At 37.9% G+C, this 57671-nt stretch carries 53 protein-coding genes (1 of these 53 running past the window's edge); 24 read left to right on the top strand and 29 right to left on the bottom strand.

Features of this window, described 5'->3' with window-relative positions; translation table 11 throughout:
* Positions 1–1769, bottom strand: the 5' portion of a protein-coding gene (locus tag B2107_RS01280) for a TonB-dependent receptor plug domain-containing protein (RefSeq protein ID WP_293952422.1). Its footprint begins 658 nt before the window's first position; 1769 of the gene's 2427 nt are visible here — the first part of the coding sequence; the start codon lies at positions 1767–1769; the stop codon falls past the left edge of the window.
* Between the two features lie 235 nt (positions 1770–2004).
* On the opposite strand from B2107_RS01280, the gene B2107_RS01275 reads away from it, so the two are divergent.
* Positions 2005–2973: a hypothetical protein gene (locus B2107_RS01275; RefSeq protein WP_293952420.1), complete on the top strand. Its 969-nt coding sequence runs from the start codon at positions 2005–2007 to the stop codon at positions 2971–2973.
* Between the two features lie 62 nt (positions 2974–3035).
* On the opposite strand, the gene B2107_RS01270 is transcribed toward B2107_RS01275, so the two are convergent.
* Positions 3036–4394, bottom strand: a complete 1359-nt coding sequence (locus B2107_RS01270; protein ID WP_293952418.1) for a hypothetical protein — start codon at positions 4392–4394, stop codon at positions 3036–3038.
* Positions 4395–4901: 507 nt separating this feature from the next.
* Between B2107_RS01270 and B2107_RS01265 the strand changes: the two genes are divergently transcribed.
* The gene (locus B2107_RS01265; protein ID WP_293952416.1) at positions 4902–5417 is read left to right on the top strand and encodes a MauE/DoxX family redox-associated membrane protein; all 516 of its coding nucleotides are present in this window, start codon (positions 4902–4904) and stop codon (positions 5415–5417) included.
* Positions 5418–5421: 4 nt separating this feature from the next.
* Positions 5422–5790 (top strand): hypothetical protein, encoded by a 369-nt coding sequence (locus B2107_RS01260; protein ID WP_293952414.1) that lies wholly within the window; start codon positions 5422–5424, stop codon positions 5788–5790.
* A gap of 50 nt (positions 5791–5840) precedes the next feature.
* Here B2107_RS01260 and B2107_RS01255 read toward each other — a convergent pair whose 3' ends face one another.
* Genes B2107_RS01255 through B2107_RS01240 form a run of 4 tightly spaced genes read right to left on the bottom strand, consistent with a single transcriptional unit; the run spans position 5841 to position 12511 of the window.
* A complete protein-coding gene (locus B2107_RS01255) occupies positions 5841–7340 on the bottom strand; it encodes a TlpA family protein disulfide reductase (protein WP_293952412.1) in 1500 nt (499 codons plus the stop codon).
* A 2-nt stretch (positions 7341–7342) separates the two neighbouring features.
* A complete protein-coding gene (locus B2107_RS01250; RefSeq protein WP_293952410.1) occupies positions 7343–8734 on the bottom strand; it encodes a RagB/SusD family nutrient uptake outer membrane protein in 1392 nt (463 codons plus the stop codon).
* Positions 8735–8738: 4 nt separating this feature from the next.
* Positions 8739–12119, bottom strand: coding sequence for a SusC/RagA family TonB-linked outer membrane protein (locus tag B2107_RS01245; RefSeq protein ID WP_293952408.1), 3381 nt, complete (start codon positions 12117–12119; stop codon positions 8739–8741).
* 11 nt (positions 12120–12130) lie between these two features.
* A complete protein-coding gene (locus B2107_RS01240) occupies positions 12131–12511 on the bottom strand; it encodes a hypothetical protein (RefSeq protein ID WP_293952406.1) in 381 nt (126 codons plus the stop codon).
* A 971-nt stretch (positions 12512–13482) separates the two neighbouring features.
* On the opposite strand from B2107_RS01240, the gene B2107_RS01235 reads away from it, so the two are divergent.
* From B2107_RS01235 to B2107_RS01190, 10 genes are all read left to right on the top strand, one after another.
* Positions 13483–13965: a hypothetical protein gene (locus B2107_RS01235; RefSeq protein WP_293952404.1), complete on the top strand. Its 483-nt coding sequence runs from the start codon at positions 13483–13485 to the stop codon at positions 13963–13965.
* A 30-nt stretch (positions 13966–13995) separates the two neighbouring features.
* Positions 13996–14514 (top strand): hypothetical protein, encoded by a 519-nt coding sequence (locus B2107_RS01230; protein WP_293952402.1) that lies wholly within the window; start codon positions 13996–13998, stop codon positions 14512–14514.
* A gap of 40 nt (positions 14515–14554) precedes the next feature.
* Positions 14555–14770 carry a hypothetical protein gene (locus B2107_RS01225; RefSeq protein ID WP_293952401.1) on the top strand — a complete coding sequence of 72 codons (216 nt, stop codon included), beginning with the start codon at positions 14555–14557 and terminating at the stop codon, positions 14768–14770.
* A 65-nt stretch (positions 14771–14835) separates the two neighbouring features.
* Positions 14836–15552, top strand: coding sequence for an HNH endonuclease (locus B2107_RS01220; protein WP_293952399.1), 717 nt, complete (start codon positions 14836–14838; stop codon positions 15550–15552).
* Between the two features lie 12 nt (positions 15553–15564).
* Positions 15565–15837: a hypothetical protein gene (locus B2107_RS01215; protein ID WP_293952397.1), complete on the top strand. Its 273-nt coding sequence runs from the start codon at positions 15565–15567 to the stop codon at positions 15835–15837.
* Positions 15838–16415: 578 nt separating this feature from the next.
* A complete protein-coding gene (locus B2107_RS01210) occupies positions 16416–17639 on the top strand; it encodes a DNA phosphorothioation-associated DGQHR protein 1 (protein ID WP_293952395.1) in 1224 nt (407 codons plus the stop codon).
* Positions 17629–18525: a hypothetical protein gene (locus B2107_RS01205; protein ID WP_293952393.1), complete on the top strand. Its 897-nt coding sequence runs from the start codon at positions 17629–17631 to the stop codon at positions 18523–18525. Before B2107_RS01210 ends, B2107_RS01205 begins: the two co-directional genes overlap by 11 nt.
* 86 nt (positions 18526–18611) lie before the next feature.
* Positions 18612–18842, top strand: a complete 231-nt coding sequence (locus B2107_RS01200; protein WP_293952391.1) for a helix-turn-helix domain-containing protein — start codon at positions 18612–18614, stop codon at positions 18840–18842.
* 150 nt (positions 18843–18992) lie between these two features.
* Positions 18993–19616, top strand: a complete 624-nt coding sequence (locus B2107_RS01195; RefSeq protein ID WP_293952389.1) for a hypothetical protein — start codon at positions 18993–18995, stop codon at positions 19614–19616.
* Positions 19617–19618: 2 nt separating this feature from the next.
* A complete protein-coding gene (locus B2107_RS01190) occupies positions 19619–21457 on the top strand; it encodes an ATP-binding protein (RefSeq protein WP_293952387.1) in 1839 nt (612 codons plus the stop codon).
* A 147-nt stretch (positions 21458–21604) separates the two neighbouring features.
* Here the strand turns inward: B2107_RS01190 and B2107_RS01185 are convergent, their stop codons facing one another.
* Genes B2107_RS01185 through B2107_RS01175 form a run of 3 tightly spaced genes read right to left on the bottom strand, consistent with a single transcriptional unit; the run spans position 21605 to position 25654 of the window.
* Positions 21605–22363 (bottom strand): hypothetical protein, encoded by a 759-nt coding sequence (locus B2107_RS01185; RefSeq protein WP_293952385.1) that lies wholly within the window; start codon positions 22361–22363, stop codon positions 21605–21607.
* 2 nt (positions 22364–22365) lie between these two features.
* Complete coding sequence (locus B2107_RS01180) at positions 22366–23457, bottom strand: hypothetical protein (RefSeq protein ID WP_293952383.1); 1092 nt, start codon at positions 23455–23457, stop codon at positions 22366–22368.
* A 4-nt stretch (positions 23458–23461) separates the two neighbouring features.
* A complete protein-coding gene (locus B2107_RS01175; protein ID WP_293952381.1) occupies positions 23462–25654 on the bottom strand; it encodes a sensor histidine kinase in 2193 nt (730 codons plus the stop codon).
* A 55-nt stretch (positions 25655–25709) separates the two neighbouring features.
* Here B2107_RS01175 and B2107_RS01170 point away from each other — a divergent pair, with 55 nt between their 5' ends.
* The gene (locus B2107_RS01170; protein ID WP_293952379.1) at positions 25710–26870 is read left to right on the top strand and encodes a cysteine desulfurase family protein; all 1161 of its coding nucleotides are present in this window, start codon (positions 25710–25712) and stop codon (positions 26868–26870) included.
* Here the strand turns inward: B2107_RS01170 and B2107_RS01165 are convergent.
* From B2107_RS01165 to B2107_RS01140, 6 genes are all read right to left on the bottom strand, one after another.
* Positions 26867–27703, bottom strand: coding sequence for a restriction endonuclease (locus B2107_RS01165; protein WP_293952377.1), 837 nt, complete (start codon positions 27701–27703; stop codon positions 26867–26869). The two genes, B2107_RS01170 and B2107_RS01165, sit on opposite strands and share 4 nt — an antisense overlap.
* 10 nt (positions 27704–27713) lie before the next feature.
* Positions 27714–28109: a DndE family protein gene (locus B2107_RS01160; RefSeq protein WP_293952375.1), complete on the bottom strand. Its 396-nt coding sequence runs from the start codon at positions 28107–28109 to the stop codon at positions 27714–27716.
* Positions 28102–30279 carry an AAA family ATPase gene (locus B2107_RS01155; RefSeq protein ID WP_293952373.1) on the bottom strand — a complete coding sequence of 726 codons (2178 nt, stop codon included), beginning with the start codon at positions 30277–30279 and terminating at the stop codon, positions 28102–28104. The genes B2107_RS01160 and B2107_RS01155 overlap by 8 nt, the downstream gene beginning before the upstream one ends.
* A gap of 9 nt (positions 30280–30288) precedes the next feature.
* Positions 30289–31596, bottom strand: a complete 1308-nt coding sequence (gene dndC / locus B2107_RS01150) for a DNA phosphorothioation system sulfurtransferase DndC (RefSeq protein ID WP_293952371.1) — start codon at positions 31594–31596, stop codon at positions 30289–30291.
* Positions 31597–31804: 208 nt separating this feature from the next.
* On the bottom strand, positions 31805–32245 hold the full coding sequence (locus B2107_RS01145) for a hypothetical protein (protein WP_293952369.1): 441 nt from the start codon (positions 32243–32245) through the stop codon (positions 31805–31807).
* A gap of 57 nt (positions 32246–32302) precedes the next feature.
* Positions 32303–33274 carry a PD-(D/E)XK nuclease family protein gene (locus B2107_RS01140; RefSeq protein WP_293952367.1) on the bottom strand — a complete coding sequence of 324 codons (972 nt, stop codon included), beginning with the start codon at positions 33272–33274 and terminating at the stop codon, positions 32303–32305.
* Between the two features lie 282 nt (positions 33275–33556).
* Between B2107_RS01140 and B2107_RS01135 the strand changes: the two genes are divergently transcribed.
* Positions 33557–33922, top strand: a complete 366-nt coding sequence (locus B2107_RS01135; RefSeq protein WP_293952365.1) for a (deoxy)nucleoside triphosphate pyrophosphohydrolase — start codon at positions 33557–33559, stop codon at positions 33920–33922.
* 3 nt (positions 33923–33925) lie between these two features.
* Here the strand turns inward: B2107_RS01135 and B2107_RS01130 are convergent, their stop codons facing one another.
* Both B2107_RS01130 and B2107_RS01125 read right to left on the bottom strand, forming a co-directional pair.
* Complete coding sequence (locus tag B2107_RS01130) at positions 33926–34120, bottom strand: hypothetical protein (RefSeq protein WP_293952363.1); 195 nt, start codon at positions 34118–34120, stop codon at positions 33926–33928.
* Positions 34121–34291: 171 nt separating this feature from the next.
* Positions 34292–34597 (bottom strand): hypothetical protein, encoded by a 306-nt coding sequence (locus B2107_RS01125; RefSeq protein ID WP_293952362.1) that lies wholly within the window; start codon positions 34595–34597, stop codon positions 34292–34294.
* A gap of 332 nt (positions 34598–34929) precedes the next feature.
* Between B2107_RS01125 and B2107_RS01120 the strand changes: the two genes are divergently transcribed.
* From B2107_RS01120 to B2107_RS01110, 3 genes are all read left to right on the top strand, one after another.
* Positions 34930–35322 (top strand): hypothetical protein, encoded by a 393-nt coding sequence (locus B2107_RS01120; protein ID WP_293952360.1) that lies wholly within the window; start codon positions 34930–34932, stop codon positions 35320–35322.
* Positions 35323–35647: 325 nt separating this feature from the next.
* On the top strand, positions 35648–37378 hold the full coding sequence (locus B2107_RS01115) for a hypothetical protein (RefSeq protein WP_293952358.1): 1731 nt from the start codon (positions 35648–35650) through the stop codon (positions 37376–37378).
* Positions 37379–37801: 423 nt separating this feature from the next.
* Positions 37802–38605, top strand: coding sequence for a LuxR C-terminal-related transcriptional regulator (locus B2107_RS01110; RefSeq protein ID WP_293952357.1), 804 nt, complete (start codon positions 37802–37804; stop codon positions 38603–38605).
* A 332-nt stretch (positions 38606–38937) separates the two neighbouring features.
* Here the strand turns inward: B2107_RS01110 and B2107_RS01105 are convergent, their stop codons facing one another.
* Together B2107_RS01105 and B2107_RS01100 are read right to left on the bottom strand one after the other, a co-directional pair.
* A complete protein-coding gene (locus B2107_RS01105) occupies positions 38938–39519 on the bottom strand; it encodes a hypothetical protein (RefSeq protein ID WP_293952355.1) in 582 nt (193 codons plus the stop codon).
* Positions 39520–39603: 84 nt separating this feature from the next.
* Positions 39604–40590: an Rpn family recombination-promoting nuclease/putative transposase gene (locus B2107_RS01100; RefSeq protein WP_293952353.1), complete on the bottom strand. Its 987-nt coding sequence runs from the start codon at positions 40588–40590 to the stop codon at positions 39604–39606.
* 791 nt (positions 40591–41381) lie between these two features.
* On the opposite strand from B2107_RS01100, the gene B2107_RS01095 reads away from it, so the two are divergent.
* From B2107_RS01095 to B2107_RS01075, 5 genes are all read left to right on the top strand, one after another.
* Positions 41382–42107: a hypothetical protein gene (locus B2107_RS01095; protein ID WP_293952351.1), complete on the top strand. Its 726-nt coding sequence runs from the start codon at positions 41382–41384 to the stop codon at positions 42105–42107.
* A 253-nt stretch (positions 42108–42360) separates the two neighbouring features.
* A complete protein-coding gene (locus tag B2107_RS01090; protein ID WP_293952349.1) occupies positions 42361–42846 on the top strand; it encodes a hypothetical protein in 486 nt (161 codons plus the stop codon).
* 122 nt (positions 42847–42968) lie between these two features.
* On the top strand, positions 42969–43322 hold the full coding sequence (locus B2107_RS01085) for a hypothetical protein (protein WP_293952347.1): 354 nt from the start codon (positions 42969–42971) through the stop codon (positions 43320–43322).
* 4 nt (positions 43323–43326) lie between these two features.
* Positions 43327–43680 (top strand): hypothetical protein, encoded by a 354-nt coding sequence (locus B2107_RS01080; protein WP_293952345.1) that lies wholly within the window; start codon positions 43327–43329, stop codon positions 43678–43680.
* 46 nt (positions 43681–43726) lie between these two features.
* On the top strand, positions 43727–44197 hold the full coding sequence (locus B2107_RS01075) for a hypothetical protein (RefSeq protein ID WP_293952343.1): 471 nt from the start codon (positions 43727–43729) through the stop codon (positions 44195–44197).
* A 364-nt stretch (positions 44198–44561) separates the two neighbouring features.
* Here B2107_RS01075 and B2107_RS01070 read toward each other — a convergent pair whose 3' ends face one another.
* The 3 genes from B2107_RS01070 to B2107_RS01060 all read right to left on the bottom strand — a co-directional run bounded on the left by B2107_RS01070 (position 44562) and on the right by B2107_RS01060 (position 47236).
* Positions 44562–44987 carry a hypothetical protein gene (locus tag B2107_RS01070; protein ID WP_293952341.1) on the bottom strand — a complete coding sequence of 142 codons (426 nt, stop codon included), beginning with the start codon at positions 44985–44987 and terminating at the stop codon, positions 44562–44564.
* Positions 44988–45110: 123 nt separating this feature from the next.
* Positions 45111–45851 (bottom strand): SDR family oxidoreductase, encoded by a 741-nt coding sequence (locus tag B2107_RS01065; RefSeq protein ID WP_293952339.1) that lies wholly within the window; start codon positions 45849–45851, stop codon positions 45111–45113.
* A 251-nt stretch (positions 45852–46102) separates the two neighbouring features.
* Positions 46103–47236 (bottom strand): 2-isopropylmalate synthase, encoded by a 1134-nt coding sequence (locus B2107_RS01060; RefSeq protein WP_293952337.1) that lies wholly within the window; start codon positions 47234–47236, stop codon positions 46103–46105.
* 81 nt (positions 47237–47317) lie between these two features.
* On the opposite strand from B2107_RS01060, the gene B2107_RS01055 reads away from it, so the two are divergent.
* The gene (locus B2107_RS01055; protein WP_293952335.1) at positions 47318–48094 is read left to right on the top strand and encodes a helix-turn-helix domain-containing protein; all 777 of its coding nucleotides are present in this window, start codon (positions 47318–47320) and stop codon (positions 48092–48094) included.
* 54 nt (positions 48095–48148) lie between these two features.
* On the opposite strand, the gene B2107_RS01050 is transcribed toward B2107_RS01055, so the two are convergent.
* The 7 genes from B2107_RS01050 to B2107_RS01020 all read right to left on the bottom strand — a co-directional run bounded on the left by B2107_RS01050 (position 48149) and on the right by B2107_RS01020 (position 57094).
* Complete coding sequence (locus B2107_RS01050) at positions 48149–48403, bottom strand: hypothetical protein (protein WP_293952333.1); 255 nt, start codon at positions 48401–48403, stop codon at positions 48149–48151.
* A 143-nt stretch (positions 48404–48546) separates the two neighbouring features.
* Positions 48547–49833 (bottom strand): type II toxin-antitoxin system HipA family toxin, encoded by a 1287-nt coding sequence (locus B2107_RS01045; RefSeq protein ID WP_293952331.1) that lies wholly within the window; start codon positions 49831–49833, stop codon positions 48547–48549.
* The gene (locus B2107_RS01040) at positions 49827–50174 is read right to left on the bottom strand and encodes a helix-turn-helix domain-containing protein (RefSeq protein ID WP_293952329.1); all 348 of its coding nucleotides are present in this window, start codon (positions 50172–50174) and stop codon (positions 49827–49829) included. Before B2107_RS01040 ends, B2107_RS01045 begins: the two co-directional genes overlap by 7 nt.
* 357 nt (positions 50175–50531) lie before the next feature.
* Positions 50532–53468: a DNA polymerase III subunit alpha gene (locus B2107_RS01035; RefSeq protein ID WP_293952327.1), complete on the bottom strand. Its 2937-nt coding sequence runs from the start codon at positions 53466–53468 to the stop codon at positions 50532–50534.
* Positions 53449–54630 (bottom strand): DNA polymerase IV, encoded by a 1182-nt coding sequence (gene dinB, locus B2107_RS01030; RefSeq protein WP_293952325.1) that lies wholly within the window; start codon positions 54628–54630, stop codon positions 53449–53451. The genes B2107_RS01035 and dinB overlap by 20 nt, the downstream gene beginning before the upstream one ends.
* Positions 54631–54892: 262 nt before the next feature.
* A complete protein-coding gene (locus B2107_RS01025; RefSeq protein ID WP_293952323.1) occupies positions 54893–56107 on the bottom strand; it encodes a TCR/Tet family MFS transporter in 1215 nt (404 codons plus the stop codon).
* A gap of 111 nt (positions 56108–56218) precedes the next feature.
* The gene (locus tag B2107_RS01020; RefSeq protein WP_293952321.1) at positions 56219–57094 is read right to left on the bottom strand and encodes a helix-turn-helix domain-containing protein; all 876 of its coding nucleotides are present in this window, start codon (positions 57092–57094) and stop codon (positions 56219–56221) included.
* Positions 57095–57671: the final 577 nt, after the last annotated feature.

Here is a 57671-nt window from a genome sequence, read left to right as displayed (position 1 = left end):
GCGCTCTCTTTGGCGAGACGATCGTCTCCATTTTCTTCCACTAAGATTGCAAAATGGTCATTACCGGCATACAGTTCATTTACCCCTGGTGCACGTTCGGCATGTGTATAGGTTGCCTGTACATAGCCCATGTCGGCAATGGAATAGCTGATATCACCCGAAAAATGGTTTAACTCAAAATCCCTGTTGGAAAGGTTCCCTCCGGCCAAGCCCCTGCTCCGCTGGTAAGTTGGATCGGACAGGGTACGCCGGGCTAGCCAATCGTGCCGATAGCCTACATGAACAGCCATTGGTTTGAAATCTATGGTCTGCAGGGTAAAGATCCCGCCTTCCCGACTTAAATTGTTGGGTATATAACGCCGCTCCCCTTGCCCTTCTATAGCCGCAATGGAAAAATCTACTCCACTCACCGCAGACCAAAAACGGCTATACTGTTGGGTTATTTCCGATCGAACCGCATGACGGGCACTGGCAAATTTATTGACCCGATACCTGCCCAGAAGCTCCCGATCATCGGACGACTCACCTCTATACTGCAATTTGACCTCGGGGATGAGCCGTGTTGTGGGTTGATAAGCCGATTCCAACTGCCAGGCATAGGAATAGCTGCGCGTGTTTATCGGTTCATAGATCGGCGTCCATGTTGTGGGGGTATGGCTATGCACCGGCTTATTGCGCTGTGCAAATCCCGGGATACCGTAATAACTCTCGAGGGAATAAAGTCCGAGGCCTACCTGAAAGTTGTCCCTGATGTAACTGGCGCCGGCGTTGACCGCCTGTTTGGCGGCATGGCTATTGGGCATCACACCACGCTGGACAGGAGCGTAATCGGTAATGCCATGCACGACCTCCGTATACAGGGGCGTATTGGGATCCTGCCCAGCGATATATTTGTTATTTCGGGGATTGGGCACCTTTTCGCCGTTGATAAAAGAATAATCTTCAAAGGTATACAGGTCTGCCTCCGACAAGCCCCACCTGGGGTCGTTTAGATTATCGATCACAAACTGGCTCAGATAGGGATACAGCGTCAGGTTGCGGATTGTTTCGCGGTCGACATGGACCTGCGCCATATCGGCCGTCAAATGATCGATCTTCGGATTGTAAGCTATCGGGGCCTTGGTATTGCCCGGGATCTTGAGGTTGCCGTGCGTGAGCCTCATGGCGCCGATATGGACTACCCCATATTTTCCAACATTAGTATCAAAAGCAAGCGACTGGCTATTGCCGCTATTGGTGCCCAACTCGGCCTTGGCCTGAGCAGAAATTCCGCCTTGCACCCGCATAGCCGGAATTGTATTATCTTTGACATTAACTGCACCGCCAATTGCTTTTCCGCCATAGAGCACGCTCGTGGCCCCCTTGTAGACCGCTATTTCGCGTAGGTTGTCCATATCGAAATTTGGATTGAGGTTTGGGCTGATTCCCGAAAGATCATTGATGGATAACCCGTTGGAAAGCACACTGACCCGACTTCCACTGAGGCTACGAATCATGGGCACACCCGAATTGGGACCAAAAGAAGCATTTTGAACCCCCGATATATGGCTCAATTTTTCGCCGAGCGTTTGCGTCTGCACACGCTCCAGCTGACTGCGGTCTAGCCTCGTCTTTCGCCCATGTCCCGACACTATGCCGATGGCTTCGACGGTGGGGAGCGTAATGTTCCGTAAGGTGTCCACTGCGGGTCTGCGCTGCGCCTGCGCCGTATTTGCGGTAGCCAATAGCCCCAGCGCTGCTAAAAAAAGTTGTCTCTGATGGTGTGACATGATGTAACCTGTTCCTGTTTGCGCTGCAAAAATAAAAAAGAAAACATCAAATGCAATAATGTTGCATTAATAATTTACAATGATTACCTTCGTCAAAATTTTTTACCACATGAAATACATCAACACAAAACTCGCGCTGGCAGCAGCGCTGATGCTGCTACTCGGAACGGCATCATCCTGTAAAAAAGAAACCGCATCCACTCCCGCCGACATCTCGCTTTCGTTACCTGCGGCGGTGAGCCTTCGCTACGGCGAAACTCAGGAGATTAACGTACCGAATGCCCCTTCTTTCACTGCAGGGATAGACCTCAGCTTTGACTTTTCACAAACAGCAGAAGTTAATCTGGGCAACGGCGGCAAGCTGCGTGAAAAAATGCAGCAGGCTATTCAGTATAATAGCGAAAAGGGCAGCATACAGGTCAACAGTGCCCTACTCTATCCCAATGGTGCTCAATCGGGTAGCGCACGCATGCCCGACGCGTACAAAGTCACTGTAATCGCCAAAGCGTCCAATGGAACCGTGGTGGCCAAAGAAGACTTTTCATTGAAGATAACGGCGGGAACCCTTGCGATCAAAGGACTAAAAACTGGCAGCGAATTACCCAACGCCTATGTGCTGTACGGCGACGAATCTGCTGCTTTTGAAATCGATCCCCAAGGCATCCCAACAACAGGTGCCAGTTTTCAGCTGTCTTCTGCCGGCGGGCAGGACAATATCGCTTCGATAACGGGTACGCAGGTCACATTATCAAAAAATGCAGGCGATCCGGCCAAGAAAGCTGAAAAGGCGTACGAGCTCAGCCCCGAATTGCAGAAAGATGGCTTTGTTGTGGCCTCCACAACCTTTCGGGTGATTCTTATTCCACAAATTAAATTTTTGTTCGGCCAGTATTATCCCGACCTCAACCTGACCATCGATTTTAGCCTGATCCACATCGGTCTGTCCAATGGCTATGTCTCTGCAGCCCCCACATTGTATCCCGAAAACTATAAATCGACGTTTGAACTGGTTTCGATACAGAAAGATGGCGTTGCCTTTGACGATAGCGAAAAGCTGTTTAGCGTCAATGCCCAAACAGGTGCTGTTACCGTGAAAAAAAGCGACAATTTAAAAGCGGGGAGTTATCAGATCACTGTAAAGGCGCTGACCACTACCGGTCTCACATTTAACGCCAAACTTACCTTAGCCATGTCTGCAGGATAATAGCTATACCCAAGTTACCGTAACCGAACCATTACGGTAACTTGGATGCTATTTCTCGCTGTTTAGCTCGACAGCGCTTCGAGCATGGTATAGGTTTTAAAGATACTGAGCAGAAGCGCAAACAAGAGGCAGTACCAAAGCACATCGATTTCCTTGGCCAGTTTGATCGCAAAAACAATGATAAACATGAATGGGCAGACCGCTATAAAAATAAACATAGCTGTTGCTATAGCTTCAAAAATATCCTCATCGTAATTCATCAGCAAGAGCATGATGCCGACGTAAAATAGCCATACCACCAGTGGGGACAGAAAGCATATCAGCAGTTTCCAGAGCAAACTGAGCTTTAGGCTTTTAGGTATTGCTGTGCGCTTATTCCTGTACAATAGGAAGCACATCGCGGCTACCGCTAAAGTCAGCATCGCCAATTGCACATAGGTATTGAAAATAGTATCGGCACGTGTGTTTACCTTGGAAGAGGACTTGAGTTTATCCCCGCTATACTGCTTTACCTGCGTTTTCTCGCCGTTGACAAATGTCTGTACCACCCTATCGTTACTGCTACTATCTTGGAGTGTCCAGGTAGCATCTTCCAGTCCCATCTTATAAAATCCTTCTATGACCCGCGTATTACCTTTTGTTCTTATCAATGGTCCATCGAGGCGTCCGCCGTTAAATCGCAACGAATCCGTCCCCTCCTCCGTTTGGATGGTGAGCTGGGTGATTGTTCCAACAGGAATACGCGTTGCACTGTCCCCGATAATGCTTAACACGTCCTGATCGAGCTGTTGGATATTTTTATTTTTATTGTAATCATCGCTCCGGGCAGGCCTGTTGGTATATAAATAATCTATTTTAACAACAAGCAGCGAATCTTTTTTATAGAATTGAAATCCATAGTAAGGTTCAAAATTCTTGATTGTCGGATGCTTTAGTAAGATATACTGCGGTTGCTCAAAAGCTTGGATATATCGCGGCTGTGTGGTGGCACAAAAAGCGAACATAGCCAGCATACCGATCAGGTAAGTACTTAGGCGCAGCATGAACGCGGGCGGGATGGCAGTCCGGGGTTCGCTCTTTGTATACAACCAGGCCAAACCGATCATGGGCAATGCCATGAGATCGGACAGATCGACTGTCCGTCCTACAGCAGAATAAGGATTCATCCATTGGATGAGCCCCGTGGAATATTCGCTTTTCCAAAAGGTAAATAGTACTGCTGTGGCTATAAAAATCAATGCTTTCCGTTTGGGAAAGATTGTCGACCAGAAAATAGGGAATATAAAAAGCCCACTAAAATCGGAGATCTTTCCTGTCAGCACATTGTGAAATGCCCCTTTTAAATAGAAGTCGTTCACGAGCAGCAGCACCAGAAAAAGAATAAAAAGTGGCGAAGCGAGAATCCTTAAGCGTTCATACATAATTTAAGTTACCTTTTGTATTGATACCCCATTATACCATTTGGTAACCTTTTTCATAGCGATATGTTTTAGGGGTCGCAACTCTTTTTTATTGCTGCTGCTGGGAATACGCTAGCAGAGATCCCATTCTACCTTTAAGTTAAACCCAATTTCTTGGGCATGCTATACCAATATTTTGGGTTTTCGATCGCAATAATTTGCGATCGAAAACCCAAAACTTTGTGGTCAAAATCCCAACATTTACCAGAAAATGTAGTGCAACTTTGTAATAGCAGGTCGGATAAAGCAGGTCAGCATCCTAAAGCTTGGTTGAAGCAAGTCAAGGTACCGCTAAGCGATATCCGAAATGCCCAATAAAAAACACGATTATGAGACAGTACAAAAGAAAATTTGCGCTATTCCGGCAATGTCGTTAAGCAGCAAGGCTACCCAGGAAATCCGTCTGTTGGGTGCAGGTGGCTCCGTAGAACAACAAACAAAAGATACATCATCACGATATAAGCGCTTATGGAGAAGCACTTCAATACATACGAATATCAACAGGATCGGCCGGCAAGCTCCCCTAAACGCGGTAGTTCAATCCGCTCGGGTGCACGCTGGATCTATCGTCACTTACCTGAAGTGATCATTTATGGCTATGCCTTTATCTACATGTACACGGGATGGGCTAAGTTTATGAACATGGCCGCCTTTATCAAGGGTAATAGCAAGATCCCCTATCTAGGTCAGTACGCGAAATTGATCGGCTATGGCATCCCCTCGTTGGAGATTGTGGTTGCGATCCTATTGGTTATCCCGGTTTATTGGATTAAGCGGGCTGCCCTATGGGCTTCGACTGTATTGATGATCCTATTCACTGTTTACCTCAGCTTGATGGTCAAATTTGTGGAGCATAAGCTTTGTCACTGTGGTGGTGTAATCGAATCGATGGGCTGGAAAACGCATATCGCCTTTAATATCATCTGGTTGATAGCGGGAATCTTTGCCCTGGTAAAAACAAAAGTTAAACATTCTAAAATTTAAACCCATGGAAAGAATTAAAAATTATGGGAAATTGCTACTGGGTGTAGCAACAATAGCAGCTGGCGCCGGAATGGCTCAGTATGCGCAAGCGCAAAAAGCTTCAAAGTTAGAAAATCAACAAGCGCAGAAACTTGAAGCAATTGCTACAGGGAAGGCTACGATGCGTTACTGGGTAAATGACCAGTCGACTGGGAAATATCTAGAAATTACAACTGCGCCAAATCCTATTGAGAATTGTCAAGAGCCGAGTCCAAATGACTGTGTCATTCAATCTGAGAATGCTTCATTGCCTTCGACGTTAGACTACAGTCAAGCTACTTCGGCAAATGGTGTACAACCACACCCAGATTCAGATAAGGCTTTTTACCAATAGTCTTTTGCATCTAATGCAACAGGCCGGCAGTCATTTGCCGGCCTGTCGTATTAAAGATTCTTTTCCATTAACTCAATTAATGCTTTTCCACCATCTAGTCTCGGATCTGGAGGCCCCGACGAAATAACATTACCTTTTTTATCAATAAGTAATAGCTGCGGCGCTCCCTTAAAATTGTAATGTTTATAGAATGGACTCTCATACCATGAAGTTCCATATGTTGAAAGTTTCAGCTGCTCTGGCTGGCTATACTCTTTGGTCTTCAATCCATTTATCCAAGCCTTTCGGGTTTTATCAACACTGAGGCTAATAAAGACAATATTCTTTGTTTTTTTGGATTTAAAATGGTCTATGATCTTGCGCATTTCTTTGTTCATATATTTACAGCCGAAGCACCCGTTGAACCACAGATCAATAAGAATCATCTTCCCTTTAAAGTCTTCCAGGCGATGTATCTGACCTGAAGTATCCGGCAGGCTAAAGGCATATGCCGGCACATTATTACCTGTTTTCAACTGCCATCTTTCAAATAGATACTTAATAGAGGGATCCTTTAACATCTTATAAATGCTTGCCGCACTGTCCTGTACTCCCGCTTTCTGCTCGGCGAGATTTATTGCGGTTGCTGTTAACAATGCTTCGCGTTGTTTGTTTGCAATACGCGAAGTAATCGCTTGCAGTATATCCGTGAATTCAAAATCAGGGGCAATTTTATCAGGATATTTGGTATAAGCTGCTCGGCTTCGCTCCCGTTCAAAAAGATATTTAATGTACAGTGGCGCATATGCGGCCAGATCATTATCATCTTTTGAAAGGTGAGATAGCCAATTTAGATATTCTTGCCTGAATACCGGGAAGTCAAACCCTGCTTTTCCTTTGTTCAACCACAATTGTGAACATATTGTTGAATAGGCACCTCCGATCGTATTGTATTTTATGATCTGGAATACGGAATCGGTCAAATCATTTTTGTAAAGGTCAAGTATGGCTAGCTTTGTTTGTAGATTTCTTTCTATCAACTCTATTAAAGACTTTATGTAATCACTACTATTTTCGCGTTCTTTCTGACGAAGCAAAGATAAAATCGAATTTCTCGGAAATATCTGATTAGCATAGATAGCCTGCTGGCAGTTCATCCGATCCTCACCTCGTCCATAAAAATTAATATTATCATCCGCTACATCCATCTGCAAGCTATCTCCGGCCTGCATCAGATAAAGTGTAAAATTATTATCCAGGCTATTGAGGTAATTATATTCCTGATGAGGGCCCTCAAGCTTAAAACTGACAAAAAGTTTGGAACTCTTAGGCTGAAAGCTAAGTTGAAAGGTGCCATCCGTACTGATTTCGCTTTTGTAAGATGTCGAAAATGCGTACCAATTCGGCAAAGCATATTCATCGAGCACAATCAGGTGCAACTTTGTACCCTTAGGTAATTCTTTTAAAAATCGCCCCGCAAGGGTTATATCGGACTGCGCATGCCCTACCGAGACTATTGCCCAAAGACAGGCTATAAAACATGAAATTATTTTAAATAAGATTTTTCTCATGATTACTTATTAAGTGTATAAAAAATAGATTCATTGGTCGGGATTGGGAATACAAATCGTGCCGAACCTGCTTCGAGTATATGCGTTTCGTTTCCAAGCTTCCTGCTAAGCGAGATGTTGGCACCCTCTTTATTGAGCCGCCTTATATCGTCCCAACGTAATCCTGCCCGCCATACCAATTCTTTCCTTCTTTCTATCAATACTTTATTTAGGGCTTCGGCCTTTGTAGAAAAATTATCCATTGTGAATGTCCCGGTTTTATATCTTTTGGAAAGCAGCTTGAATAAATAATCCTTACAGTTTTGAAGATCATTTTTTCTCGCTGCACATTCTGCTTTGATCAGATATATTTCATCCGTAGCCAATCCCGAATAAGGGAACCGGGAAGACCCGCTGTATCCCCGTTTTGTCTTGATGAGTCCGTTTGCAGCATTTTTTGAAAAGAAGATGGATTTGCGAAGATCATTATCAGCATATAAATTATACAGGCCATTATCGATGCTCATGTTTTGTGTACTCGCATATAATACCAATGAATAATTTCGTCCCACTGTTGAATACAGCATTGACTCGTCATTGTCTATCGCAAAAGGTGTTGCTGCTGTTAAGCTAACGCTATTGTAATCGATAAGCTTATCATACATAGCAAGACAGCTATCGGCATATCGCTCTGCCGACTCATAATTGCGCATACTTAGATAGATGCGGGCAGCCAGAGCATAAGCAGCAGGCCTGTTCGCCCGGTTTCTATTGACTGTAATGGTTGCATCCAGTAATGAAGTAGCACGTTTCAAATCGGACAAGATCTGATCATAATTTTCTTGGATAGAAGAACGCTGTACTACTTCATCAATATTAGGAGAAAGCTTTAAGGCTATTCCTAGTTCCTGTCCTGCTGAAACTGCATCATAGGGTGCGGCAAAGTTTTTGACCAGATCAAAACATGCAAAAGCGCGTGCAAAATAGGCATGCCCTAAAATATGATTATATTTTTTTCGATCTACGGCAGCATCTTTAAGATCTTCCATTCCCCTGATAACCGAGTTTACATAAAATATGCCCTCATACGGGTAATTAAAATCTTCTATACTCGTCTGTCCACCATACCGATCGTCAGACCAGACATAAACATTTCGTTCCAAATTTGACTGCGTCAAAAAGTCTTTTTCCTCTGGTATACTGTACTCGTCCGAGGATAGCAACGGGAGTGCTGATGTTTGATTTACCCGGGGATAATCCAGCATTTGTTGAAAATCATCCAATGTCTTTGGAGACACAATGTCTGTAGACGGCTTCACATCAAGAAAACTATCTTTACATGCTGTAAGATGCAACAAAATGAACAGCAATAAGAAAACCTTTATTGAAGTCATGTATTTATTTAAATTCATCATGTTATTAAAAGTTTGCATTTATTCCAACACTATAGTTACGAGGCATAGGCATTAAAGGTGAATCAGGATCTTGGCCCTTCTTATTGGCTTTCCAAATCAATCCTATGTTATTAGCATAGACAAAAAGCTGGAGTTCTCGTATACCGATCCTATTGATACCTTTGCGAAAAGCTAACCGGATATCTTTTAGGCGAACTGCACTGGCATCTTCAATTAGTGCTGCCCCATATTTGTAGAAGCTCTCCCGATTACTGTCAAAGGGATATACCATTGCCGGTACATTCGTCCAGTTTTCGTCACCAGTATGCTGCCAACGATATTCATAATCGGGCTGCATGTAGTTAGTTATTAATTCTGTGTAGTTGACTGATCCCCGCCTGTATTTATAGCCGGCTTTAAAAATGATATTAAAACTGAGATCAAAATCACGATATCGAAAGGTATTCAATAAGCTACCAAAGCACGTCGGTGTTGCCGAGCCTGAATACACTAAATTGGCACTATTGGCACTGTTCATCATCGCGCTATAATTTTGGCTATCCATTCCGTCTAACCGCCCTATCGGGTTTCCCTCACTATCGAGTCCCACATACGGAAAGCTAAATAAAGCATATAATGGAAATCCTTCCAGCGGGTTTATATAGTTGCCTGTTACCACGTCAAAGTTATTACTCTGTTTGGCTTTATAATTTGTAATCTTGTCGCTCACCAAACTCAACATTGCAGTCGTTTCCCACTTTAATGCACCAAGGAGATTGCGGCTATTGAGCGTAATATCCCAACCTGTCGTCAGCATATCAGCCGCGTTGCCCTTTATGGTAAGCACACCCGCCTGCGGAGCAAGCGGACTGTTTGCAATCAGGTCGGTGCTTGCTTTACGATAATATTCTACAGATCCCATCAGCCGCTTTTTGGCCGTTTCGAAATCCATTCCAAAATTCCATACACCGACCTTTTCCCAGCGTAGGGATGGATTTGGCGGATTGGAGATTTTTAAATAGTAGTTACCGAAGCTATTGATACCCGTACCTGCCAGTGTGGTGAGATAAGCCGATATTGATTTGTCCAGATTACCATTATACCCATAAGAAGCCCTTAGACGTAACACTGGTAAAGCTTTGATACCATAAAAGTCTTCGTTCGCTAGTTGCCATAAGCCACCAATAGACCAAAGCGGCACCCCTTTTTGATTTGCTTTTACACCAAATAAATTAGATTCATCCCTACGGGCGCTCGCAGATAAGGTGTAGCGGTTATTGAATGTATACGATCCATTAAAATACAGTGAGCGGTTGCGATCTATTGCCTTTCTATTAGCAACCCGACCAGGGATACGCGAACTACCATATCCATAATACTGCGAAAATTCTTTCGAGAAATCGATCGAATTATTAGCTGATATGCCAGTTTCAGGGTCATAACCGTAGCGCCTATCGCTGGATGATTCCGTTGTATAATCCCTAATTTCAAATCCAGTTAGCACATGGATCTGATGTTTGCCATACTGTTTGTCCAAATTAAGCTGCGCTCTTCCGGCCTTATTGGTATAGCGACTATTGTCCTGATCTAGAATATCACCTAATGCAATGGGTCGGGTTAACAGACCTGTCGTTACATCTCGTTGTGTAAACGTATTGATCAGATTACGCACATAATATGAACTGGATAGATAATGCCGCTTATTATTTTGTATTCCTTTTTGAAACAGGTAATCCGCTGAAAAATTAAGCCCCGACAAAATCTTCCCTTCAATACGATGATTTAATCTATAATCCGTTTCATTGATGAAGCGGTCTGCATTAAGCTCATGAGCAGGATAGTATGACCATGCTAACATTTGATCAGTATCGATACTTTCTACAAAACTTTCGCGTAGCTCTTTCACTGTGGGCAATGCACTGCCCATTTCGTCAAACATTCGCTCATAGGGATATCGCGGTGTCAAGTAAGGGGAACTTACGCCCTTCCTATCACTTTCAGTAAAAAAAATATCCGAAGAAATGGTCAATCGATCTTTCCAGATGTTAAATGAATTTTTTGCTGTAAGCGAATAGCGTTGGTCTAACTGATTGATAATTGTACCCCGATTTCGATCATAGCCACCCGATAAAAAATATCGGTGTGCGGCACCGCCACCCCGTATTGATACCGCATGCTGTTGATTTACAGCAGGCTGATAGACGGTATTGTAGATATCGTGCCGGCCGTCGTAATTCTTCAGTCGATCGATGAAAGCGGCGGAGTCAGCTGCAGAAATTGTTCCGTCTTTCCGTTGCTGCAGCATCGATACTACTGGGGAAATGGCTGAAAAACCATCCGTTACATTCCAAAAATAACCTTTATTGAACAGGTCAGTTTCCAATGCAATATACGCAGATGAAGAGAGTTGGGGGCGATAAAAAATATCCGGCTTTTGACCTAATGTTATGTTCGAAACAAAGCTTACTTGTGCTTTTTGAATTGCTCCTCTCTTGGTATTGATCACTATAACACCATTACCTGCCCTTACCCCCCATATTGATGCAGCCGCTGCATCTTTCAATACTGTAATCGATTCGATATCATTGGGATTGATACTTTCCAAGGAACCTTCGTACGGAAAATTATCTAGCACAATTAGTGGAACCTGATTTCCATATATGGTACTGTTACCACGTATAGTGATGGGGGAACTGCTTTCAGGATTTTTATTAAATACAAGGCCACTCGTCACTCCTTCTAGCCGATCGATGATATTGGTGCTTACGCTCCTATTCAATAGCGCGTTATCCACCTGCACAAAACTTCCTGTGGCTCGTTCTTTTGGAATCTTTTGGTAGCCGGTACTCACCACCTCCACTTCGTTCAATTGATTCTCCAATGGTATTAATTGAACAGCCATTGATACCCCTGCGACATAGGATAGCACTAAGCGCCTGAATCCCATGTGAGAAAACGAAAGAGTACCTTTGGGATTGGTGACGTGTAGTGAAAAGGAACCATCAACTTTAGTAGAACCTCTACCCTTTTCGCCTTCGACGCGGATGGAAACACCTTGGATCGGCTTACCGTCAATAGACGATACGACGGTTCCGCTGATGGAGAGCAACCCGTCCGCCCCGCTGTCCTTGCGGGGCGTTTGAGCTAATAAACTAAACATATGAACTATAAGGGACAGGATTAGAATTGCCCTTATATGAAACATTCCTTTTGAAGTCTTAGGCATAGGTATAATAGTACATACCGACGTCATCTGCCGAAGACTATATACTATACAACTGAGGGAGTACTTTTTATCCCACGCGTGCTGCACTTTTTTTAAATTATTTTTTACAGCATCTTTTACGGATGCTTGGTGGGCTACCTTATCCAATAAGACAGCCATCAGATTTGATCTGTTTGTCATCTGCTTATTGTTTAAAATTGCTTATTCACGCGGTCAAAAAATTCATGAATCCTTTTTCTGATTATAAAATCAGTATCTATTTTATCTGAGGACTCGGCAAATAACAACTTTAGATCATCAATTTTTATCTTTCGGTAGTGTACCATAAAATAAGCGATCATTAGGCGAAGTAAAACGATAAAAAATTCGTACTTCTTATTCTGATCGGTTACATCTATATAGTCACTGTTCATAACAAAACTTTCATACACTTCTTTGATATGCTCATGGCATTCGTCAATAGAATAATGGGCCCAAAAGTCCCTGATTGTTTTCAATGGATCATATCCTTCAAGATATATATCATAAAATGCTAGCTCAAATGGTAGCAGATCTAAATATTTTTGGTTCATTTATAGGTTCAATAAAGATGACTTCAGCCCTACTCCATATTTTGAAAAGAGCATAGCTTCCCCATTTGCAAATTTTTTGCATTAAAAAAGGGTTGTCATTTGCAGTTTATTTTAAAAACTACATGTATAACAAATAAAAAATTAACGAATCCGCAAAACGCCAAAAAGTTAGTTACAAGTCATCAATAGGGGTCGTTATGGCGTTTCCTCTCGGAAAGAATAAAAAAAACCGATCTATAATATAGATTTACAATACAGAATTATAGTTTTTAAATTTGATGTTTATAAATAAAAATGCTACATTTAAGGTGTCTAAAGTCTCGTAAGAGCAATTTTATTAATTACACAAAATTAAAGGGTGTAGTGTGTCTTATACAGATCGGGAAACCTAGTCTAAGGGCCTTGCTAGTGCATACCGATTCGGCACGAACTATAATGCGGATGCCGCTATCCCCTATTTTGGTTTATATTGTTTAACCTGATTATTCTGGAGCCCGAATAATCTTACTAATTAGAATTAAATTGGAAAACCGAATACTTACTTCCTTGAGGTAAGTCTGGCATTTTTGGCGGTGTTTAAATCGTTTTGTCATAATCGTTTTGGTTATAAAAACGATCACACTCTGAGAAGTTCGGGAAAGTGAAATTGGATTAAAACCAATAGAACGATACCCAAAGCATCTGAACTGGCACCGTCAAGAGCCACCATAATCGAGATTATGGGTCCACAGAAGACTTACATGAGCATCGCTCTATTGAATTAAATATATACAAAGATAATAAAATCCAATAGGATGCGAGCTCACGATCTACTCATGTGGAATTTGACGGTTTCGTTCATGAGTGACAATCGTAAAAGAAGCTCAATGGCCTCTCAATTATGTCGCTATAATAACTATCACAAATATAAGGAATATATACGAGAAATGGAAATTTTAAAACCAAATGTCGTATAAAAAAATACTGTAATTATGAACACACCACTAGGCGCGTATTTAGATGAGCTTAAAATAAATAAATCAAAATTATCAAACATTACTGGAATTACTCCAGATAGGATCAATGCATTGAGCCATGAAGCCTCCGCAATACCTTATACAGATGAAGTATTTCCAATAATTTATGTCGCCAATTATCTTTCTGGCATACCCGAAGATAAATTCAATTCAACCATAGATCGAATATATCCAATAAAAACAAAAAATATTCTTATTAACAAACTAAACGGCCTATCTCCTGCTGCTCAGCTTTTTGGAACCTATACTTTCCAGAGAAAGAATGTTGAACAGGATACGAATATCCCAACAGGTAAAATTTCTAAGTATGTGAATGACAACAAAAAGAAAGCCCCGATTGAAGAAGTTCTAAACTTTGTTCATAGCCTAGGGCTAGACCCTTTAGCAACTTTAACCAAGTATTATGGAGTAATTGACGTCAGATCAAAGAGTAAATAGAATTTGAGGAAAAACTAAATAGAGGATGAAATGACAAAGAAAGTATCTGGAGTAAGTATGGGACAGGTTGATTTTGGAATTATACCAATAGAGGGATTTTCCGGTGGTATTTGGGAAACCGACGAAATAATAGTTGGACATAATGAAATCGACAACTTTTGTTATATCTTTCTATTTCCCTCAGATGAAGATGACTATTCTTCTGGATGCAGTGAACGTAAATTTCAACTTTGTTTTGCTTTTGCCGGACATTTACATCAATGGAAATTTGAGAAAAATACTATTGTCTATTATTTCATAATTGGCAATAGCATCGTTCCTAACATACCGGCTTTGTCTCATCCGTCAATTCATCTCTTACGACAGTTTCCATCTATAAATCTAACCAATTTTGAATTCGATAAAGTGAAATATGAATTTACTAGAATTCACGAAGAAATGAATAGGCTTGATATGCTTGAAAGAATTATTTTTTTACGAATAGATATCATTTTTGACGAGACATACAGGTTTATTGAGAAAAGGTATGCAAATAATACAAATGCTTAACACATAAAACAAAAATACATTAACAAATAAACTAAAAACTATGTTATCAATCGGCTTTTTAATGTACCTCATTTACGGCGGATTTATTGCCATCTGTCTTTTCGGGCTGTACCTTGTTCTATCAAGTCTCCTCGGCAAATACCTAATCGCCAAACGCGATCACACCGCAGCACTGCGCGAACAAAATGAAATTCTAAGGGATATTGTAAAAGCTGTTAAACCTAAGGACAATAATACGCCTCCTTTTAACATGTAAGCGTGAATTTAATTTTCATCTAGCTATAGGAGAAAGACGAACAATTATGGTGAGAAGGTATAACAATGAAAAAAAAGCGTAATCCTAAATGGCAACGAGACGAGCTGATTCTTGCGTTGGATCTATATTTTCGATTGGAACCAGGGCAGATACATGCTAGGAATCCGTTGGTTGTTGAATTATCAAACACTTTAAATAAGTTACCCATTCATGAGGATAAAGATGATTATGAAAAGTTTAGAGATCCTAACGGGGTTGGTCTCAAGCTGAGTAATTTTTTATCACTGGATAGAACATATTCTGGCAAAGGAATGGCTTCAACAAGTAAACTTGACAAGGAAGTATTTGAAGAATTCAAAGATAATAAGGAAATGCTTCATAAGCTTGCCAATGCCACTAATCTGAGCGCGATCAATCCAGAGATTAAAAATGAGATAATTAATCTGCCGAACGATATTGATGATGATGTAAAGGTAAAAGAAGGTTGTCTTTTATACCGATATCATTTAGCAAGGGAACGAAATACCACTATCGTCAAAAAGAAGAAGGAAAAAGTACTGAAACTCCATGGCAAACTAGAATGTGAACTTTGTTCTTTCGATTTTGAGAAAGTGTATGGGGAAATTGGTCATGGATTTATTGAATTTCAATATAAAAAACCTTTATATTCTTTATTAGAAGAAACCGCAACAAGCTTAGATGATTTGATGCTAGTGTGTTCAAATTGCCATAGTATATTGCATAGAGGGTGGAATGGGTTTAGAAAAATTATGCAAAGATAAAAACAAAACAATATGGAAAAATATGAGATTGTAAAACAAGTTAAGTGGTGTGTTGCTGACGTCACTATCCATGGAAGAATTCTTAAAAATGTTATTAGTGGGATTTCAAGTAACTACCCGTATTCGTGGGAAATATCAAAATACTGCTCAATAAATGGAGATATCGATGTATATATTCCAGGGCAACAAATAGGTATATCAGTGGCTGATGCAGAGCAAAACATGGAAAATTATATAAATAGATTTGAAAATTATATAATTATAAAAGACAACGACACATTCTAACAATTAATTGGAGGAGTTAACCATGTTTGAATATGAATAAGTTTAGGAATATTAAAGTTGAATACTGAAAAGTTAAATAACCTAAGCGAGCTTCAATCCTAACGCTATAATCTTAAAATCACTAAAAATAATGATAAATTTAAATTTTTTAGAACATGTGCTGTATTTCTTTATTACAGTTCTATTTTTAAGTTCTCTAGGAGTATGGTTACCTTTTTTAATAGATAAAAGTACCTTCGACACTGTACAAGATCGAACTTGGAACGATCTTCCCACAAACCTAATTACCTACAGCGTGGCAATAATGATGGCAAGCTATGTGGAAAGGTTTTTGTATTTAATAAAAAATACCACGAAAAATAACACTAATGGAATTGAATTTTTAATATTGATCGCAGCTTTAATCTTTAGTAGTTGTTTTATATATATTTCTTACGTGGATATAAAATTTGGCAGAGTCGAAAGTGCTATCAAAATGACCTCAATTTTTACCTGTATATCCTTAGCAACTTGGATTTATGTGAGAGCGAGAAATACGCGATATGATAGTTTTTCGGCATTGGGAGGAGATTTATAGTATGATGTATTTAACTTTATATGCACTAAAGGTTACTCAACCATTGAGTGATTTCTTTATCACCTCAATTAAAGCTAGTGATCTTTTAACCCTTACATTTTCGGAAAAGCTCGAATATACAAATGAGAGTGGAAAGCTAAAAGGAAATCAGCGCAAAATTGATGAAAAGCGATTAAAAGAAATTGGAAAATACATAGGGTCTGTTGAAATGTCTTTTCCAAACGCTATAATTTTAGCAGCAAACTATTCAGAGGAGGGTGTACTAATTGACGACGAGAATATTAGATGGGATATTGACGCTATAGACAGTAATCTATATAAAATTATCATTCCATCAAATAAAAAGTTAGCAGCAGTTATTGATGGCCAACATCGACTGATGGGATTCGAGCAAAAATACTTGAGCGATCAATCTAAGCTTAATATAGAAATGCCTTGTGCCATTTTTTTTGACTTACCAAATTCTTACCAAGCTTTCCTATTCGCTACAATTAATGGTAACCAAAAACGAGTAGATAAAAGCTTGGCCTTAGAACAGTTTGGCTTCAACGTAGAAGACGAGCCTCAGCATACTTGGACACCAGAAAAACTTGCAGTGTATTTTACACGGCGTTTGAATTTCAAAGAAAGCCCACTAAGTGGTCACATCAAGATTGCGCCACAAATTTCTAGTGTACTATCCAAACAAATTTTTGAAACCCAAAAAGAATGGACAGTGTCAACTGCTACGATTGTTGATGGAATTCTAAATTTGATCACATCGAATGCTAAAAGAGATAGAGTCGAAATGGCTCAAGAAAATATTTGGGGTAATAGATCTAGGAAAATGATTTCTGACTTCAGAGATAACTCCCCTTTAAGACAAAAATATCTAAACAAAGATGACGAATACATTTTTAAAATCATTTTAAATTACTTATCAGCTGCCGCAGATACTGTTTGGAAAAATTACAATCCAAGGTCTTACATATTTAAAACAGTCGGAGTTCAAGCACTATTTGATGTGCTTAAAAGAATATTGCAATATGAGATTCTAACCCAGAAAGAGGAATTTGAAACTTATTTAGAAACGGCTATGATTTATGATTTTAGCAGCTCTACTGTCCAGGCATCTGGTATTGGGAGAAAAGATATTAGGAATGCTATCTTGTATTCAACAGGACTGATAAGTGACGATGCATTAAAGACTGAAGATTTGAGAAAGATCAAAGAATTTGAAAGATAATATTGATTTGAGACATATGAATAAGGCTATCAAAATAGTAAATTGTCAGAGATCAAAAACATATAAGGTTAATCTTACAGATCAACTATGTACTTTATGCCCGAATGGTAAGTTTGTTGACATTAAACGGCACTGTCATAATATTGTACGTTTTCTATACAGCGAGTATCCCTATGAAGACCATTCACAAGCTTCTTGGTTTCAGCTTGCTTCAGGGATAATGAATGTTGAATATGTAAGCGATATATTTGATAATGATGTTATGTGGTGCGGTCCCGCCATAGAATACGAGCAAGCAAAATCGCATTTTCATTCGAACCTTATTACTGAACTTACTCGTTTTTCATTTATTTGGGGAGGTTTTGAGAGTGTTATCGATAGTATAACCTACGATGAATATAAAAGCGGTCCTATTGGAAAGATAAGCCGTCTAAATTACTTCTTAAGTAAAAATTATTTACCAAAGTACCCCATCCCCGTTGGCTACGCTGAGACCGTAGATTTTTTCAAATTGCTTTTAAATCATACTGATGGTTATGAAGAGAATGCTTCTTATTTTATTCCAGATAAGAATTGCTCAGGAGACATAGTAGGTATAAAAGCTGTCTATAAAATTCGAAATCTCTTTGCTCACGGTTCATTGAAATTTAGCGAACCAGAGGAGTACAATTATTCTAAAGAGCATGGGTTAGTTCGTCCTTTAGATATAGATATTATTCAGACTAGCAGTAGGATTGTACTGTTAACATTACAAATGTTACTTACTTCGGTATCTAATCATCTAAACTTCATAGTCACAAAGCAACATGAATATTTAGATGACAAAGGAGTAGATGCTTATCTGTTTTTGCAAAATATGCACCTAAAAACATTTAAACATAGTTAGACAATACCCTAAATTAAATAGGAGTATAAAATGAGGCAATACTGCCACGATGAAATCAGCCTCCTTTTCCCAAATTCATATTGAAAATGAAAGAACAGGATATTAAAACCTTTATTGTTATTGGGGAAAATATAAGACGGATACGTGCCGAAAAAGGTTTTAGCCAACAAGATGTTGCTAATAGATGCGATGTTGATAGAGCTAAAATAAGTAGTATTGAAAATTCAAAGGAGGACTTTGTATTCACAACTCTTTTAGAGATATCTAGAGCATTAAATGTGGATATTCTTGAAATAATCTGTCCAAAACAAAAATAATTTTAAAATTTTATTTCCTTTCTAATTTTTTTCAACCCCTTATAAATATGAGCGGGCTGATAGGTAGGTTACTTGTTAGCAGAAACAGTTCAATTTTAAAATTAATGGTAGTGTAAGCATTGAGCTGACATTGCATAAACAGAAAAAATTATGGAAGTAAAACACTCTTCAAGGGAGAGCTCTATCCCAAATTTTGAGCAAATTGACTGGAGTGCCATCTCCTATCTCCAAAAAAAAATATCCAAATGTCAATGCGATTTTCGAATTGAAGCTTATGAAAAATCAATCGAAAAAATTTTAGATATCCCTAAACGAAAAGCTAAAGATATCAAATTAGCAGAAGAAGTTTTCAAAGATTCCAAACGGGAACTTGCTCGTAAAAATACTTCGTCTACTAGATTTGGAAAATCAGTCGAAGATTACAATTATCTTCAAAATCAACAAACCGCCATATTAGAATTTGAGTTTGACGATCGAAAAAGGGATTATAAATCTATAATTTACAGAGGACTATATTCACTTACGCAAAGAGAAAGAACCGCACTTTATATCAAGGCGACTAATAGACTTGATGTTATAGCGAGTCTTTTAGGTATCTCAGAACGACAATATCGAAACATAGTAAAGCTAGCACAACAAAAATTACATAATTTTCCTGGGTTCAAAGAGGCTTTCTTTTTAGCTTTCTTAGATACTAATTTTGAGGAATATGACTCTTTTTTGATGACTTTTCTATTTAATAATGATTTTTCCACACCTTCAAAAGCAAAATAATAATGGCAACAATAGATAATATAATAAAAGCAGAATTAGTTAGAGCCGATACAGCTCTTCAAAGTTTTAGAGATGGGGGATACAATTTCACTGATGCTATCGGTGAAATTGTAGATAACTCAATTCAAGCTGGTGCTCGAAAAATAAAATTTGATTGGAAATTTGATACAATAAAGTCTGGAAAGTCAACAAAAGTAAAGCGAGTTGTTTCATCATTTGCAATAAGTGATGATGGTATGGGAATTGCACCTAATATTCTACCTAATGTATTGACAATTGGTTTTAGTACTAGATATAATAGCCGAGAAGGTATGGGGCGATTTGGTGTTGGTTTTAAGTTAGCTTCAATTAGCCAAGCGAAACGACTAGAAATATATACGAAGCCTGGTTATCTTGAATTATCGCAGGATAAGAAAAGTGGAACATATATTCCGCAAAAGGGCTCTAAAAATACTTCTGGTAAAATTTATATGAGCTACTTAGATCTTGATGAAATAGCCGATGGAAAACAAAATAATTATATAGCTAAAGAAGTAGAGACTTTTCCTGAAGAATACCAACACTTAATGGATGGTTTGAGTAGTGGTACATTAATAATCTGGAGGAATATCGATAGGATGAACGAAAGCCGTGCTTATTCCGAGTCCCCAGACGAAAAAATAGCTGGATTAGGTTATTTTTTATCAAGAACCTATCGCATTTATATTGATAAGGGTCTCAAAATATTTTTACCTAATAGCTCTGGTCAACTATTTGAGGACATACCACTTACTCCTTATGATCCGACCTTCCAAATAGAAAATCCGGATGCGGAAGCATTAGCGAAAGGAGAAAGTATGAAAGGAGAATTAGTAGAAGAAGGAGAAATTGTTATTGACAATGAGAGAGTTTTTTGGAAAGTATATTTAACACCAAAAATTACGCGTTTGGTATCTGGTGGTGGTGGAATCAAAGGTCCTCTTGGGGATGGACAGTTTAAAAAGCTTCAGATACCTGACAATCAAGGCAAAATTAGCTTTCTAAGACAAGAAAGAGAAATATGTTATGTCAAGGTTCCTTATTTAATTACACCAGATAGTTTAGATAGAAATGGGCATTTAGATAGGCATATTGGCATTGAAGTGCTTTTTCCTCCAGCTTTAGATGAATATTTTCAAGTTCGTCATATAAAGCGTGGTGTTGAACCCGTTGAAAAACTTAAAAAAGAATTAAAGCTCACGCTGAATAAGCCTATCAAGACAGCTCGAAAACGTATCAGAGATGTTTGGTCTGAGAGTCAAGTAATTCAAAGTGCGTCCAATCCCGATGATTACAGTGGCGGGCGTGATAATGCCGAAGAGACCGTAAAATTTTCAAACACAAGTATGCCCAAAGGGCGTTCAGGCGATTATGTAACTCCAGACGCTGAAAAACAGAGACTCCTTGAAGTTGCAGAAAGCCTGGGTATTCAAACTCGAGATAAACAAGAAGAATTCGCAGAGCTCGCGCAACAGAAACCAACTGTAGCACTAGAAATAGAATGGCCCGGAAAAGGTTTAATAGATATTGAACACTTGAACAAAACAATATTAGTAAAAATAAACAAACGTCATCCTTTTATTAAGGAAGTATATGCGCCAATAAAAGATGCAATAGCTAAAGATGCTGCGGAATTAGACCCCGATTTCATTAATCATATTTTTAGAAAAGCAATTGATGGAATAGATTTACTTTTATTTGCTTATGCAAAAGCAGAAAGTATGAATGACGATCCCGAATCCGTATACATGGAACTCAGAGAAGATTGGGGGAAGTTCACTGCGTCATATCTTAAAAAGAGAGATGAACTGAACATTTTATAACCCGTAATAATTGGATTAAAATCTTAAAACCTCTTTCCAATTTAGTTGAACCTCAAATTGGAAAGAGAATATTAAATTAATTGTAATAACCATCATACAGGTGAAATATTTATAACTAACTATTTGCACCACTCTTTAACTGCTACTCTATTCGGCAGGATTATGTCCGATAACTCGTTTCACAAAGTAATCATCAAAGCCATAAGGTTTGTTATCAATTTGAATATTTCTACAATAGTTTTTGGCCAGCGCTAGAGCATATGGAAACCAAATCTCTTTCTTTATATTTTCAACGATATCAATATATGGCTTATAATCGAGTAATGGTAATTTATTCCTTGGAATATAGTGTCTAAAAACAAAATCTAGCCCTAAAATCAACTCCAGAGGGGGATGCATTAATCTGGGCGCCCTAATAATAAGAGATTTTCCATATATGTCTGTATCTCTTTCTTGTTTACTTTCCATAAAATGTCCACCGTAGGTCATATGATATATTGGATGGAGATTGTCCCCTTCACCTTCTTTTCTATCCATAACATGCCTATCTAGATGCCAAGAAGAAAAATGAGTGTCCTTACTAGTAAGCACTATATTGAAGTTATCCAGACTTATCATTGGGTCTTCAATTCTGTTTTCATTTAGTCTACGTACTTCCACTCTATCTTTTACGGAAATTGTTATTGAAATACTTTCAACATTCTTAGGCATAGTATGTGAAGGTTTTAGCTTTTTAGGTATAGTTAGCTTCAACGGGGAAAATACATAAGAAAAACTATTTTTATCTTCTTGAATAGTTTTTCCCACTGCGACTATTTGGTCTACTTGAAACTGGAACTCTTGTAAATCTTTTTTAAAAGTCCTAAGTACACCTATATATTTGATAAATTGTTGTTTAAAGGTCATATTTAGCTTTGGTCATCTAGTTCTTCAAAAATTTGACGTTCATTTGGCCCCAATAAACTATATGCTAATTCGATATCTCTTTCATCGGACAATAGATATGATAAAGATATATAAGTTGGTTCTTGCCAAACATATCTGGGCATTTCTATAGTTCTTAAGCCATCAGTTGAGTCTAAAGCTATATCTGATAATCTGCACTTATACCAAAAGGTGCTATATTGTTGATGTTCAGCAGATTGTATAGCCACCAAATCCAGGCCGAATTTTTCATTTAAAAAATTTACACGCTCATCGGCATTGAGTACAATTAAACTTTTATCAAAATTTTCATACCACCAATTATTTAACTCAAACTGCCACCATCTTGAGTAGAAGCCACTTAGAATTCCTTCATATCTACATTTTAAAAGAAACTCATTTTTAAGTATATCCCATTTCTTTGATTTTATTCGATCTATTCCTAATCTTATAGCTAAAAGATTCTCATCAATTAAGAGCCCTGCCGATTGAATACAATAGTTATTAATTAAGTATACCCATTCGTGTGGTGTTTGAAAACAATTTAGCTCCGTTTTAAGAATCTCAATATCTTCATTAGCATAAATAGGCTTTTGCAGGATTGTTTCTAGCTCCTTATGATTAGAAGATATAGTAGAGTAAGCTTCTGCGAAAGCGATCATTTCGGATTGAGTGTCCTCGGTATTTAGATTTATTTCTTTTTTATATTTTACATCAAATAAATCCTTACTTGTTCGATCAAAAAGATTTATGTAAAAATCCTCGGTACTACAAAGAAAAATAGGTATATCTTTAATAGCACCTGATTTAGAACCGTTCCTTACACTTTGGGCTAATTCCGCGCCTGAATACTTAATCTCACTATCTTCGTCGTCAGAAAATTGGAGTTTAAAATCTAGCAATAAGCCATCAAATTCATTTAGTCCACCCTTGTCTATCAATTTTGATTTTTGTTGATTCCAAGTTAATGGTTGCACAATAGTAAAATCAATATTTACTTTATCGTCCAATTTAGTAATTAAACCTCGAGCCGTTTTTTCAGGCTCATCATCAATATATAAAAATTTTAATGCCATCTTTTTATCTTAGGTCTTCTTTTGTACCAAGTGGTAATGTAATTTTAAATAATGTCTTATAATCTGGATCCGGCTCTCCAAGTTCTATTTTACCTGACCTGTTTTGAATCATTTGATTGAGAATATGTAAGCCTAGGCCTGTACTAGTACCATAATCCTCTTTCCTATCAGTTGCAGTTGTAAAAAATGCATCAAAGATTCTGTCTTTATTTTTTGCAGGTATGCCAATTCCATTATCTTGGAAGTCCAAAACGACTGTGCCATTTTTTTCATCTTTTTGCGCCCTAATCAATATTTTCCCTCTTTTTCCACTATTTTTTAGTATTGCTTTTTTAGCATTACTATATAAATTCTGTAATATAGTGTTAACTTCAGAAGGATGAATAGATTTAATAATTAGGTCTTTACCTTCCATTTTGGTTTCAAGAATTATATGTCTTCTTATTAGGTCAGCATTTATTACTTGTTGAAATGATTTGATTGCCGTTCTAAGATTTATAGGTTTAAGCTCCCTGATAACGTTACCCGATATTGTATCATCAAAATAAGAAGTATAGGCAAGTAAAGATGCTAATACTTCATTAATATTTTCTAAATTTGCAGCTATATCCTTTGAAATATTTTTCTTTAACGTATCTTCAACATATCCTAGAGTTGAGGGTATTATTTGTTTAATTTCATGAATAAATTCTGCAATTGTAAGCCCGACTCCTGCCAAAACTCTCATCATTTCTAATTCATTGATCGCAGACTTAGTAGTACTAACAAATACTCTTGTTGCTTGCTCAAGTTGAAGTGCAGCATCTTTTTTTTCTTCCTCGGATGTATCTAAACTAGTAAGTACCTTTGTTGCATTGTTAATTACAGATAAGCTCTTGTTTACGGTTTCCACCTTCGGTGTCGGAGCACGGTCTGGATTTAAAGCCTTATATTCGTCGGATCTCCTAAACCAAGAAATAAAATTTAAGAAACCAGTTTCTATCGCAGAAGAAATAAACGATTGTAATTCCCTGAAAGCTTCTTTTTCAATTAAACCTTCCCTACCAGCTGATTCTTCAAATATCTTTCCATCCGGGTCTATTAGTTGAACAAAGCCTAAAAGGTGATTATTACTAAAAGGAATTCCCCCGCCTATCCTTGATTTTGTATCCAAACTCAACCAATCATTTCCTATTTCACCATATTTTGGTACTCTAAAACCATTTCTGTAAAGTTTAATTCCACCATTCTTCTTAAGATGATCAGTAATTACCTTAAGTTCTGATTTTGTTATTCCATAGTAACTATTTCTATCCCCCCCAATATAGTAGTAAGCTTTAAATGCAATTGATGCCCCTACTAGCTCATGAAAAGGTTCCGATGAAATTTGAAAAGTATCATGTAAAACGCTCTCTACTTCATCGAACTTAAACTTTTTTGTAGAAAGATTTAAAACTCCTATTCCATTTGCGTCGATATATCCAGTAATCGTCGCTAGCGCTCTATCTAACATCATTAATGAAGGATCTGCAACAGATGACCAATCTTTTTGATCGCCTTGTCTCCTCAGAAAATTAACCTCAAAGCTTTCATCTTTACTTTCCTCAATAATTCTGTTATTATCTCCCACAGAAAGGTAACTTGGTTGAATCAAATCTGCTACATAACGGTAAACACGCTTAATATCTGCATCACTCCACTTATCCCTTAAATCCTTAATAAGCAATTTTGTACCTATTGGACCTTGTGTATTTTCTAATGTAGTTAAATTATTTTTAATGTTACTTAACAATGTATCGGGTGCATACATATTCCAATTGATTTCTAATTCCAAACTAGGAGAATTTTGAGATTTTGTCTTGATGATGAGAGTTTCCCCCAATCTCTGTGTAGAAAATCTTCCAATCCCCTTTCTTCCGGCTTTGGGTCTTTGATATCTCTCAGAAATGGAATTATGAATTTTATCTGAAGTCGCAAGTCTCATAAAACCATCAATTAACTGGCCTTTATCCATCCCATTACCATCATCAGTAATCAATAAAGTTCCTCCAGGGATATTAGCATTTTCAAAAAATAAATTAACAACGTTTGCATCTGCATCATAAGCGTTTTTTATTAACTCAGCAACAGCAGTTTCAGATTTTGCTACTAATTCTAAACCTAGGCGATTAATTATACCTGCATCGACAGAAAAAGAAACTTGTTCTATTTTTTTCATAAAAGTTATATCAGCATTGTAAAATAACGATTTTTTATCAATATTTGAACTTAATATGAAAAATGATATATATTTCGACTATAATGCCACTACCCCTGTAGATCCAGAAGTTCTTACTGCTGCTCTCCCATACTTTCTTACAACCTATGAGAATGCTGCCAGCCGTCACAAGTCTGGATCTTTAATAAATCAAGAGATAAATATTGTACGCGAGATGCTATTAGGCTTTTTGCATTCGAAATCTGGGGAAATTATTTTTGCATCAGGAGCTACTGAAGCTATTAATTTAGGATTAATAGGGTTTGCAGAGTATAATAAAGTAAGGGGTAAACATATTGTTACATGCCGAACGGAGCACCCAGCTGTTTTAGATTCATGTAAATATTTAGAAAAGCAAGGTTTTGAAATAACATACTTACCCGTGCGAAATGATGGTTTAATCAACCCTCAGGAATTAAAAAATGCAATTAAAGAGGATACTATATTAGTGTCAATAATGTTTGTAAATAATGAGACTGGAGTAATCCAGGATATAAAAACATTGTCAACAATAGCCCACGAAAATGGTTCATATTTTATGACTGATGCAACGCAGGCATTTTCTAAAATTGATATTAATGTAGAAGAATTGGGAATAGATATTCTGACATTTTCTGGACATAAATTTTATGCAACGAAAGGTGTTGGAGGCCTTTATATTCGAAACAAACGTCCATTCAAAGTTAGATTAAATGCATTGCAGCATGGAGGAGGCCATGAAAATGGATTTCGAAGCGGAACTTTAAATGTTCCAGGTATTATTGGTATAGGAAAGGCTATTGAGATAGCTTCCACTAATATGCTTGAAGAAAGTACTCGTATTGGCAAATTGCGAGACCATTTGGAAGAAAGTATATTAAATATGGTAGAAGGAAGTTATGTCAATGGTGATATTTCTAATCGAATTTATAATACTTCAAATATTTGTTTAAAGAATATAGATGCTGATGCATTAATCGCAGGTCTAGATACGGTAATGATCTCCAATGGGTCGGCTTGTTCTTCTACCAAAATAGAACCCTCTCATGTATTAACTGCAATGGGCTTAGAGGAACGTGAAGCTTATTCTTCGATTAGACTAAGTATTGGAAGATTTACTACAGAAGAAGATATCCTTAAAGGGTCGGAAATTATCATAAAAGAGATTAATAAAATAAAAAATAATATGATAGTCTAGGTAACTATCATATTATTTTCATCAAATATCTTATCGAAAGCTTCTTCAAATAGATAAATTTCTTTTACAACTTCGACGCCAAACCGCTTTTCAATCATTAAATTAACAATAGCATCTCCATCAAATAATGCAATTGGAATGGCGCCAACTTGATTATCGGCTTTCTTCGCATCTTGAGTAAATGTAGATGTCGTAAAAATAATTGCTTGCTGAAATTTTCCCTGGGATGCTCCTCTGAATTTATCTATTTCAGGTCTACGTACAACAGTTTTATCCCACCTTTTACACTGGAAAGAAACATGGAGATAAGACAAGCCTATTTTCAGCTCACCAAACCCATCTATCCCTCCATCACGGGATAATTTGGTGACTTCCACTTTTTCAAATCCATAAACTTTCAAAAGCTCTCGGCAAAAAATTTCAAAATCTTTAGGGGAAAATCTCTTGAGCCGATTTAGTATTGAATCTCTGAAAGCATTTGCGTATTTATCTTGCAGAGATTCAATTTCTAGAATACTATTCTTTAAATTCTTTGAAGGTATATCAGTATCGTTTCTATCTGCCAATATTTCTATTGTCTGGCCAACTTCACCTCCCTTTAACCAGTAGCGACCATCATCTAAGACTTGGTATAGTTTTTTTTCGCTAGAGGAAGCAAAATTCAATCCTTCTGCATGCCGGCGTAATGCTGTACGCACAACCTGCTCAGGGGTTGATGTATTAAATTCGTACAAATTATCCTCTTGAATGCGAAGATAAATTTCCCGAACACGAAGAGCATTATTTTCTCTCTTAAATACTTCTAATATCGCTTGATTAATCGTTTGATACACTTCTCAATATTTAGATTAATTCCCTTAAACCAATATCGACTTTATTTACCAAAAATTCAAATCCAGTTACATTTGGATTATCATTAAATTCTTTATCTAATAATTCCAATCCGTGATCAATGTGCAGTTTTACATATTTTGCGATATCTTTATCTGTTTTATAAATATTATAGTGTGTACAGACCATAGCAATATAAAAAGGTAAGTTGTTGCCAAATAATACCGTTGCACTATACTCTTTACCCCTAGCATCTTTTATATCTGAAATGCTTAGACGAACATCTGAAGCTAGGGAATAACTATATGCAATACGAGCAATAATATTTTCTGCTCCAAGTCCCAGCTTACGGCTTAAATCGGTTACTATTTCCTTATTAGCTTCTGAAGTTTTAATACTTTTAAACATGGCTTGCTAACGATTGATAATACTTAAATAATTGCTCTGCCTGTACAAAGTCGAATGTAGAATGGTCGTCGTCAATATTTTTGATTAAATGTACACTGTTCACTCTAGGCAAAAGCATTTCATACTCTTCTTGGCTTAATTCCTTTTCTAATAATGGAAATAACACAACTTGTTCGGATACCTGCGGATAAAATTCCTTGATAATATTTTCCGAGTGGAATTTATCAAATTTTTGCAATGGACTATCGATAAATATTGGGAACTTAATATTTGATTCGTCTACTAGAGCTTTTAATAAAGCAGTAGCGTACAATTGTTGTTCACCTTTTGACAAAGCATCTTTGTTGACAATTTCTCCATTTCTATCATATAAATGAATATCAATTAAATCTGCTCCAACCTCTACTTCCACCCTATCGACAAATCGTTCTTTATGCATCAATAGATTTAATTCTTTTTTTAAACTCTTTTCAAGCAGCGCTTTTTTCTCAGATTTAAATTGTTGGATAAAAACACTCAATTCCTCTATCAAACGTGCAGCTACCTCATCTTTTCCAAGATCCGTATCCTCAACCTTTATCTTTTTGGCAAGTTCAGATTCCTGCTTCATTTTGATACCTAGATCACGCTGTAAGTCCGAAATCGCTATGCTATTTTTAAGTATATCCTGATCTATCTGATCTAAATTTTGATCTATAGCAGTTTTCTTTTTGCGGATTTCTTGCACCAATAGATCTTTCTCTTTTGATTCGGAGTCTGATATTTGCCGAGAAATTCTATTGGCAGCAATTCGATTTTGTTTTTGGTCAGAAACGAGTTGTTTAAAAAGCTGATTATATGAAAACCTCAAATTAGAATAGATAGCCTCAAATTCATTACGTTCATTTGGTGTAAAAGAGAATAAGACTTTGAAACCGGGATCACTAATAACATCAGGCGTAAAAACCTTAATAACGGTCTCTTCCAGTTCCGTTCCTAATTCATCCAATTGACTATTTTTCAATTTCCATTTTGAAATAATCATGTCAAGCACCTGATTCGTGATTTTTTTCGCTTTTTCATTAATCAAAATGGGATCGATGTTCTTTTGGTCCAATTGAGCCTCCGATAGAACCTGCTCTCTAACTTGTTTAATCTTTTTTCCTGCAATAGCAAAAGGTGCCATCTCAAGTAGATCCTTCATACGGGATTTAATCTGATCATATTGAGTAGATAGGTCGCGCTGCTGTTCCCGTAGTTCATTAAGTTGTTCAACAGTAATTGAATTACCTTCACGAATCAACTTCTCTTGATATTGATCGGCCAAAACCTTTTTTGATATTTTCTCCTCGTTTAGGGAATCAATCTGTTCTCTGTACTCTTCTAATAAACGCTTTGCACGATTGATTTCTGTTGTTAGTTCGTCAAATTTCTTACGATCTGAATCACTTGCAGAAGTGCGTCTCAATCGAATGCGAATACCTTCCAAGTTATACTTAAGGTCTTCATATTTTTTTATGCCTAAAACTTCTGCATATGCCTTACTCAAACTCTGTTTTTCTTCTAACGATTTCATCTCCGCCAATGAAACTATTTTCTCAGCATCAAAAAAGAAAAATTTGGCGATCTCTTTAGGAAGAATAAAATCTTGTATAAAAATTTCTGGTCCTACTTCTTTCGTTAATTCATTAACTTGACCATCTATTAAAATGGTCAATGTATCTTCTCCTTTTTCAGTATTAAATGTACGTTCAACTGATACTTCATCACAGACAATAGAAGGTATTGAGATTTCAGAAAATATCATTTTTACAGAATAAGAACTCAGCTCCTCTTTTCGAGAAATTAGCTTATCGTAATTTTCCTTATGATACTTTTTTGCATCTTCTATTTCTACCTCTTTCTCTTTTATAAAGGTTTCATAGAGGGAATTAGTTTTACGATTCAAATTTTTCTTCGCATAAACTTTATAGCCACCAGCTTCATATATTTCACGGCGGTATTTTTCATCGACATCGACCATTACTTTTCCGTAAAGACACCAAATTAAAGATGTCAAAAAGGTAGTCTTTCCAAAGCCATTATTCCCTGAGATCACATACACATTACGGAATGGAACGGAAAAAAATGTAATTTCATTTTTTCCATGGTAAATCCGATAATCAGTAAGTGTTACGTTTTTTATAAACATATGTTATATTTAATACCCAACAACAAATTGTTTTAACCTATTTTCTAAATCAGTCTGTAATCCTCTACTATTCATAAGAATTGTTCTGGATTTTTGTAAGGTTAACAACTCATTGATAAGTTCAAAATCATCACTATTATTACCACAAGCCTTCTTGAGTAATTCTTTTTCGCGTACAAGTCGTTCGTCCTCGGCTGCCTCTAAGGAGATCGCGGTTCCATAGACACTGTTGTAAATATCCGCTACTTTATATTTGAATATATTATCCCTATACCATATGACCTGAATAGCCACAAGCTCCTGATAGTTTATTAATATCATCTCAGGATAAGATTCTTGAATCTCTTTTTGTGCTCTAAGCAACGCAGTTAAAAAGTCCTTCCTAAATTCAGGAATGTATGGTCCCAAAACTCCCTCTGTAATTGTTCCATTCCTCCTTCTCTTCTCTCTGAGTTCCTCATTATCCCGAGACTCTGCCAAAAGATCCCTAAGTTCCACTAAAGGATCCATCCAGTCTTCTCCATTAGCAATTAGCGCTTCCATAGATTTATCCCTATTGACAACCGTACACACCCAGCAACCAAAGCGAGAATTTCCACATGAGGGAGTAGTTGTATCAATGACCAACGGGCAATCTCCCCCACTTGCGTTATTATATAATGTAATTAACTCTTTATTAGACGCGCCCCAAGGGGATTGAACTTGAGCTAAATATTGCCATAACTCTGGCGTCTCAACATCTTTTATCGTTGCATAGACGTAAGCATTAGGAATAATGTGCTTACGAAGACGTTCCCCCTTTATTTCATGTTTCTTGATACTTTTAGCGCGATTTGCACTTTCAGCACTCCGAGTCCCTAAAAGAATAATGGCTTCCCCGACCTGTTTGGTGACTTCCAAAATGAATTGAGTGGTAGGGTTTATTTTAAGACGTTCTGTACACCAACGGAAAATATTATTTGGCGCAGGATATCCTTTACCTATTAAATTAACCCAAAACGTCTCTTCTAGTTTTGGTGTTGTGCGTTGAACATACATAGGCATAGCCTGCTCGGTAGCTGCTAGTTGAATTTTATTTAATACCCGCTCAGTATATTCAATAATCTTGGGATTTTCAACCAAGGTATTATTACATACAACGTACACTTTACGAGTCCTCAACTCAGCAGGAAGCTCAGCAATAGCATACCACACTAATTGAAGTAAAGTTGTCGAATCCTTTCCTCCACTAAACCCAACAATCCAAGGTCTACTATTATCTTCTTCAAGATATTGATCTATGATCTCATCTTGAAGTTCTCTGACATTTAACGCCATTTAAACTCCTTTTCTAAAATTAACCTTGTCAAAGATACAATTTAAGGTCTTGGTATTTGTCAATGTTTTTTCAACATTATAAACAAAAGATTTAAAAAAAAATTATAGATTGTTAATAAATCTCTTAAAACAGATCTAATTGAATATGGCTCTAAAAAACCGCTTTCCACCTTCAATAAAGTAATTTTCTCGGTGCCATTTTAAGTCTTCAATTTCTTTTATTCCATTTAGGCAATCGTGCGTACTCTAGTTTAAAGGCTTTTAACAGACTAATTTCAATATCTCTAGGAATGTCAAAAACTCCATTAGCATAAGTAACATACCATTGGATCCTCAACATTTGAATCCCATCTTCCTTCATTTTTAATGAAAGACTTCGCTTTCGCAGATCGCCGAATTGTTTACCTTTCATAAATCTTCCTAATAAACCATCCTTTCTATGATTAAATTCCCCTAAATTCCCAACCTTACCACTAATTCCAACATATAGTAATTCATTCGTAAGATCGTCGAAAAATAAGTAAACACCACTGATGTTATTATTCCTAGGAATATTGCAAACTTCTTTCAACACCGATTTTTGGTTAAAATAAAATTTACCTTTCATGCTATAAAAACCTAGTTGCTTGAGTGTTTCTACTACATTCATTTTAAAATCGTTTAGAAGATAAATTTATGCTGTTTATGTTCCACTACAAAGTTTGATCTATAATTTATTCTCATCAATAAAATCTTTTAGTTTATGAAAAGATTCTAAATACCATTCTTTAATGAACTTGGTGGGATCCTCATAAACGGTGAAGGCTGAAAGTGGAGCAAAAAGATGGATTGCAAGTCCCTCATTAGTATCATGAATGTCAAATCCATGAGCTTCCGCTTTTTTAAAAAGGGCTCTATTTAACCAATCTCTATGATAATATAAATGTACATTTAACAACTGTGTATCCATATCTATGCTATACATCACTTCCTTAAATCGCGGATTTGTTTCAAGCATAGTTCTTATGCGAAAACCGATTCTATTGCTCTGTAATGCAGTAAATGTCTGTTCGCTTGATTTAGAATTAAAAACGCCTTCAAAATCACCTTTACAAGCTTTTAAATAGTGCTGAAAAGTCTTTAGCGTATCTTGCATAAATTTAGCTGATTGAATTTTTTCTTCAGTTAGTTGATAATTGTTTGCCATACCATGATGAAATAAATAGTCGTAAAAGCTATTTAGGTAATAATTGTTTAAATATTTCTGTTTTATTAGCCGAGCAACATCGTGCCAAGTGAAATGTAAAAAATTGCCCCCCATATTAGGAACATCTTCTTGATATTTTGTGCAGTATCGTAAAAATTTACCACTATAAGAATTACAATCAAGCTCTTTAGAATATCTTTCTAATTGTTCAAAGCCAAGATCTGACTCCACCTTATTTTCAATAAAACATAGATTGGTTTTTCCTTTTAAAACTAAATCAATTATACACGACGGGGACTGACAACTTAGATCACTTGGAAACTGCGTTTCGACAACATAATCATCTTTAGGCAATTGAATTAAGTTATAAAAATCATCCGCAAATTGCGGCTCAGCTTTGAGCATAGCTGCAAGTATTTCTGTCGTAAAGTCTTCCTTAGCGCGGCTACCACTAAAATCTTTCGGTGATAGGTTATATAGTTTTAAAAACATATTATAATAATTTTATTGCCAAAAAAAGTATAATTAATTTAATTTCTCTAAAATATGAGCTATCTCTGATTAAAATTCGGTTTTATACTTTTCTATCAAGGTAGGCTAATACCTCTGGCTAATATACATCATTTATTTTGAATTAATAAATTTATAAAAATCTCTATTGTGATAATTTTAAAATGCCGAAGTTAGTTTATTGCAAACTATAAATTTTACGGGAACCCATACGTAGTAAATTTCAATTCGGCTATGCCTGTAAATGATTATCTTTAAATCACTATGATACAAGTAAGCTGTGCAATTATAGAACATGCCGATAAAATATTAATTTGTCAACGTTCCACTTCGATGAAATTACCTTTAAAATGGGAATTCCCCGGTGGAAAAATCGAACCAGGCGAATCAAAAGAGGACTGTCTTCGCAGAGAAATAAAAGAAGAAATCGATATTGATATAGAGATTAATAACACACTTTCAACTGTTGAATATCATTATTCTGATTTTTCTATACAACTGTCCCCCTTCGTATGCAGTTTGTTAAATGGTGAGGTCAAAGCATTGGAACATGCGCAAGCCATATGGGTAGATGCGAATCAATTAAGAGACTACGACTGGGCAGAGGCTGATTTACCTATTGTGGATTAATATTTAACACAACGGTATCTCAGGAAGTGAAATCACTTCAATGCGATTATTGATCACGATGCCCTTTTCAATAAGCTCAACCAAAGTCGAGAGCAAGATCGGCTTATGTGGTACCAATCCATATCTGGTACTCTTTCTTTTAACATGGCTAAAGGCTCCGAGATTCCCATTTTCAAAAAACTGGATATAGCTTTTCATTGGGATCAATCGGTACCCGCCAAGCTTCAAACCTGGTGCTTAGAGTTGCTTCTTTAAACGCATCCTCACCAATATTATCAATAACATAAAAATACTAAGGGTTGAGAAAGGAATAAATTCGTTTAACAGGCATGTTGGTAAAAGGAAGTTTAACGTAATATTTAAAAATAGCTAACCTATTCTGGAAATGAATACCAAAACGATCACCATATTGATAGCCTTGCTTCCTTGCGTAATGGTATATTTAATATTGATGTACGGCGGAATACGTGGACTAACACGTAAAAACATTGGATTGGAAAAATATTTGGAGAACCCTAGTATTGCGACTGTAAAAAATACAGTCCAAGACAAAGGCTTATTTTTGTGTTTGATTTTTGGTTCAATACTTTTTACAGTAACGGATATATTGGTATTGAATAATATTCGTTCACTACAAGATCGCCAACTGACAAAGGTTACGTTAGGGATTAGCATAATTCCGCAATCTATTTTTACCCTACCATTCGGTTTACACTAAAAAAATTACCTTACTCAAATTATTTTACTTTGAATTGATTTAAAGCCCTTTACGCCTTTAACGATAGTTGGAATTTGATGTCTCTATATAACGCTTGTTCATCTAGCTTTTTTTCTTAGCGCTACGAGGTTTCCTGATGGTCTAGGATATTAAGGGCTTTGCCTGTCATGAAATAAACAATACTGAATAACTTTGTCCATTTGTTTAAAAATGTTGTTCAAAAATTGACTTTGACGCTAATATAATCTCTCCGGTACAGCATTTGTTGCATTCGCACCAAATGACTGTCATGAAAAATTTAAATGAAAAGTTCACACACTTCAGGTATAAGGAACATCCTGGAGATTTATTCCGTGGTACAGTGGTTGTACCACTACCCGATCCTTATAAAGATCAGGAAAATTTTTGGATTTGGTTTCACCCTTGTTTTCAAACAAGTCAGGATGTAGCGGACTTAAATGATCTTTACAAGTATCTGGAGGATGAATGGTTTGATGACGATGTAATGGAAACTGACGACTATAAGTACTATAGTACAATGCCCAAAGATCAAATCCGAGATGAAATAAAATCTCTCGAACAGGTAATCTACCAAGATTGCTTCGAAAACTTTTATCACCTTATTTTGGAAGGGAAAATCGAATTGCTAACCAGCCGCCTCAAAAAGATTTATGTAGGATAGCTTATAATAAGATCGGACCGCCCATGGGTACTAAAAGTAAAAAGCACCTTAGGAAACTAAGGTGCTAGACCTAAAATCAGGTGGAATAAAAGCAATAGAACACACCAAGGTAATACGATTAGATGCTGATCCACTGTGGGAATGCAACTTTTTAGAAGCTGACTTGCCTATTGTGGATGAATATTTAATTTCTTTTGAATGATGAAAAAATACCCCATTTGGGGTATTTACCTAGATACTATAATTTCAGAACTTAGCATAGCCGGCCCCTTATGGAATTTTCCGGTTAAAGCTGAATATTATTATACCTAGCGTCGCAAAATTTATGAAAAGAAAATTAACCGTTCTAACTTTATTGTTGTGCACAGGATTTGCATATACACAAGAATTGCCCAAAGAAAAAAATACTGCCGGTTTCCCAAAAAAAGCGGAAGGAGATAAAAATAAATTTGTCAACCCCAGAACACAGTTTATAGTATATGATTTCAGTAAAGGAGATTACACAAAAGATTTGCTAAAAATCAAAGTACATACTCCAGTGGTATTTATTGTCGAAAATGTAAATCCATTTGCATACAACGTTCATATTACGCCTAAAGATTCTATAATGGCAAGTTCGTTCTACGATCTAGATTTTTTCAAAACCTTAAATAGCAAAGATATGCAGGCCGTCGAAGAAAAATTAGTGCAGGATCAAAACGATATAAATAAAAGTGCTACTGCTGCGGCCGAATTACCCCAAATAAATGAATATAAAGGCGAGGACTCACAAGCTAAAAAGGATAATAAAACATCAATAGATAATTCTTTAGAATTTATCAGCTTACAATCTAACATAGAAAATCTAAAAAGTGAGCTTGAGTTAAAAAATTTGGCCTTAGCTGAGGTCAAAAAAAAGGCCGAAACAGATACTATAAATTACGATAACGAAATTAACAACCTAAATACCGCCATCAAAGACCTAAAAAACACAATAGCTGAGCGCGAAAAATCGATAATCCAGTTAAATAATAAGATCACAAAAACACTAGCCTATAATGTCCTACTCGATGAATTTAGTGCTAAATATCAGCAATACATAAAAGACTGTAGAGACATATTTAAAATAATCAGAACGACCAAACAGATCGATATTATCACAGAAAATCCCAACCTCCAATATGAAGATGTAAAAAAATCAAATCTTTGGGCGTTATCGGATACCTTATACAATAATATCGAAAAATTAGATAATTATCACAAAAGCTATTCAGAACTCAGCAATGCATTTTATAAACTCAAATCATTTAACCAATTGGATGAGATCATGGAGCCAAGCGGTGTATCTAAAACATTAGCATATCCAATTTTCTTAAAAACAAAGGCAGACCAATTATCAACTCTTCTGTCAAAATTTAAGCTTGACGATCTTTCCAAACAGGCGCTCTGGGCAGCATCCATTTTAAAAAATGAGGAAAGTTTCCGAATCAAATCGTACCCCATCCAACCTGAAAATGACCTTGTCCAATTTATGATCGAAATCAAAAAGAGGAATAGTAAGGAATTGGACAAGTATTATAAACCAACAAAATTTACCTATCAGCAGCCTACATATGGAGGCACTAGAGTAGATCTCAGCCTAGGTCTGGCCGCAGCTTATTATCACAAAGTCGATACATACGAAATCAATAATGCTAACTACATCGATACGATTAAAAAAAATGTGATCTCACCATCCTTAATCGGCCTAATAACAATGAGTACGCGCAAAACGGGTTACATCACTTATGGAGGAAGTGCCGGCATGGGACTGGATGTGACATCTGGAAAAGTACAGATTTCGAACTTCTTTATTGGGCCAACGGCATTGCTCGGAAAAAGAGAAAGGATATTTTTAACCCTCGGAGCATCTTTAAAAAACGTACGTCAGCTTAAATCGACTTACAATGGCGTTCAAGTTACCAATGTAAATGACCTTACCTCCTATACAAAAGACTTTTATAAAATAGGATTTTTCGCCTCCATAACTTATAGCCTGACAAAGGATGCCAGAGCAATGATCAAAAGCTTAAGATAAATTATAATACGATTATAACTGAACAATCCTAAAAATCTTAAAGTAGACAAGGAAGAGATGATCGATATCACAACCACTTCTTCCTTGTTACCTCTGCCTATACCCACTTCGAACGAATGCACCAGCCAAAGGCTCTATATTAAAATTGTTATGAGAGGCCAATTCCTTCTGTTGACGGGTATCCTATTTTAACTATTTTAAAGCTTTGTCAACATCGAATACATATCCGATTACCATCTAAAATAGTACGATGTATCGTTAAAACGAAAAGTGACGTGTACATTAAAAATCAAAGACTAGATAGAATAAATATTTGTCAGCAATAAAAATTTCCCGTATATTAAAATGTTTTTAGCCGAAACACAGCCGTATTATTTGACCGAAAATCCAATTCTAGATTAATTTTTTTTTACATGGTAGTTTATGGAACGAAAAGAATATCGACATCTTCTTTCTGACCTTTGGGAAAGTTATCCTGATGCGTTATCAAAACTTCCTTTACCAAAGAAGTCTTATTCCATCGTCGAACATCTTACAGATATCCTTTCAGTAGGCCCATATTATTACTATGTAGTTAATATAGCAGATTATTCTTTGGATCAGGTATCAGATAATACAAAGCAGGTGCATGGTTTCCTTAGTCAGCCAAAGACATTAAAGACAATAATCGACCAAATACACCCCGATGACCTAGATTTTGTTTTACGGGCAGAAGAGGCATGTATAAACAAAATAGCAGAAATTGGCTTTCAGCATCAGCTGTATCTCAAAAGCTCCTATTGTTTTAGAATGCAGACTGCGAATGGATGTTATCACATGTTCCATCATCAGGCAATTCATCTTGAAAAGGATAACGATGGTCGCTTACAGACAGCACTCAATATACACACCGATATACATCATATCGCCCAAACAAATAATAAAATTGTTCTTGTTTCGGGTTTTGGACCACGGAGTGATTTTTATCAAATGGACTTGTCAATATCTTCATCCAAAAATTGTATTCCCAAGCTATCGAGACGTGAAATGGAAATACTACCTTTGATTGCGGGAGGAAATTCAAGTCCACAAATCGCTGAGCAACTTTTTATCTCGCCGGAAACGGTTCGAACACATCGTAAAAATCTTTTCAGGAAAACTAATACGAAGAATGTGGGCGAATTTATTCGTAAATGCATTGAATGGGGACTACTCCAGTTTTTATACTTTTATACCGTGGAATTTTGAGTTTTACACTAATACAATCCAGTCCAAAATAATAGCTCACATCCTCATCGTTTATAAAATAGGACATGTTACAGCTTTTTTCCGCTTATAAATGCAATAACAATAGCGATCCTGAACTTGTGTCGATAAATCAATGGTATAATACGAAATCTGGTGTCTATGCTTGCACGTCTAACTTGAGTGGAAATTTCGGTCCATATTTCGTTAAACTACCCATTGGACATTGATTTAAAACAACGAAGTGTGCACTGTATCACTCCCCAATGGCGGCAATCCTTCCCAATCAAAAGCTTCGTAAAGGTGCTTTCGATCCGGGCGGTTTGGATATCCTCTCAGGTATACACTGGATAATGCCTCAACTTTTCATTGGGCATTTCAAACAGGAAAATGGGTGGCATATCTTCTTCGTTTATATTGCGCCGGCGATCGGCCTGCAGCTTCGGACCGTCAATATAGGTAGGCAATACCCCCCACTCCATCTCGGTCAATGCCAGCTGGCTGGAATCCTTGTCCTTATACAGGGTCGGATACTTGGGAAAGGTAATGGCCTGGACGTTTTCCAGATAGTCATAATTGTAATCCAATTGACGACGCTCATCCCGCAACTGCGGAAAAGTCTTTTTGATAATTTCAATATCGGTATGGAGAAAAATCCGATAGCCTGATCCTGTCGTTAACAAACTTTCGATTTTATCGGCATCTTGCGGCAGCTGCAAGGCCCTTCCCTCCTTTGCTCCCAATTGATGGGCATGCTGATCGGCGGCTTCCTTATCATCATAGGGTCTTAGTAGAAAGCCTGTCTTTTCCTTGACATCGGGCCACTCCAAGCGCTGCAGCACAAAGTCGACATAGCCGGATTCAACAAGCTCGCGAAAGGAATTTTTGGTGACCTGTTCAAAGGGATTGTACAGCATAGGACTAATATAGGATTTATAATCACAAAAAAGGCCGCCTGGAAAATATCCAGGCGGCCGTTAAATCTTATATTGTAATCTGTTTTATTTTCCTTTAGGCTTCTCTGCCTTGATCTGCTTTACAAACTCTACAGTAACGTCCGCTAATTCGGCAATTTCCGATATCGAAAACTTATTCGAAGACAAAAGATTTTTTATTACTTCCGCTTTTCCCATAACTTCTCCCTCTGCTTTTCCTTTAGCCTCTCCTTCGGCTATTCCTTCAGCTCTTCCTTCTGATATTCCTTCAGCTCTTCCTTCAGCCATTGCTTTTTCGCGCGCTCGTTTCAATAGCTCCTCCTGACTACTTCGGATACTCTCGGCATCCCATTTATTCCTTAAACTTACGTTGTACATCTCTCGTTCCTCCGGTTTTAGTTTGCTATACTCTGCTAACTGAAATAACTTCTCAAAAATAGGCTTACGCAAATAAGTGGAAAGTCCATTTAGCGAAGACATATTTTTGAGTACGTAAAGCCAACGATCTAAATCATTAACTAACTCTGCCTCAGCTTTAACAAAGTTAACCAATTCTATATATATAAAGCCTAAATCGTCATAAAATATTTTACCATGATCTCGATAACATAAACAAATATCGTGCAAAAAATACTTCTCCTCCCCCGCATCAGGCATTGCAAATCCATCCATCAATACAATGATATAGACTTCGCTAATTGCATAATTCCAAGCCCTTCGGTTGCCTTTAGGTGCCTGATCCGAAATTAATTTACTACTGTAGTAGAGCATGCGCTTTTTCAAATTAACCTGCGACGTGCGCTGCACTTCAATAATAAACCGTTCCCCATTGTCTGCCGTACAGGTCAGATCAAAAATAACGGTACCGATATCCGCTGTATCACCGACATGTTCATTTTTGTTATAATACAGGTCAGCAATAACCTTCCGACCTCTAAAGAGCTCGTTTAAGAAAGCAATGAGAAGATCCTTATTAGTATCTGATCCGAAAACTTTTTTAAAGCCATAATCTGTCGTGATATCGATATATTTCGACTGTTTTAATTCACTCATAATACAATGTTTTTAAATTGGTTACCAATGCAAATATAAGTAAATAAATACATTATTACTAATATTTTTAGCGCAAAATATTATTCAATTTTAAGATTATAAAAGAACAGTTAGCTAATCAGAAATCAGATCTTATCTATTAATCCGACGGGAATTTGCCCGACTACTTTTCGTTCCGGTATGTGGGAAGTTTAAAGCTAAACCTGTCAATCAAAGATTCCACGAATAGATTCCACAGATCATGATTTAATTGAATGGGTAAAATTCAGTGGTCTACAAAACTGGAAGCTGGCTCCCGCAGACATTCCAATTGCGAACGAGTTGATTGAAAAAGCTTACAGGGAGCATGCTGCACCTATTGTCTCTGAATATATTGAGGCTTGGTACAACCGAAAAAGGCAACATGCTGCCTTAGAATACTTACCTCCAGAGGAGTTTGCTAGAAAAATAAATAAAATATTGCAGCTTAACTAGGTATCCATTTTATTGTTGCAATTCCACAGTGATCCTTATTGAACTTCGATATTTCCTTCAGAAAAATTGGTATATTTTGAGATACAATAGTCCATAATGAATTATCAATCTTAAATCTGGAGAAAGCAAATGAAAATTTCGTTGGATTTAAACCGTAAACAACTATTTACTGCGAAAATCAGTAATCTTTCGAAGAATTTAAAAAGGTTAAAAATACAAAATGTTAAGATCAAGTCTACAACGGATAATTTCCTACCACAGCTACAGTTAATTAAACTTATATTCGAGTAATAATTAGTTTAACCTCCTTTAAGTTTATGAATTTACTAAAAATAGGAATATCAAATTTCTTCATAATTAGGACAATCTCAACTATCTTCCTTTTTGCAACTATAAAATTGGAAGCAGTGTCTCAAAGTCAATTTAAGGATCAGGGAAAAGGCAAAGTTATACTTAAATGGTATTTAACGCCACTCGACAACCCTCAGGTTAACGAATTATATTTGCAATATGTATATTATATAAAGAGTAACTTAGTATTGCAGAAAGACACAATATATAACGAAAATATCATTAAAGACAATTTAATCAATCAAGGGGAATTAACAGTCAACATTACTAATCCAGATTATATTATAAATCTAACTAAAAAACTTGTAAGAAGTGATTTAAAAGAAGCCCCCAATAAGATGAAAGACGTCTCTCTCTTAAATTTCGGCCCTGAATTGTTTTATAAAGCGTTGATATCTCCTCCTGTTGTAACTCAGATTGATACAACATCTCATGTTACAACATTTACTATCGCCGGTTTAGAATGCTTTAAAGGAAGTGCAAATTTAATGAACTCAAATTTCGAGTTTTTCTATACAAAATCAAGAACGAACGTATTATCTCCCCTAAACAGTTTCATTCCCAATTTCCCATTCCAAATTCTTAGGATTAAGATTCCGCTCGACAATAATCCGAATGCTATATCAGACTTTATTGTTGAAAGCATTTGCGAGGAAATTACTAAAGATATTGAAGATTTAATTAAATGGTAAATGATCATTATTTACTTACCTAAATTAAAATGAGAATAAAAATATATTACTGACAGCAATTTCGCTTTCCCTATTAATGGCGTGTAAAAGAACGAAAAATTAGATTCTGAACTCGATTATGTTACCTAACGTTAGCCAATAACATTAGCATGGCCTAAACAACTTCAACAAACCACGAAATAGTTGGGCTATTTATAAAAAAAAGGATTAAATTGGCCTTTAACTTATACCATTGAAACTTATCATTAAATTTATGAAATGTATTTTTTTAATCATCTTCTGTTTTATCTCATTTATAGGATATTCTCAGAAGAATTCTCTAGCTATAGGTGCAAATAGTGACTTATTACTCGAATCGCCTGCCTATGATTTGTATTATGGTTTTCAAGCTAAATATGGTCTTAAGAACAGAAATTATATTTTAGGGAATGTTGGATACAGTACGGCAAACATTACATTTATTGGTGCTGATTATAGTTACGATCTGATCAATTTTAGCAATATCTTCAAAGCTTACACAAATGCAGGGGTTGGGGCAGAATTTTACAGCGAGAAATGGAAACAGTCTGGAACGAGGGTTAAGGAAACTTACATACCATTAAATGTTCAAATTGGTATGGAACTCGCTATTGCAAAAAAACTGCAGATTTATGCTGGCTATAAAGCGAAATACTATATTGATGAAGACGTGTTTGATCCCAATTATTTGAATTTTGGCGTACGATATAAATTAAGGTAGAAGTCAGTGATCTACTAAACTGGAAGCTTGCTCCTGCAGATATTCCAATTGCCAAGGTGTTGATTAAAAAAGTGAAGGACTGGAAATAGTAAAGAATTTTAGGGCTAACCGCAGAAAAGATTATGGATAAGAAACTAGGTCTTAAAATAAAAGTCAATGGCAATCTAGTCACAAAGGCCGGATTGGACACAGATGACTATGTATTAATTGGCAACGTAACCCTTACGGAGCGACATAACGGAAGTAAGGACTTTACACTTAATGTAAGTGGAATGGATGGTGAGCAGAACGACGATCTCTATTGGTACGGAACCGAACTTAAAGCGGGTGATGCAATTACTTTTGAGGTGATTGAAGCTCCTTTTGACGAACCCAAAATGAGAACCAAAAGTGCTATAGACAAGGAAGCCACAATAAAAGGCAAACTGGAAAAATACTATCATCTGAAAGAAAGACTAAAAGACCACATCACATAAGCTTATGGAAAATTTAGGTATCAATATTAAAATAAACGGCGAACAGATTACAAAAGCAGGATTTAACAAAGCTCACTACGTATTGCATGCGATGGCTGCTCTTGCACGTAGAAGAGGCAGCAATGACGCATTTGGGTTCCGTGTGGGCGGCCTAGATTCGGATGCAGAAAGTCATGTTGATTGGCTAAAAACCACACTTCATCTGGGAGACATAGTCACTTTGGAAATTGTAAAGGGCCCATTTGACCCTTCGGAGCCTCACCAACCTCCAGTTATTTCGGAAGAGGACCAGCTAAAGCATGAGTTAGCGTTATTCTATCGTTTGGAAGAAGAATTGAAAGATCATATTAAAGAATAGAACCCTAGATCAAACTGCAGTGAGACATTTAGAATAACAAAGCACAATGAAACCCTTTTTATTAATAGTAATTGCCATTATCTTCAATTTTACAGCTAGTTACGCTCAGAAAGATCCTGAGCTTAGAGCTGCATTGTCTAAAATAAGCGCAACCTCGACTCTTAACAACACACTTGCCACTTTAAACTTAACCTCGCCAAGGCTGATTAAAGCAATGGGCGGAAAAGAAAATGCCTTAAAGCTTTTTAAGAAAAGTATCGCAGCAATACATAAAGATAACGTTAAAATAGATTCGGTAATCAACTATACCGATAGGGAAATTACCAAAGTAAAAAATATGGAGTACTGCTTCTTTCCACAATTGATTATATTCGGAATACCAGACAGTACAAAAAAAATGATTAGTTACTCGACTTTGATGGCAATCAAAGAACCAGCTGTCAAAGGTTGGACTTTTTTGGATTACAGTGGGCTGAATGACGAAAAGCTAAACTTTGGAAGGGGAGTTATTAGATGAACTGGTCGTATGTTTTTAAGCATTGGGGAACTACAATATTAATGACACCAATCATCCTTTCAACTTATATGGGGTTTGAGAACCAAGAAGTATTCAATGATATGTGGCTTTTCCCTTGGATTTTGATAGGCGGAATCGTATTATCTATCCCTACATTAATAGTATATATATTACTATTCTATCTATTGAATCGCTACGAGATTAGTGTCAAAAGGGTAAAGGCGATTTTAATTTCACTTACCATTATGGGTATTTTTACCACCTGCTATATTTTATCAAAAACGTGGAGCTTAGGAATTGTATTATCCTACGGCGTTATCGCTGTAGTTTCCGGAATGTTATTTAGGCTTAAAAAAAAAATAATTTAGATATTCCCCTCAGCTTTATCAGACTGCAGATGATTTCGCCACAGATCATACTTATAAATATAATCTGATTCGATTTCCGTGAACATTTTGTTGTAGGGTATCATTATTTGTTCCACGTCCTCATCGGTAAGATCGATAATGGAAGTTCCACCCGGCTGATAAAGCGGATAATTTTTGATGTTGCCATATCCCTTCATAAAGTCTTCCATAAACACGCAGAAAGCGCCCGCGGGCTGTATGTTTTTAGACCTCCAGTTGTACGGAGTCTGCGGATTGGCGAACATCAACATGTTCTGCCTTACGTAGTAGTTGTGATCGGCATATTCAACGATATGAGGCCTTCGGATCAAGGCGACTATATAATAATCTTTGAGGCTGTAGGGCATAGGAAATGCAGGTGCAGGACCGGTATAGTCCTGCATCGTAAACACATGGAAGTGCCCTGTTTTCTTAAAAGTTTCACTGGGTAGTATGCCTAACTCTTCTCTATAAAAAGTTTACAGCGATTCATTTTCGTTCTTCATTGTAAAATTAAAATCTCAGCATTATGCCATCGCACCATTCGCGCCTATGATTTGCCCGGAAACCCATTTGGAATCCTCGCTCACCATATTGACGATGAAGTTAGCGATATCTTCAGGCTGTCCCAATCTTCCAAAAGCACTGCTGGCTGCTAATCTTGCCACTCCCTCTTCGGATTTTCCATCCAGAAAAAGTTCCGTCTCGGTAGGTCCCGGTGCGACCGCATTCACATTAATACCACGGCTGCCCATTTCTTTCGCAAAGATTCTGGTAAACTGTTCCACAGCCCCTTTTGTTGCACAATAAGTGCCGTAACCAGGGAAAAGTGTACGGGTAACTGTAGAAGTTAGGTTGACAATGCTTCCGCCATCGTGCAATTTCGTAGCCGCCTGACGCAGGGTGTTAAAAACGCCTTTCACATTAATGTTAAACATCTGATCAAAATCTTCGGTCGACGTTTGTGCGATAGGTTTGGTCATCATAATGCCAGCATTATTGATGAGTATGTCTAATTTACCGAAAGCTGCAATGGCTTCATTAAAAAGATTTTCCACTTCGGCTTCTTTGCTCACATCTGCTTTTAAAGCGATCGCTTCGGCACCGCGGGCTTTAATTTTCTCAACAATTTCGTCTGCAGCATTTTTGCTTCCATTATAATTCACAATCACTTTTGCTCCGTTTTCTGCCAAGGCTATTGCGGTAACTGCTCCGATTCCTCTGGATGATCCTGTTACTAAGGCGACTTTTCCATTTAGTCTTTTCATAATATTTCTCTTAATATCCATGCAAAGTTAGTTTTAATTAAATTTAGAAAATAGGCGAATTCAAACAGTAGTGGGTAAGAATCATGCACCTCTCAAGTTTAGCATACTTTTAAGTTCAGCAAGTTTTGCTCTTTCCTCAGCCCTTTGTTTTGTCGCCATATTCTTTTCGACATGTAATAAAAGGAATGATATCCTTGTCAGTTTCTGTGAGCAAATATTCTACCATGATTTGCCATCAGGTTGTTGTACACCTAAACCAAACGTCGGAGGTCGCTATCTTCAATAAAACGTTTCTGATCTGCCAAAACAAGAAATCTGCTATAGATACTTTCAAAATGTTCAGCCGGGAAATCTATTTTCATATTTTTTAACCGATCTTTCAATGCGGCACGTCCACTCCTGGCAGATAAAAACAATTCAGGCAACTTTCCTCCTATGATTAGGGGATCAATAATTTCATAGTTTCTACGGTCTTTCAATACGCCATCCTGATGGATGCCGGAAGAATGCGCGAAAGCATTTTTGCCAACAATGGCCTTATTGGCCTGTACAGGATTTGACATTGCCCGTTCTACCATACTACTTAATTCTACAATATATTTTGGATCAACTCCGGTCGCAATACCTAGATTTTCCTTTACAATGAGTGTCAAAATAATTTCTTCCAAGGCAGCATTTCCCGCACGTTCTCCCACACCATTAATCGTTCCTTCCACCTGAAGCGCGCCTGCCATTAACCCAGCTATACTATTCGCTGTAGCCATACCTAAATCATTATGACAGTGGACAGAAAGAATTGCGTTCTCTTTTTCCCTTCTATTCTGGTTTACATAGGCTATCTTTTCAAAGTACTCAAAGGGTGTACAAAAACCATTGGTATCAGGAAGATTCACCACTTTTGCGCCCGCTTCAACCACCGTATTGGTCATTTGAACCAAAAAATCATTGTCAGCGCGGCCAGCATCTTCAGCAAAAAATTGTACTTCATCACATTTATCAGAAGCATAAGCCACCATTTCATACGCTTTTGCCAAGATTACCTCACGAGTGGTATTAAACTTATGTTTGATATGAATGTCGGATGTTCCAATTCCGAGCTGAATCCTTGCTACCTTGGCGCTACTCAAGGCCAAAGAGGCCTCTTCAATATCTTTCCTATTGGCCCTAGCTAATGCACAGACGCTTGCCTTTTTCACCAGTTTACAAACCGCTGTGACTGCCTTAAAATCTCCAGGTGAACTTATTGGAAATCCTGCTTCTATCACATCTACCCCCATTGCATCGAGTTTTTCAGCAATTTCTAATTTATCATTCAGTGTCAATTGGCAGCCCGGCCCCTGTTCTCCATCACGTAAAGTAGTATCAAAAATCTTAACTTGTTTCATATTCAACTTATTTCTATAGCTCAAAAGTACCAGAACTATAAAATTTAATATATTTGAAAATAAAACAATTGTTATTCAATAATGCCAAAATCCACCATCCCGTTCGTTCAATGTGCCAAGAACTTCTGCGATGGCACAATTGAATTACGCACCTATGGACAATTCAATACAGAAATGCATGCTCATGAACAAGTACAGGTACTTAGCCCAACAAATGGTACCCTCTTTATCTATACAGAAAAAGCCAGCTTCTGTGTACCGAGTACTTTCTTTGTATATATTCCAGCACATGTCCCGCACAAACTCATTTCCCGCTCCCAGCAACTGTCACTAAAAACCATTTTTGTCGATATGAACAATATGCACGACGACGTTAAGGTGTATCCATCAAATGAATTGTTGAATCATTTTTTGCTTTTTGGCCAACAACATTGGAAGCTGAAAGACCATGACACGTTGACCGCATCCACCTTAGAGGCCTTTAAGTCTATGCTCCCCATACTATTGGCAAAACCGATCCTTTTGCAAATTACGCCTGCAAAAAGTGAATTGATGATACAGGTATGCACGTATATCCTCCAACATCTCGACAATAAATTGTCAATCGCTGAAATCAGCGCTAATTTTTTTCTTTCAGAGCGGACACTTTTTAGACAGTTTAAGGAAGAAATGCAGATCACCATATTCCAGTTCATAAAACAGCATCGCCTTCTAAAGGCGCTTCAATTATTGGAAAATAAGGATATGCATATCGCTGAGATTGTTTATCAAATTGGGTATGAAAGTGTACCGAACTTTTCCAATCTATTCAAAGAATATTTTGGACTATCCCCACAGCAGTATCGCGCGAGACTATAACATAATCTTATAGAATATATCTTATAACTGCTTCCAATTCGTTTTGTGAAAACGTCACATCTTTTGCGCCAAAGGCCCATCTTGAGTGACCAGACTTGACCAACCCGGGCTGGATCCATCGGTAATCGTAGCCACTACCCGGCCATATGCTAAGGATAGAATGTAGATGGGATTTTTGCGTTGAAACTTGGTTTTGGTACGTAGGTAATGGACAATATTTTTTTCGTAGAGTTTGAGCATACGCTTATCCCAGTTCTCTTCCTTGATAGGGTTGTGGAAGATGCGATAGCCTGATGCTGTTGTTAACAAGCTTTCGATCTTATCGGCTAGATCGTCATAAACAGATATTCTAAGATATTGATATTGGACTATGGTAACATCATTTCCTTCGTCAAAATGTATTCTTCAGATTGAGTAATTTCTTTAAACTTATTACGCATTTTTCTCTATTATCATTTCAGTTCCTTGATTAAATCCCCTTCTATTTGCTTTGCCAAAAATCGATCAACTTGATACATCGCTGCGTATTTACTCCAATCTTTCACCAATTCAAGTGCTTGGTCTATGATTTTTTCTGGATTGCGAATAGAGTTTTGTTCGCCAACTGCTACCAAATCTTTACGTTCAAAATCTCTGCGTTTACCGTTGATACTCAAATTATGCTGACTCACCCATACACTATCTGGACGATATGCGAAACAAATATCATATGCTGGCGCTAACTTCCATTTACCTCGAGCATCCATCAAAAAAGCAAAGTTTTTAGTGTGGTCATCACAATTACGTGCTACCACATTAAATACCATGCGTTTAAACATTTGCTCAGCCTCAGCATAATTCAAGCGTAATAAACGCATTGTTTGAAATATTTGTTCATAGCTATAGGATGTGATATTTGCAAAATCGTAATGTTGTAGCGCGCATAAAGTTTGGGTATGTACTTTTTGATTTCCTCCAACACGATCAAAACGCTTAGTCATAAAATGCACACGATTATTTTCTTCTATTAATCGTGATTCCATCATTTCTATTCCAAAGCTCGTTGCCATTTTATAATAGGCCATCTCTACACGACCGTATCCTTTTAACACCCCAAATTGTACATCGCTAATCTCATCAAATTTGATTAACCAATGTTCAAATCCTTCTTCGGCTAAAGTTTGTCCAGATTTTATTTTTCCTGTTGTTTCATCATACGCAATAATGGCTTTGGGGCGAGCGCCTCCAGCAGAAGTTCCCATTTTTAACACATCTAACATCACATCTTCCATGCTGTGTTGACTATTAATATGAAACTCTTCTTTTTTCTCCAATAATGCTTTTGTTGTTTCTATCAAATCGGTTAATTCTAAATCGTAAGAAGTAGATTCTTTACCTATTACCGGCTCGAATTCCAAGGCACCCATTCCTCTTTTACCTATGAAACACAATAATTCTACCGGATTTAAACTGTCATCAGGACGTCCCTGACGCGCCAACCAAGCATTGATTAATTCTTTACCATATCTATCGGGTAGCGCGTCCGCTAATAATCCAGGCATACCTTTAAACGTTTCGTTTTCTCTAAATTCAGGAAAACTATAAATCCTATTTTTAGTAGGCATTTTAATGGGAGCTATTGGCAATTGCTTGATATCAAATTTGGGATCATACTCAAAACTAGCTAAACCTCTATTCGAATCCCAAGCTACGACACCCACACGTTTACCATATATATTAATAAATGCTGTTTTTACCATCCTAAATCTGAATTATCTTGCTCTTGCGTATTTGCTTTAGATGCTCTTTGTCGTTTCTGCCTTTCACCTTTGGCTAACTCTATCGGGCTGGGCTCTTCTTGTACATCAAAACTATTTAAAACATATAGTACGTCTAAAATACGTAAGATCTTTACCAAATTGACCAAAGTTATATTTTCACCCCGCTCAAGTAAACTTAACGTTGTACGACTTATAGCAGCTTTTTGCGCTAATTCAATCTGTGTTATATTTTCTTTAATACGTATTTGTTGAATAAAGAATCCTATTTTCTGTAAAATAGCTTTATCCGATAAATTAGCAATGTCTATTATATTGTTCATAAAGCACAAGTAAACTCATTAATGTTCAATATTCTGCACAATAATAAATTGTTATAATATTATAAAACTAATGTACAAAATAAAACGCATAAACCTAATAAATTGCAAATTGTGCATTAAATAATGGTCAATACTTTCCGGCACGAAGTTAAAATCCCGATTTCTAGAAATTGGATGTTGACTAACTTTTGGATCGTATATGGTTGTAAAAGTCCACTGACTATTTGAAAAATCTGATACAATTAACTCCAAGCGCTGCAGCACAAAGTCGACATAGCCGGACTCGACAAACTCGCGAAACGAACTTTGGGTGACCTGTTCAAAGGGATGTACATCATAGGACTAAGATAGGATTAATTATTCACTCCGCGGATCGGGCTTTAGCGGCATCTTGGCACAGCGTATCACCTCGATAGATGGACAGCCATATTCGACAACAACTTTACCTTCGATCAAATAGATTCCTGCACCACGGAGCGGATATTTCATTAGTGTTTGTGGAAAGTGTACCGTATCAAAAAAGCGTCCCTCGGCATCGAGGAAAGTGCCGAATTTCATTAGGTCGCCGCGCTTGGTCTTGACAAATTTTTCACAGACAAAGTCCCCCACTATCCGAATTATTTTACCTTCATGCAGACGGAGTTCCCGGGCCGGCATATCGCCACGGTAATCGCTTTTGGCAAGATCAAAAAGGGTTCCTGTGACGCAAAAGCCGATCAGCTCCATCTCGTCGTAATAATCCTCCAGGATATCTTCTTCCAAAGGTGGCAGTATAGGCTTGCGACTCTCGGTCTCAAACAGTGCTATACCCGCTGCCACAGGCTTATGCTTGCTCATCATCAGATGTGCCGCCCACAGCAGTTGCTTTTTGCCCGTCCCCGTAAAGCGCAAGGCTCCAACGCGGATCAGGATAACGACCTGCTCAATACCGGTCTGCGTCCGTTTAACAAAGTTCTCCAGACTCGTATACGTGCCATTGGCTTCGCGCTCCTCAATAATGCGATGGGCCAGTTTACCTTCCAAATTGAGCAGGCAGTCAAAACCAAGGTAAATATCTTTACCCCGAATGGAGGTATTAAATACCGACTGATTGACACAGGGCAGGCAGATATTGCCACCTGAAATTCGGGCCTCATTGACATAGACCTTACGGTTGTAAAAGCCACCATAATTGTTGAGAACCGCAACCATAAACTCCAAAGGATAGTAGGTCTTGAGGAAAAGACTCTGATAACTCTCTACTGCAAAGGATGCTGAATGCGCCTTGTTGAAGGAATAGCCCGCAAAACTTTCCATCTGCCGCCAGATCTCGCGGGTAGTTTTTTCGGGGTACCCCTTGGCCTTACAGTTGGAAAAGAATTTATCCTCAATTTCGATTAGGTGATCTTTGCTCCGGTATTTGCCCGACATCATACGCCGCAGCACATCGGCATCGGCCATATCAAGTCCACCATAGGCATTGGCAATTTTCATTACATCTTCCTGATAGACCATTACGCCAAAGGTCTCTTCGAGCTGCTCTTTAAACACGGGGTGTGGATAGACGACCGTCGTGGGGTCGTGATGCCGACGGATGTACTCGCTCATCATGCCCGAACTGGCCACACCTGGCCGAATAATGGATGAGGCAGCCACCAAAGTCAGGTAATCATCGCAACGCAGCTTGGTGAGCAGCTGCCGCATGGCCGGACTCTCGATATAGAAACAGCCGATGGTATTGGCCGATTTTAATTGCGCTGCAATATGGGCATCCTGAAAGAAACGCTTGGGATTGTCGGTATCGATGACGCCCCCCAAGTTTTCCCGCACAATGGTACGGCAATCTTTGATATGGCCGATGCCGCGCTGCGAAAGGATATCAAACTTCTCGAAGCCGATATCTTCGGCCACATACATATCAAATTGCACGGTCGGCAACCCTTTTGGCGGATTGTCCATCGCCGAATAACAGGTCAATGGTTCCTCGGAGATGAGCACGCCGCTGGCATGGATGGTGCGCTGGTTGGGAAAGTCGGCCATGCGGTTGTAAACGCTCAGAATGGTATTGGTCACCTCATTCTTGTTGAGCATATGCTCGGGCTCATGCACCAAGCGGTCGATCTCGGCCTTGGGTAGTCCATACACTTTACCCAGCTCGCGCAAGATACTCCGCGAACGAAACGTACTCATAGCGCCCATAAGTGCGGTATGACCTGTCTGATAACGATTAAAAATAAAGTCATAAATCTCATCACGTTCGTTCCAGCTGAAATCGATATCAAAGTCTGGCGGACTCTTGCGCTTGGGGTTAAGAAAACGCTCAAAAGGTAGGTTGAGCGCAATGGGATCAACATCGGTGATCCCCAGGCAATAAGCCACTGCAGAATTGGCTCCCGATCCACGGCCTACATAGTGAAAATTGCGCCCTCGTGCATAGCGGCAGATCTCGTCGGTGATGAGGAAATAACTGGAGAAACGCAAGTTTTCGATAATCTCAAGCTCGCGCTGAATGCGTTCGGTGGCCACCCGGTCCTGACGACCATAGCGCCTGGAGAAGCCATCTATGCAGTACTTGTGCAGGAGTTGCTTATCGTTGTAGCGATTGCCCGTAAAGGTTGCTTTATTCTTGACGCTGGTAAAATCAAAACTGAAAGAACACTGGCCCAGTATGCGGTTTGTATTGGCGAGCAGCTGCGGTAGATCCGAAAATAACCGCATCAGCTTAACCCGGGGGATAAATACCTCGTCCTCGGCTGCAGTCTGATCCGGGCTCAGTTGCGAAATCAGCAGGTTGTTGTCAATGGCCCTTAATTGCCGATGTAAGGTATAGTCGGCCTTACGAAAACTCACTGGTGCCAGGATAACACAGCGGTCAAGCACCTTTCGGTCCATCAACTGGACACGTGTACGCTCAATGGGTCTGATGCCGATGTATTCGTAGTCCTTTAGCGGAAAAGCATTGAGTTTGCTAAGGGGATAGATGACAAAGACCTGTTCGAATTCGGGTGCACGCTCGGGTGCAGCACGGTTTTCCATATTAAGCTTGGTCCGATAGTCATTGATCTCCCGAAATCCCTGTTCGTTCTTGGCGATGGCGACGAAACAAAATTGATCGTCGTGGCGAAACTCCATGCCGGCGAGCAGGTTCAATCCTGCGGCCCGCCCCAGCTTAATAAAGTCAAGCGAACCGGAACTGTTATTGATATCGGTAAGTACGGCGGTATCATAACCGCCAGCAAGCATGCCCGAGATAAGATCCTGCGGGCTGAGCGTGCCAAAGCGCAGGCTATAGTAACTATGTAGATTTAAGAGCATGATCCCCTCCTTTCTCCGGCAGCGGCGCACAGATGGCCTTCATCAGAAATTCGGCGCCATAGCGTTTTCGGATCTTGTCCATGGCCTGCATCAGATTGACCTCCTCGGCGCTATCGTCGAAGAGGTCGGTCTGATAGGATCCGTAAATTAAACCCGAGAACTTAATCCCGATAAGGCGTATCAGCATCCTGCGGCTATACAGTTTCTTGAAGAGTGAAAGCACCACATCGGTAAGCTTTCGATCCGAATTGGTATAACCGATCTGCAACTGCTGCGTATGGGTATCAAAATTGCTATAACGGATCTTGAGGGTGACACAGCTAGTCAGCTTTTGCTCTTTGCGCAGATCAAAGGCCAGTGTATCGACCATACCGATCAGGGTGCGGCGGAGTACATCCATATCGATGGTATCCTGCAAAAAGGTGTTTTCTTTGGACATGGACTTTTGCTCCCGAAAAGGCAACACGAGTGAATCATCGAGCCCGTTGGCTTTGCGCCAGATATTGATTCCATTCTCACCAAGCACTTTCTGCATGGTGAACACCTCCATCTGCTGCAGGGTGCCGATCTTCGAAATTCCCATATTCCGGAGCAGCGTAAAGGACTTCTCGCCTACCATTGGGATTTTGCGGATGGATAGCGGTGCGAGGAAGCCTTTTTCGGTACCATTCTGCACCTGCTTTTCGCCGCAGGGTTTGGCTGTACCGGTGGCAATCTTGGCGACGGTCTTATTCACAGAAAGACCAAAGCTAATGGGTAGCCCAGTCTCTCGGATAATGCGCTGGCGGAGCTCCTGTGTCCATTTCCAACAGCCAAAAAAGCGGTCCATACCGGAGACATCAAGGTAGTGTTCGTCTATACTGGCTTTTTCGACAATGGGCGTGTCTTCTTCGATGATCTGCGTGACGATACTGGAATAGTGACTATAGCGGTCGTGATCGCCCCGTACGACTACTGCGTCTGGACACATGCGCAGGGCCAGCCGCATGGGCATAGCCGAATGTACGCCAAACTTACGGGCTTCATAGGAACAAGAGGCTACTACCCCGCGGTCGCTGTTTCCTCCTATGAGCACGGGTACGCCGATGAGCTTGCTGTTCTCCAAGCGCTCGACAGATACAAAAAATGTATCAAGATCACAATGTATTATACTCCTTTCCATGTTTTTCAATTGTACCAAAAGCACTGCATTGTGCCTTTTGATTTTTGGCAGTTGACGCATTCAAAAATACTAATATTATTAGCAAACAACCAAGAAGGCACAATGGTTTAATTTTTATCACATTCATTGTCAGCATAATATTTTATATTACGATGTCAGCTTAAACAAGGTGGTGGCTTTTCTGTTTATCACAAAACAGAACCTATGAACGAAAATAGACTCAGCTATTTGAAGGGTGAGGCATTTAATCGTTAGCTTCTTTTTAACGTTTTTGTCGAAAAGCAAAATATATGATAATTGCACTAATAAACATTAAAATGGATGCTAGAAAAAACGGAGCTCCTGAAAATTGAAATGGTGCTTTATCGTGAGTGAAATAATAAAATAAGTTTGTCATAATTGGAGGACCCAAAATAGCCGTAACACTCACTAAACTTGATAATGCCCCCTGCAGTTCACCTTGTTCATTTGCAGGAACATTTTTACTGATTATTGATTGAAGTGCCGGTCCGCAGATTCCACCTAAGGAATAAGGAACGAGAAAAACAAACATCATCCACCCTTGATTAGTAAATGCAAAAAGCATTAAACCTAATGCATAAAATAGCAACCCAAAATATACACTTTTATGTTCCCCTAATTTTGGCGTTGTCCACCTCATTAGAATGCCTTGTACTAAGCCAAGCAACAAGCCAAGCAAACCAAGCGATAGACCTACAGTTCTTTCCGTCCAATTAAATTTATACATAGTAAAAAAATGCCAATTGCTTTGTATAGCGTGGAGGGCAACATAGACCAACATTAAAGCGATTATGAGATTTGATATTTTTGACTGTTTTCTCAAAAAATTAACTGTTCCAATAGGGTTTGCACGTTTCCAGCTAAATGACCGACGTTTGTCTTTTTCTAAACTTTCTGGTAGTATAAGCAGGCCGTAAAGAAAATTGACCATGCATAATATAGCAGCGAAATAAAAGGGAACTCTTGCGCCATAATGGCCAAGCAAACCTCCTATTACAGGACCTATAATAAACCCCAATCCAAAAGCTGCGCCGATTAAACCGAAATTTTTAGCTCTATCTTCATCGGTCGATATGTCAGCTATATATGCACTAGCTGTTGAAATACTAGCCCCAGTAAGACCGGCAATGATTCTTCCAAAAAACAACCACCCAATAGAAGGCGCTAGTGCTAAGAGTACATAATCAATAGCAAATCCGAAAAGAGAAATTAAAATAATTGGGCGTCTCCCATACTTATCACTAAGATTACCCACTATAGGTGCAAATACAAATTGCGTAATGGCATAAGCAAAGCCAAGCCAACCTCCATATTTCGCAGCTTCACTAAGGTCATTATTGATAAGTTCTCCAATGAGTTTAGGAACCACGGGAAGTATAATGCCCCACCCTGTAATATCAATCAACAACGTTACAAATATAAATCCAATAGCTGCTTTTTTACCTGTTTTTTTCATCCTGTAAAATTAAACAGCGATAAATAGCAGGTATTGACAATTTAATGGTGTTTACGTACAATCTGAAAGCTAATCATATGCTGTTGATAGTTCAGATAAAGAGAACATAAATTATGATTCGTTTCTATAGGTTTTTGGCGACATGCCCACTATTCTTTTAAAGTATCGGCAAAAGACACTCGTTTCTTCGAAATGAAGCTCGCTGCTAATTTCTTTAATTGATAAATTAGAAGTTTTCAGTAGGGTTTTAGCATGTAGAATGGTGATATGATCAATCCACTGTAATACAGATTTTCCAGTTCTCTGTTTGAGGAAGGTGGAAAGATATTGAGGTGTTAAATGTAGCTTTTTAGCATAAAACGCCACGCTTCTTTGTTGATTGGCATGCTTTGAAATGAGTAGATAAAAATCGTCTATAATCTCATGTGTGCGGTTTTTCACCAAGCTTTTGTTACTCGGTAAAGAAGAATATACTTCAGAAATCATACTTATGAGAACCATAACAAGATGTCGAAGCATTACCGCTTTATTATGGCTCGTTTTTTTATTGTAGAAGTTCTGTATAAGCGTCAGTAGTTCATTTTGCAACTTAATTTCTTCGGGTTGAAGTCTGATAACGGGCTGCCATCTCATTTGGTTATTCATTACAAACTCACGTAAAATTGGAAATGCTGTAATAAAATCTAATGAAAGACCAATGGTTACAATTTGGGCATCGTCACTCAGTGATTTTGTATCCATCATCAATTGCGGCTGTAAAACAGCAATATCACCTGCGCGCATTTCATATTCTAAAAAATGAATCTGTGCTTTCATGGATCCTTGTATCAGAAATCCTAACAATAAACCATCAAATAGACGGCTATTATTTGTATATTCCTTTTTAGGATCATTTTGCTGATTGAGAATAACTATTCCTTCCGTCTTTTTTGAAGAATCAAGATTGTACAATTTATAGACATTATCCAAAGTTATCAATAGAGCCATTTACAAATATCTAAAAATTGAAATCATATATTAAATTAATAAGGTACTAAATCATCAACATGAGGTAGTTCATCTCATTATCAATAATTTAAACATAGAACACTTCCTATATCAGTAAGAAAAAAGTTTAAAAAAACTGGAGCATTTAGAAGTAGAGCATTTGGACTAATTTATAAAGCTACTTTAATAATCGTAGCTATTTTTAGGGGAGATTACAATTTCATCTTCGCTACTGGACAATTTATCGCTGTTTATATCATTTCGGAAAAACAATCGTAAATTAAATAAAATAATGGCATTGAGCTATATCGTATGATGACTAACTTTTCCAATCATAATCCACCTGATTTTGTACAATTCGTAAACGTTCACTTCAATGTGAATAATGAAGCATTGCTTGAATTTAAATCAAAAATCACCTCAAAATCCTTTAAAAAAGGAGACATAATTGTCAAAAAGGGAAGAATTTGTGATAAAATATTCTTTTTAGAATATGGTCTTGTAAAGACGTTGTTTACTTCAGATAGCCGGGAGTATATCATGCGTTTTTTCTCGGTGGAGTTGCTAACTTAGTCGG

The sequence above is a fragment of the Sphingobacterium sp. UBA7855 genome (assembly GCA_002500745.1).
GTDB lineage: Bacteria > Bacteroidota > Bacteroidia > Sphingobacteriales > Sphingobacteriaceae > Sphingobacterium.
The sequence above is the reverse complement of the archived record's forward strand: the minus strand, read 5'-3'. Positions and strand labels throughout refer to the sequence as shown.

What these genes read in the sequence shown, in the direction of transcription:
- B2107_RS01270 (WP_293952418.1), bottom strand. Translation starts at nt 4,394, where the DNA reads ATGTATGAACGCTTAAGGATTCTCGCTTCGCCACTTTTTATTCTTTTT.
- B2107_RS01265 (WP_293952416.1), top strand. Translation starts at nt 4,902, where the DNA reads ATGGAGAAGCACTTCAATACATACGAATATCAACAGGATCGGCCGGCA.
- B2107_RS01260 (WP_293952414.1), top strand. Translation starts at nt 5,422, where the DNA reads ATGGAAAGAATTAAAAATTATGGGAAATTGCTACTGGGTGTAGCAACA.
- B2107_RS01255 (WP_293952412.1), bottom strand. Translation starts at nt 7,340, where the DNA reads ATGAGAAAAATCTTATTTAAAATAATTTCATGTTTTATAGCCTGTCTT.
- B2107_RS01250 (WP_293952410.1), bottom strand. Translation starts at nt 8,734, where the DNA reads ATGATGAATTTAAATAAATACATGACTTCAATAAAGGTTTTCTTATTG.
- B2107_RS01245 (WP_293952408.1), bottom strand. Translation starts at nt 12,119, where the DNA reads ATGACAAACAGATCAAATCTGATGGCTGTCTTATTGGATAAGGTAGCC.
- B2107_RS01240 (WP_293952406.1), bottom strand. Translation starts at nt 12,511, where the DNA reads ATGAACCAAAAATATTTAGATCTGCTACCATTTGAGCTAGCATTTTAT.
- B2107_RS01235 (WP_293952404.1), top strand. Translation starts at nt 13,483, where the DNA reads ATGAACACACCACTAGGCGCGTATTTAGATGAGCTTAAAATAAATAAA.
- B2107_RS01230 (WP_293952402.1), top strand. Translation starts at nt 13,996, where the DNA reads ATGACAAAGAAAGTATCTGGAGTAAGTATGGGACAGGTTGATTTTGGA.
- B2107_RS01225 (WP_293952401.1), top strand. Translation starts at nt 14,555, where the DNA reads ATGTTATCAATCGGCTTTTTAATGTACCTCATTTACGGCGGATTTATT.
- B2107_RS01220 (WP_293952399.1), top strand. Translation starts at nt 14,836, where the DNA reads ATGAAAAAAAAGCGTAATCCTAAATGGCAACGAGACGAGCTGATTCTT.
- B2107_RS01215 (WP_293952397.1), top strand. Translation starts at nt 15,565, where the DNA reads ATGGAAAAATATGAGATTGTAAAACAAGTTAAGTGGTGTGTTGCTGAC.
- B2107_RS01210 (WP_293952395.1), top strand. Translation starts at nt 16,416, where the DNA reads ATGATGTATTTAACTTTATATGCACTAAAGGTTACTCAACCATTGAGT.
- B2107_RS01200 (WP_293952391.1), top strand. Translation starts at nt 18,612, where the DNA reads ATGAAAGAACAGGATATTAAAACCTTTATTGTTATTGGGGAAAATATA.
- B2107_RS01195 (WP_293952389.1), top strand. Translation starts at nt 18,993, where the DNA reads ATGGAAGTAAAACACTCTTCAAGGGAGAGCTCTATCCCAAATTTTGAG.
- B2107_RS01190 (WP_293952387.1), top strand. Translation starts at nt 19,619, where the DNA reads ATGGCAACAATAGATAATATAATAAAAGCAGAATTAGTTAGAGCCGAT.
- B2107_RS01185 (WP_293952385.1), bottom strand. Translation starts at nt 22,363, where the DNA reads ATGACCTTTAAACAACAATTTATCAAATATATAGGTGTACTTAGGACT.
- B2107_RS01180 (WP_293952383.1), bottom strand. Translation starts at nt 23,457, where the DNA reads ATGGCATTAAAATTTTTATATATTGATGATGAGCCTGAAAAAACGGCT.
- B2107_RS01175 (WP_293952381.1), bottom strand. Translation starts at nt 25,654, where the DNA reads ATGAAAAAAATAGAACAAGTTTCTTTTTCTGTCGATGCAGGTATAATT.
- B2107_RS01170 (WP_293952379.1), top strand. Translation starts at nt 25,710, where the DNA reads ATGAAAAATGATATATATTTCGACTATAATGCCACTACCCCTGTAGAT.
- B2107_RS01160 (WP_293952375.1), bottom strand. Translation starts at nt 28,109, where the DNA reads ATGTTTAAAAGTATTAAAACTTCAGAAGCTAATAAGGAAATAGTAACC.
- B2107_RS01155 (WP_293952373.1), bottom strand. Translation starts at nt 30,279, where the DNA reads ATGTTTATAAAAAACGTAACACTTACTGATTATCGGATTTACCATGGA.
- dndC (WP_293952371.1), bottom strand. Translation starts at nt 31,596, where the DNA reads ATGGCGTTAAATGTCAGAGAACTTCAAGATGAGATCATAGATCAATAT.
- B2107_RS01145 (WP_293952369.1), bottom strand. Translation starts at nt 32,245, where the DNA reads ATGAATGTAGTAGAAACACTCAAGCAACTAGGTTTTTATAGCATGAAA.
- B2107_RS01140 (WP_293952367.1), bottom strand. Translation starts at nt 33,274, where the DNA reads ATGTTTTTAAAACTATATAACCTATCACCGAAAGATTTTAGTGGTAGC.
- B2107_RS01135 (WP_293952365.1), top strand. Translation starts at nt 33,557, where the DNA reads ATGATACAAGTAAGCTGTGCAATTATAGAACATGCCGATAAAATATTA.
- B2107_RS01130 (WP_293952363.1), bottom strand. Translation starts at nt 34,120, where the DNA reads ATGAAAAGCTATATCCAGTTTTTTGAAAATGGGAATCTCGGAGCCTTT.
- B2107_RS01125 (WP_293952362.1), bottom strand. Translation starts at nt 34,597, where the DNA reads ATGCTAATCCCTAACGTAACCTTTGTCAGTTGGCGATCTTGTAGTGAA.
- B2107_RS01120 (WP_293952360.1), top strand. Translation starts at nt 34,930, where the DNA reads ATGAAAAATTTAAATGAAAAGTTCACACACTTCAGGTATAAGGAACAT.
- B2107_RS01115 (WP_293952358.1), top strand. Translation starts at nt 35,648, where the DNA reads ATGAAAAGAAAATTAACCGTTCTAACTTTATTGTTGTGCACAGGATTT.
- B2107_RS01110 (WP_293952357.1), top strand. Translation starts at nt 37,802, where the DNA reads ATGGAACGAAAAGAATATCGACATCTTCTTTCTGACCTTTGGGAAAGT.
- B2107_RS01105 (WP_293952355.1), bottom strand. Translation starts at nt 39,519, where the DNA reads ATGCTGTACAATCCCTTTGAACAGGTCACCAAAAATTCCTTTCGCGAG.
- B2107_RS01100 (WP_293952353.1), bottom strand. Translation starts at nt 40,590, where the DNA reads ATGAGTGAATTAAAACAGTCGAAATATATCGATATCACGACAGATTAT.
- B2107_RS01095 (WP_293952351.1), top strand. Translation starts at nt 41,382, where the DNA reads ATGAATTTACTAAAAATAGGAATATCAAATTTCTTCATAATTAGGACA.
- B2107_RS01090 (WP_293952349.1), top strand. Translation starts at nt 42,361, where the DNA reads ATGAAATGTATTTTTTTAATCATCTTCTGTTTTATCTCATTTATAGGA.
- B2107_RS01085 (WP_293952347.1), top strand. Translation starts at nt 42,969, where the DNA reads ATGGATAAGAAACTAGGTCTTAAAATAAAAGTCAATGGCAATCTAGTC.
- B2107_RS01080 (WP_293952345.1), top strand. Translation starts at nt 43,327, where the DNA reads ATGGAAAATTTAGGTATCAATATTAAAATAAACGGCGAACAGATTACA.
- B2107_RS01075 (WP_293952343.1), top strand. Translation starts at nt 43,727, where the DNA reads ATGAAACCCTTTTTATTAATAGTAATTGCCATTATCTTCAATTTTACA.
- B2107_RS01070 (WP_293952341.1), bottom strand. Translation starts at nt 44,987, where the DNA reads ATGCAGGACTATACCGGTCCTGCACCTGCATTTCCTATGCCCTACAGC.
- B2107_RS01065 (WP_293952339.1), bottom strand. Translation starts at nt 45,851, where the DNA reads ATGAAAAGACTAAATGGAAAAGTCGCCTTAGTAACAGGATCATCCAGA.
- B2107_RS01060 (WP_293952337.1), bottom strand. Translation starts at nt 47,236, where the DNA reads ATGAAACAAGTTAAGATTTTTGATACTACTTTACGTGATGGAGAACAG.
- B2107_RS01055 (WP_293952335.1), top strand. Translation starts at nt 47,318, where the DNA reads ATGCCAAAATCCACCATCCCGTTCGTTCAATGTGCCAAGAACTTCTGC.
- B2107_RS01045 (WP_293952331.1), bottom strand. Translation starts at nt 49,833, where the DNA reads ATGGTAAAAACAGCATTTATTAATATATATGGTAAACGTGTGGGTGTC.
- B2107_RS01040 (WP_293952329.1), bottom strand. Translation starts at nt 50,174, where the DNA reads ATGAACAATATAATAGACATTGCTAATTTATCGGATAAAGCTATTTTA.
- B2107_RS01035 (WP_293952327.1), bottom strand. Translation starts at nt 53,468, where the DNA reads ATGCTCTTAAATCTACATAGTTACTATAGCCTGCGCTTTGGCACGCTC.
- dinB (WP_293952325.1), bottom strand. Translation starts at nt 54,630, where the DNA reads ATGGAAAGGAGTATAATACATTGTGATCTTGATACATTTTTTGTATCT.
- B2107_RS01025 (WP_293952323.1), bottom strand. Translation starts at nt 56,107, where the DNA reads ATGAAAAAAACAGGTAAAAAAGCAGCTATTGGATTTATATTTGTAACG.
- B2107_RS01020 (WP_293952321.1), bottom strand. Translation starts at nt 57,094, where the DNA reads ATGGCTCTATTGATAACTTTGGATAATGTCTATAAATTGTACAATCTT.